We start from the raw sequence: 54,877 nt of genomic DNA on the forward strand, positions 1-54,877 counted from the left end.
GACAAGGGGACAGCCCGCCTGCGGTTTGGGGACAGCCCCCTTTTTGCACACGCGTGGAGGCTGCACGCTCGTCGCCGAATCGTTTGGCGAATTGCTTGAAGCGGCGGTTCGTGTGCAAAAAGGGGGCTGTCCCCAAACCGCAGGCTCAAACGGCGAGAACAAAGCGTGTTTCGCCGTTTTTGTTTTGTCAAGTCAAGCTACCTTTCGCGACAGTTATTCAACCGTTCGCAGAGCTCGGCAAAAACCATACACATGTGTGCCACAATTTTGGTCGTAGCGAGTTTGTTACTCTCCGGGAGGCATCACTTGCGCAGGGAAAGTCGATTCACAGGCATCCGTATCTGCGCTTGATGCAACGGGGAGTTTTTTAATGCTTATCCTCAAGAAGATCAACAACAACGTCGCGCTCGCGTGCTCAGACGCGGGCGACGAGGTCGTGGTCTTCGGCAAGGGCGTCGGCTTCCCCTCTATGCCCTATGAGCTCGAGGACACCTCCGTCATCGAGAAGACCTTCGTGTCCGACGGCGGCAACTCGCCCGACGCCCTCACCACCGTTTCCGACGAGGTCCTGCGCGCCGCCTCCGACATCACCGACCTCGCGAAGGCCAACCTCGGCTGCCAGATGGCCGCCAAGCTCCCCTTCGTCATGGCCGACCACATCCAGTTCGCCGTGGACCGCACTCGCGAAGGCATCGAGATCTCGAATCCGCTTGCCAACGAGGTAGCTCGCGTCTATCAGCGCGAGCACGAGCTGGGCGTCCAGGGCCTCGCCATCATCCAGGAGTACACGGGGATCCTGCTGCCCGAGGTCGAGGCTTCGTCTCTCGCCCTCCACATGGTCAGCTCCGAGCTCGGAACCTCCACCCCGCCGCGCAACATGGACGAGCTGCTTCAGACGGCCGCCATCCTCGAGGGCATCGTCGAGGTCGTCGAGCGCCAGGTCGGCTTCGAGCTCGACCGCACTTGCTACGCCTACGTGCGCTTCATCACCCACACGCGTTACCTCATCCGGCGCTTCAAGAAGGACAAGCCGATGGCTTCGGCCAACCTCTCGCTCTTCCAGCAGGCGGCGCGCGATTTCCCCGAGACCTATAAGCTCGCGCTGGCCATCAACCAGTACCTCGAGCGGACCCGCAACTGGTCGTGCAGCGACGAGGAGATGCTCTACCTCATGATGCACTTGAACCAGCTGCAACCGCGAGAACCGCAACCCGAGTAATCCGCGCCACCCACTAACCCAGGTGTCTGTGCCGCAAACGTCCTAGGGCCCGGGACCCAACGCGGCTGTACGGCATATCTGCAAACCACAAGGAAAGGAAGAAAGAATGGCAGGTAAGTACGACGAGCTTGCTTCTCAGATCGTCGACCTCGTCGGCGGCAAGGAGAACGTCAACTCCGTTGCCCACTGCATCACCCGCGTCCGCTTTAAGCTCAAGGACGAGTCCAAGGCGAACGACGATGCCATCTCCGCTCTCCCGCAGGTCATCAAGGTCATGCACGCCAACGGCCAGTACCAGGTCGTCGTCGGCAACATCGTCGAGGACGTCTACGACGCCGTCCTCAAGGCCGGCGGCTTCTCCGACGGCGGCTCCGTTGACGCCGAGGAGGACGACGGCCCCAAGAAGCCCGCTGATGTGATCATCGACCTCATCTCCGGCATCTTCCAGCCGATGCTCGGCACCTTCTCGGCCGCCGGCATCATGAAGGGCCTGCTCGCCCTCATCACCTTCATCTGGCCCGACTTCGCCAACAACGGCGCCTACACCACGCTCTACACCGTGGCCGACGGCATGTTCTACTTCCTGCCCGTCGTCCTCGGCTACACCGCCGCCAAGAAGTTCAAGATGAGCGAGTTCAACGGCATGGCCATCGCCTTCGCGCTCGTCTACCCGACCATGGTCGCCCTCACCTCCGGCGAGGTCGTCGGTTCCGTCACCCTGCCGGTCCTCGGCACCTTCTCTTGGTACGCCGACTTCCTGGGCATCCCCATCATCATGCCCGCCTCCGGCTACACCAGCTCCGTTATCCCCATCCTTCTGATGGTTTGGTTCGGCTCCAAGGTCGAGAAGTGGGTCAAGTCCTGGATCCCCGCGGCCCTCAAGATGTTCTTCGTGCCCCTGATCACCGTGACCGTCACCGTGGTCCTCGGTTACCTGGTCATCGGCCCGATCGCCACCGTCATCTGCAACCTGCTTGCTGATTTCTTCAACCTGCTCTTCAACCTGCCCGCCGTGGGCTCCATCCTCGGCTGCGTCATCGTCGGTGCCTTCTGGATGTGCCTCGTCATCTTCGGCTTCCACTGGTCGCTCGTGCCCATCGCTATCTCCAACCTGGGCACCCTTGGCCACGACTTCATCCTCGGCTCCGTCATCGCCCACTCCTTCTCCCTGGGCGCCGTTCTCTTCGCCATGTACCTGAAGAACAAGGACCAGAACTTCCGCGGCATCGCCCTTCCCGCCATCATCTCCTCCTTCTTCTTCGGCGTGACCGAGCCCGCCATCTACGGCGTCGCCCTGCCCGACAAGAAGGCCTTCATCAACGCCTGCATCGGCTCCGCCGCCGGCGGCCTGATCATCGGCATCACCGGCGCTGTGGTCTACATGTCCGGCGGCCTCGGCGTCTTCAACTGGCTCTCGTTCATCGACCCCTCCGGCGTCAACGGCATCAACCACATGATTTTCGCCATCATCGCTTCCGCGGTGGGCGCTGTGGTCGGCTTCGCGCTCGAGTTCATCACCTACAAGGCCCCCGAGCAGGCCTAAGCACCCGCTCGGCCCTCTTTCCAGCCGATAGCGCGCAAGCGTTGTCATAAGGTCGGCGGCGTACCCCCAAGCGTCGCCGGCCTTTTTAAATTTCCATAGGTTCGATATTTGATAATGGAGACTCAGAATGATGAACGCAAACGTTACCCGACGCAACTTCCTCACCCTCTCAAGCCTCGTCGCCCTCGGCCTCGCCGGCTGCTCCACCTCGCAATCGAGCGGCAGCGCAGCCAAATCATCCGCCAAGGCGCTCGAAGGAGCTGAGGTCGAGACCACGCTCGGCAAGGTGACCGGCAAAGAGCTCGGCGACGACGTCATTACCTGGTACGGCATCCCCTATGGCAAGTCACCTGTGGACGATTTGCGCTGGAAAGCCCCTGAAGCCGCCGAGGCCTGGAGCGAGACCCGCGACTGCACCGCACCCGTCGAGAAGGCCATCCAGCTCTCCAGCGGCGAGGTAGTCGGTACAGAGGATTGCCTGAACCTCACCGTCACCTCCAAGGTCGGTCACGCCGGCAAGCCCGTCCTTGTGTTCGTCCACGGCGGCAACAACCAGACCGGCACCTCGGCCGAGATCGTCGGTGACCAGCTGGTGTCCAACGCTGACTGCGTCTACGTCTCCCTCAACTATCGCCTTGGTCTTCTCGGTTTCAACTGCCTCCCCTCCCTCGTCAAGGAGGAGGGCGCGAGCGGCAACTTCGGCATGCTCGACATCGCCGCCGCACTCGACTGGGTCAAGGAGAACGCCGCCGCGTTCGGCGGTGACCCCGAGAACATCACGATCTCCGGATTCTCTGCCGGCGGCCGCGACGTCATGGCTATGCTCATCAGCCCCTACTTTGAGGGCAAGTTCCAGAAGGCGGTGGTTTACAGCGGCGGCATGACCACCTGCGACACGGCCATTGCCCAAACCCGTATTGCCAAGGCCTTGGCCCCGCTCGCCATCGAGGATGGAAAGGCCGCGGACGAGGACGCTGCCGTTACCTGGCTGCTCAAGGACGCCGACGAGGTCAAGACCTACCTCCTCAGCATCGACTCCAAACGCCTTGTGCCCCTCATGGCCAACGCCAACATCCGTATGGCCGTCTTCCCCCACCTGTTCGAGGACGACGTTGTCGTCCCCAAAGGCGGCTTCAACGGCGCGAAGTACTACAGCGTTCCGACCATCATGCTCACCGGCTCCTCGGAGTTCTCTATGTTCTCCCTCGGCGATTCTTGGTGGAAGGGCGAGGAAGCAACCGCTCTTGGCAACGAGGTTCTCGCCGCCGCGAGCAACTTCTCCGTCAAGTACGGCTCCGATATGTACCGCATCTTCAACGCTCAGGTAAGTGCCGACACAATGGCCTCTTCCTTTGACAAGAACATCTACGTCTGCCAGGTCAACTACGGCGGTGATGATTCCGCCATGGGAGCCGACCTGCAGCCCTACGGCTCATTCCACGGCATCTTCGTCCCCATGCTCGCCAAGGAGAACAACTATTCGGCCATGATGCCCGGCGTTTTCGACAAGGCGGGGTACCAAGCCATGGGCGAGGCGTACAACGCGTACCTCAAGAACTTCCTCGCCTCAGGCGACCCGAACGGCGATGGCCTCTCCGCCTGGAATGCCTGGGACAAGTCCTCCAAGCAGTCGCTCGTCCTTGACGCCACCGAGACCGAGGCGAAGATCTCCTGTGAGGATGTCTCCCGCAGCTACGGCGACATCATCGCCGACATGGAAACCGACACCACCATCTCCTCCGACGTCAAGAAGGCCGTGGCCAAGAATGTCCTGAACGGTCGCTGGTTCAGTGCCGCAGTGGACGAGTACTACGGCGGCAACTGGATGTAAGCTCGACATAAAACAAAATCAGGACCACCCGCAAGGCCGCAGACAAAAAATAATGTCTGCGGCCCAACCCGAAAGGAGCTCACATGAGCACGTTCCCTGAAGGATTCCTGTGGGGCGGCGCCACGGCCGCCAACCAGTGCGAGGGCGGCTACGACGCCGACGGCAAAGGCCTCGGCGTCCCCGACATCATGACCGGCGGCACCGTCTCCGAGCCGCGCCACGTGACCGACGGCGTCAAGCCCGGCGTCCACTATCCCAGCCACGAGGCCGTGGACATGTACACCCACTACCTCGACGACATCGCGCTTTTCGGCGAGATGGGCTTCAAGTGCTACCGCATGTCCATCAACTGGAGCCGCGTGTTCCCCAAGGGCGACGAGGAGAAGCCCAACCAGGCCGGCATCGAGTTCTACCGCCGCGTGTTCGAGAAGTGCCGCGAGTGCGGCATCGAGCCCATGGTCACCCTTTCGCACTATGAGCTCCCCTACCACCTCGCCAAGGAGTACGGCGGCTGGGCCAACCCCAAGCTCATCGACTTCTACCTCAACTACGCGCGCACGGCCATGACCGAGTACAAGGGCCTCGTCAAGTATTGGCTCACCTTCAACGAGATCAACTGCCTGCTCATGGGCGGCTTCGGCAACATCATGGGCGCGGGCATCCTGCCGCCGGGCGACGACGTGGCCATGACCTTCGGCGACACGCCCTGGGACGTTCCCCAGAAGCGCTACCAGGCCCTGCACTACCAGTTCCTGGCGAGCGCCAAGTGCGTCGTGATGGCCCACGAGATCGACCCCGAGAACAAGGTCGGCTGCATGATCGCCGGCAACGTAACCTATCCGCACACCTGCAACCCCGACGACGTCATCCTGGCGCAGCGCAAGCAGCGCGAGCAGAACTTCTACTGCGGCGACGTCCAGGTCCGCGGCGCCTACCCCGCGTGGGCCCCGGCTGTGTGGAAGCGCGAGGGCGTGAGCATCGAGGTCTCCGATGAGGACGCCGCGACGCTTGCTGCCGGTACGGTCGACTTCTACAGCTTCTCTTACTACATGAGCTCCACCGCGAGCGCCGACCCCAAGCTCATCGAAGGGGGCAACATCTTCGGCGGCGCAGGCAACGAGTACCTCAAAAAGAGCGACTGGGGCTGGGCCATCGACCCCAAGGGCCTCAAGTACTACCTGGAGGAGGTCTACGACCGCTACCAGGTACCGCTGATGATCGTCGAGAACGGCCTGGGCGCCGTGGACGTGCGCGAGGAGGACGGCAGCGTCCACGACAGCTACCGCGTCGACTACCTGCGCGAGCACATCGAGCAGATGGGCGAGGCCATCGCCGACGGCGTCGACCTCATGGGCTACACCATGTGGGGCTGCATCGACCTCGTCTCCGCCTCCACCGGCGAGATGAAGAAACGCTACGGCTTCATCTACGTCGACAAGGACAACGACGGCGCAGGCACACTCGCTCGCAGCAAAAAAGACTCCTTCTACTGGTACAAAAAGGTAATCGCCACCAACGGCGAGGACCTGTCGTAAAATAAACAAGTAGCAGCTCGGAGGGCTTCCTCCTGGGCTAAATACCAACCACTAAGGAGATTGACCATGGGACTTTTCGACATGTTCAAGAAGAAGGCCGAGGCGGCCGCTCCCGCCAAGCCCGCCGCCGTTGAGGCCCAGGAGGCCACCGGCACCCTGTGCTCGCCCGTCTCCGGCCGCGCCATCAAGATGACCGACGTCCCCGATCCCGTGTTCGGCGGCGAGATGATGGGCAAGGGCTGCGCCGTCTACCCCGACGCCGACGTCGTCTACGCCCCCGCCACCGGCACCGTGAGCGTCCTCATGCCGCACGCCGTGGGCATCAACACCCCCGACGGCATGGAGATCCTCTGCCACGTGGGCGTCGACACCGTCGACATGAACGGCGAGGGCTTCACCAGCCTCATCAAGCAGGGCGACGAGGTCAAGGCCGGCGACCCCTGCATCAAGATCGACCGTGAGAAGATCGCCGCCGCCGGCCACCCCGACTGCGTCGTCCTCATCGTGACCAACACCACCGACTACGACTCCGTCGAGATGCTCGTCGAGCCCGAGAGCACCGTCTCCGCCGGCCAGGCCGTGGTCAAGGCCACCAAGTAAGCAATCTCGGCTTTTTGCGCATATCGCACGCCAAAGGGCGCCGTCCACCGCGGACGACGCCCTTTTTCTTGTCGCTGAGCACCCCTCTTGCCCCGCCTACCCCACCCACGCGCCACCCTCTCCCCGAACGCTCACTGCTCTCTCCCCTAGAGTTCGGAAGGCTTCCAAACTTCGGAAAGCTTCCAAACTTTGGTTAAGATTCGTATATCCGCAGGTAGGAAGCCTGCGAAGTATTCGGCGCGGGACCCGAAAAAGTTTGGAAGGCTTCCGAACTTTAAGGGGAAGGCGGGACGGAGGGGTAACGGGGGCGGCGTGGAGTTGAGAGGGACAAGAAAAGCGCCCGGGCCGTTGAGAAGGACCGGGCGCTTGGATGCGCGTTATGCGGCTAGTCTAAGGCTAGTTCCAGGCCTTGCCGTCGGAGCCGAACTCGCAGATGAGCTCCTTGGTGCGGGTGACGATGGCCTCGCGACCGGGCTTGAGGAGCTTGCGGGGATCGTAGCCCTTGCCCTGCTGGTCGGCGCCGGACTCGATGTACTCGCGGGTGGCCTTGGCGAAGACGACCTGGAGGTCGGTGTTGACGTTGATCTTGGAGACGCCGAGGGAGATGGCCTTCTGGATCTGGTCGACGGGGATACCGGTGCCACCGTGGAGGACGAGGGGCAGGTCGCCGGTGAGGGCCTTGATCTCGCCGAGGCGGTCGAAGGACAGGCCGGCCCAGTTCTCGGGGTACAGGCCGTGGATGTTGCCGATGCCGCAGGCGAGGAAGTCGACGCCCAGGTCGGCGATGGCCTTGCACTGCTCGGGGTCTGCGAGCTCGCCGTTGGAGGCGACGCCGTCCTCGACGCCACCGATGCCGCCGACCTCAGCCTCGACGGAGATGCCCTTGTTGTGGGCGATCTTCACGATCTCGGCGGTGCGCTTGAGGTTGGTCTCGAAGTCGGCCTCGTGGGAGCCGTCGTACATAACGGAGGTGAAGCCGGCCTCGATGCAGGCGAGGGCCTCGTCGTAGGAACCGTGATCGAGGTGCAGGGCGACGGGGACGGTAATGTTCTTGTCCTCGACGAGCTGGTGCACGATCTGGGAGACGATCTTGAAGCTGGTCTGCCACTTGGCAGCGCCGCCGGTGCACTGGATGATCATCGGGGACTGGAGCTCCTCGGCGGCGTCGAGGATGGAAGTGGCCCACTCGAGGTTGTTGGTGTTGAAAGCACCAATTCCGTAGTGGCCCTTCTCGGCGGACTGAAGCATAGCGGTTGCGTTGACGAGCATGTTCTGACCTCCTGAGTATGAGGAACAAGCAGAAAACGAACAGCATTATTCTACTCCGTTAACGGCTTGCATTGGCCCGCGAATGGTAGTTTTTGTCCGGTTCTAGCCAGAAATGAAGGAAGCGGCGCGATTTTGCATGAGGTGCCGAGAAGTTATTGCTCGCTTTCTTCCTTCTTGCGCTTGACCAACACGAAGATGATTCCGCCGAGAGCCGCCACGACCGCGGCGACGCCGCCGATCACCCAGGCGAGGTGAAGCTCGAGGATATCGGTCGTCACGTGGAAGCCTTTGGCCTCGGCCTCGCCGGTACGCCCAGCCAGGTCGGTTGCCACGACCCTGATTTCGCGATCGGTAAAGGAGGCCTGGTCAACGCTGAAGTTGTAGTTGCCGTAAACGTCGCCTTTGGACTGTTCCTCCTTACCGTCGACGAACACCTTGACGTCTGAGACGCCGATGTTCTCGACGACCTTGAAGCTGCCCACATACACGTTGGACTCGATCACGTCGCCGTCGTGGATGCTCAGGTTGGTGATCACAGGATCGGTCGTGTCGAGGATGAAGTCGACCTCCGCCGCGGACTCGCCGCCCGCATCGCGATCAAAGTATTCAGAGCTCGTGTTGATGTTCTCTGCCAGATCGTTGGAATGGACGCTCACGTGGTAGCGGCCGTCGGTTGAGAAGTTACCGGCAGGGATGTTGTAGATATAGACGGCCCAGCCGTTTGAGTCCTCGGCCTCGGAGGTCCCCTCGTCGATGGCGAAACCGCTGGCAGAAGCGGCCTCCGTGCGCGCAAGCTCCCTAGTGTTCACGCCTTGGGTCACAGACACGCCGTGCTCCTCGGAAGCGACGCCGGAGACGTTGATCTCCTCGACCATCACGCCGCGGCTCTGCGTGAGGTAGCCGTTGTTCTGCTTATAGGTATCGGCGTCGATAACGCGGAAGGTGGAGCCGAAGCGGTTCACCGAGAAGGTCAGCGCGGCATCGGCCTCGTTTCCGGCCAGGTCGGTGAGGTGCGCCGTCAGGGTGTAGATGTCGTCGACGGCGGACTCGCTCGCGAAGTCGGAGTAGCACACCGTGCTTCCCAGGGCGTCCTCGAAAACAGACGCGTCGTAGGACACCTCTCCGTTCTTCGTGCCCGCGAGAGTGTAGGTCGTGCCGGCGGGGTCGAAGTTCGCCTCGTCTGCGAAGCTGATGATGGGCATGACCTCGTCTTTGTACGCGTGAGAGTCCTCCACGCCCGTGATGGTCACCGTGGGCGCCGTGAGATCGACCACGAACTCGTCGGCCTTGTACGGGACCATCTCGTTGTTCGCCTTGTCCTTGCCCGAGACCGCCAGGTTGTGGACACCGTCGACCGCGAAGGTAACGGTGGCTGTGTGGACATCGCCGTTGTCGCTCCAACCGCTGACGGAACCCGTGGTCTCGATGTTGATGAGGCTCGCGTCGAAGTTGTGCTCCGTCACGGTAACGGTCGCCGTGCGGGAGGCCTTGTAGTACTTGCCGTTGCGGACGTCGTTGTTGTCGAAGTCGATCTGGACCGTCGGGGCCGTCTGGTCGATGGTGAACTCGGCGAGATACGCGGTCCCCTGATTCTTCGAGGGGTCCGTGACCTGCGCGTCTATGACGTAGTGGCCGTCCTCGACAAACGTCTCGCTCATGCCGAACTGGTCATAGGTGTAGCTCGCGCCGTGGTCGTCGGTAAAGGAAAGGCCCTCGCGCGCGGAGATGCCGAGGTAGCTCACCGAGCGAGCCCAGCTGCTCTGGGCACGGCCCGCGTCGCCGGCATGCTTAGCCACGGTAAACACTGCCTGGTCGGGCTCATAGGACTGCAGGTAGGGGTAGTTGAGCTCGTCGACGGTGAGGCTCACGGTCTGGGGGGTGTTGTAGTACTGGCCCTCCTCGACGCCGGAGAGCGAGAGCCGCGGTGCCACGGTGTCCTTGAGCAGTCCCTCGGGGTAGACCTTATCTGGGTTGAAAACCGAGAGGTTCTCGACCTCCCGCTCAGTGAGCACGCGAATCGTGCCCGTGGGCGAGATGCTCCAGTAGCGCTCGTTCTTGGCGAGGTCGCTCGTCCTCACCACGACGTCGCGGTCGAACTCGTGGCCGTCCGCGAAGGTAAGGGTCGCCGTGGCCGTGGCGCTGCCAATAATGGCATCGGCCGATACGAGGACGTCTTGCCCGTAGTATCCGTCACCGGCGTCCGCGATGCTGATAGCCTCGAGGCTGATGTTGTCGGAGAGCTCGATGGAGGCCGAGGCCGCGCGGTTATAGAAATAGTAGCTCGTGGAGTAGTTGTTCACGGGCGTGGTGCTCACGCTTGCCGAGGCGACCTCCGGCGCGGTCATGTCGACGGTGAAGGGACCGTAGGCGAGGCTTAGCGTCGCGGGGTCGGGCATGCTGCCCGCGAGGTCGCGCACGTCGACGGAGATCGACCTGTCGGTACCCTCGGTAAAGACGGCCGTCTTGGTCCACACGTGCGGGTCATCGGCGCTCTGCTCCCAGCCGGACTCGCTCTGGGCGCCCTTGGCGTTGATCGTGCTCCTTGCCGTGTCGAAGTGGTCGTCCGTGACCTGGACGGTGATGGTCACGGCCTCGTTGTAGTAGTCGACGCCCGAGTAGCTGTTGGTCGGGGTCTTGTCGCGCGTGACCTGGACCGCCGGCGACACGGTGTCGACGTAGAACTCGCCTGAGGCGTAGCTCGTGGCGACCTTGCCGTCTTTATCCTTGCCGAACTCGATGGCGTGCTGGGCGAGGTCGGCGCCGGCGATCTTGAGGGCGAAGGCCTTGTCGGAATTCTTGAACTTGACGGTCGCGGTGTGCCTCTCGCCGTCGTGGGCCCACTCGGAGACCTCATAGGACCCCTCGTCGCCATTGGCGGCGATGCTCACCAGGTCGCCGTCGAAGTTGGCCTCCACGACCTCGATGGTGGCGGTGCGCTCGGCCGAGAAGTACTTCTCGTTCACGGGCTCGTTCAGGTCGTAGGTGACGGTGGCCTGAGGGGCAACGGCGTCGACGACGAAGGTGCCCGAGTCGATGCGTGCGGCGTCGTTGCCGGCAAGATCGGCAGCGTCGATCTGCAGGCGATACTCGCCGTCGGCCTCGAAGGTGACAACGCACTTCTTGGGGTCGTCGGCATCCCAGGCAATGGATGAGGCGCCGGGCGCGTCGACGGAGACGAGCTTTTGGTCGTAGTTCTCCTCGTCGATGGTGATGGTCGCCGTGCGGGCGGCATCGTAGTAGGCCTTGCCGTCCTTGGACCCCTTGGCGGCGACGTTGTCCCAGGTGACGTCCACGACGGGCGCCGTCGAGTCCATGACGAACTCGCCCGAGTCATAGGGATCGGCGGCGTTGCCGGCAAGGTCGCTCGCAGAGACCTTGAGTTCGTAGGCGCCGTCCTCTTCGAAGGCCACCGTGGCCTTCTTCGGGTCGTCAGCGTCCCACTCGACGGCGCCGCCCTCGATCTTGACGAGCGACTGGTCGTAGTTGGCCTCGGTCACGGTGATGGTCGCCGTGCGGACGCCGCCGTAGTACTTGTCGTTCTCGACGCTGTTGTTGTCCCACTGAACCTGGATCCTCGGCGCCGTGCGGTCCACGATGAACTCGCCGGAGTCGTAGGGCGTGGTCGCGTTGCCCGCGAGGTCGGACGCGGAGACCTTAAGGTTTCTGATGCCGTCCCAGAAGAACATGACGGTCGCCGTGTGCTTGGAGGGGTCGGAGGCGTCGGTTTGCCACTCGCCGACCGCGGCGCCGAGGGCGTCGATCTTGCTCGCTTCGGCGTCGAAGTTGGTATCCGTAACGGTAACGATCGCGGTCCTCGCAAAGCGGTAGTACTTGTTGTGCGAAGGCTCGTTCTCGCTCCAAGACACGCTGACCTCAGGGTCGGTGCGGTCGATGACGAGCTCGCGCTCAGGATTCACGCCCGGCACCGTTCCCCAGGTCTTGTTGTTGATGACGGCGATTTCGTAAGAACCCTCGTCGAAGAGGGTCTTCTCGTACACATGCGAGCCATCTTCGAGGTCGGTGCGCCTCCAGTCGTCCTGGACTACGCCGTTGACCTTGATCTGGGAGCCGGTGTAGTTGTCGCAGGCCGAGACGGTAATCTTGACGTCGACCGTGGAAGTGTTGAAGTACCCATGCGACGAGTCGCCGTTAAGCTCAATGGTCGTCTGGGGCACCGAGGCGTCTACCGAGAACGAATCGCCGTCGACCACCGCACCGTCCGCGTCTACCGTGGACCCCATGGAGCCGTACTCGGCCGAGGAGGCGTTGCCGACCTTGTCGGACGAGGAGACCTCGAGGTCATCGATGTCGGAGCAATCGACCGTAGCGGTGTGCTTGTCGCCGTCGGAGACCCACTGGTCGCCCGCGAGCACCTGGCCGTTCACCTTCGTGGCAGAGGCGTCAAACGTCACGTCCTCAACGGTAACCTCGGCCTTGAGGCCCTTCACGGCGTAGTAGTCGACCTTTCCGGCCGGTTCGCCCTCCACCGCGACCTGACCGGCGCAGGCCTCGCTCATCTTGATGGAGATGGCGGGCTTCCCGGAGTCGATCTGGGCGGCGGGAAGCGAGATCACCTCGGACGGGCGCTCAGAGCCGTCCTTGCTCACGATGACGCTCGCCTCGGCACCGGCCATGACCTCGGCCCTGCTGATCATGGTCTCGTAGACCTTGGGGTCACCCTCCTCGGCATCCTCCGGGGTCTTGTCCTCCCAAACGTCGACGTCCTCGCCCTCGACGCCCTCGGCGAAGACGATCGATTTGTCGGCATTGAAGGCAAGGTCGGCAGGAACGGTGACGCGGGCCACATAGGATTCCCGGTCGGCCACATAGGTCTTCCCATCGACATCCGCCGCGCCCACGACGTCGAACTCGATGCCTGAGCCGTTCGCGACGCCCAGCGCCGGCACGGCCACGGCGACGGCGAGGCTCGCGGCGACGGCGCCCACGGCCACACGGCCGCGGATGGCGGGGGTGATTCTCTTCTGCTTCTGGTCGGAACTCATGAACGGCTACTCCTCTATGATCTTCTCGCTGGGTACGACGATTTCCTTGCGGGTAACGCGAAACTGGATCGCGGGCGCGGGGCCTCGTTCCGGGGACAAAGGATCCCTGCTTGCAGGCGACCTGGTTTCCCAAATGCCCGTGTCTGCCTTCGCGGGCGCGGGGCCGGGCCCGCCTAAAACATCCGTCGCATCGTCCAGCAGGGAGCGGTCGGCCTGCAGGGGCCTCGGAGCGTCATCCCACAGGGCATGATCGGCCCGCGGGGGCTTCGGCGGTTCGAAAGCGCGCGCGGCGGGCGCGGCGGCTGGGTGGCAATTCTTGTCGGCGCGTCGGCCGGGCCGCGCCTTTCTTTCGCCCACAGCGCGGTTGTCCCTTCGCTTGCCCGCGAGGTCATCCTTTACGCCTCGGATATCCAGGGTGCGATAGGTGTAGGCCGCGGCGGCGGCGAGCGCGGCGGCGGCGACCAGCAGCGCAATGCCCACTATGCGCAGGATCTCCTGAATGCTCATTGCGCGGCCTCCTCGCTCTGCGCGCCGCCAAGGGCCGCGGCGCTCTTCTGTGCCGCATTCGCGCCGGCGCTCCCGAAGACCGTGGCGATGTTCGACTCGGCCACCTGACGGGCACTGTCGGAAATGACCGAATCGCACATCTCACGCGCCTTGGTGCTCGAGTCCGCGTCGGCAGACAGCGACTCGGCCATCTGAGCGGCTTTGCCCACCAGCTCCTCGGCCTGGTCGCGCGTGACGCCGGCACGCTTGAAGCCGCTTAGGTACGTCGGGGACGAGACCGCCTGGTTGATAAGAGAACACAGGCGCAGGCGGACCATGACGGAATCGTTGTCGGAAAGCCCCTCGAGCGCGTCGGAAAGAGACTCCCAGTAACCCTCGTAGACGCTTCCCTCCGTGCCCTCAAGGGTCGCTTGCGAGAGCTTCTGATAGAACTCGCCGATGATCGCATACGCTTGCGCCGTGGACCGCTCCGCTGAGGTGAGAGCACAGCCCTTGTTCGCTGACTTTCGCGCGTCGTATGATTCCATGGCCTTCTGGAACCACTGCGCGGCCTGGATACCCGCGCTCATCGCGTAATCGCGCGACTCGTCGCCCTCGGCCTGCTCGTAGTAGACGTAAGTGAGCGTCCCGATGTCGTAGCAGAGCTTGGCGTAGCCGTCGTCCTCCTCGATGTCCGCACGATGGGCGTTCACGAGCTCCTGCAGACGGGACGACTCGGCGATGGAGAAGTCCTGATCCGCCTTGTAGACCCTGTCGACCAGCTCGGAGTAGGTCTCCGTGCGCGAGGGGTCCACGCCGATGGCGTCGGTATAGTAGCCCTCTGCGGCAGACACGCCGTCGGCCTCGGCGGCCTCCACGCTCGCCGCGCGGGCCGATGCGAGGTAGGCGTCATACGTCATGCTCTTCAGATGGAAGCTCGAACCGAGGCACGCCGCGCCCGCGACCGCGAGACCAGCGGCCCCGATCCACAGTGCGTTGAAGCGATTGAGCTTCTTCTTGAGGACGCTGCGGTAACTCTCGGTGAGCTTCTCGTAGTTCTCCAGGTCGTAGCGCATATCCGAGGCCGTCTGATAGCGGTCGGCCGGGTTAGCCTGCGTGGCCTTGGCGATGATGTGCTCAAGGCCCTCGGAGAGCGCCGGGTTGATCTGGCGGATGGGCTGCCAATACGTCTCCTTCGACGCGGCACGTCCCGTGACCAGCACATACAGCGTCACGCCGAGCGCGTACACGTCTGTCCTCGCGTCGGTCTGCGCCTCATGGGAGAACTGCTCGGGCGCGGCGTAGCCCCTCGTTCCGAGCACCTTGGTGTCGGAGCTCTTGCCTTCCTTGTACTCGCGGGCGATGCCGAAATCGATGAGGCGAACGGTGCCGTCCTCGCGCAGCATGATGTTGTCCGGCTTCATATCGCGGTAGATGACGGGCGGTTTTCTCGAGTGGAGATACTCGAGGACGTCGCAGAGCTGGATTCCCCACTCGATGACATCCGCCTCGTCCATGGGCCGTCCGGCTTCGCGCATAGCCTGCTTGAGCGAGGTGCCCTCGATGTAGTCCATGACGACGAAGATGGTCCTGCCTTCCTCGATTATGTCGACGACGCGCGGCAGCATCGGGTGGTCGAGGCGCTTTATGAGGTTCGCCTCGGTGATGAGGCTCTGAACGACAACCTCGTAGTCGGGCTCGCGCCCTGCCAGCCCGATTTCCTTTGCCGCCCACAGCTTGTTCAGGTGCCGGTCGCGCACGAGCCAGACGCGCGACATGCCGCCATGACCTACCTGCGACAATATCTCGAACTTGCCGCCGATGACATCGCCTACGGCCGTCATGGGACAACCGAGCAGGCAAGGTCGTCGGTCGCTTCTTCATCCACGGCGAAGGTCGCTTTGGGCAGGGGTGCGGCAGTGACGGCAAAACCCGTCGCAGGTCGCGCCACCAGCCCGTCGTCGAGCGCTGCGGCCGAGGCCGGCTCAAGCGGCAAGAAGCCCTCCCCGGGGCCGCAGACGCGCGCGATGACCCCGGTCACGTTATCGGTCTCGCCGGCGTCGATGGCGCGGGCCACCATGGAGTCGAGGGCGTCGAGCAGCTCGTCCTCCCCCGCCGAGCGGCGGGCACCGGCAAGGCCGAGGGCAACGCGGTCGTCGCCGAGGCGCCGATACAGGCCGTCGCAACAAACGAACAGCACGTCACCCGGAACGTAGCTACCGCGCGAGAAGATCGGCGCCAGCGTCTCCTGCGCGCCGACGGCCTGTGTAATCACGGTGCCGCCCGGAAACGTCAGCGCGTCTCTCGCCGAGATCCGCCCAGCGTCCACCTCGCGCTGGATAAACGTCTGGTCACGCGTCAGCCGCTCGACGCCCGCCGCCCCCGCGCGGTACGCGCGGCAATCGCCCACATGGCAGACGACGAAGCTTCCCGAGCACAACAAGATTGCCGTGCACGTCGAGCCCATGCGGACGTTCAGGCGCTGGCCATAGGCGCGCATGCGGCGGTTCAGGTCGGCAAGAATGGCTGTCCATGCCGCCTCGATGCCCCCGAGGTCCACGCGCCCGCCAAAGAGGTTGTCGGCCGCATAGGCGGGAAACTCCGCGTCGAACCAGCGCACGAGCTCGCGCACGGCGGCCGAGCTCGCCACCTCGCCGCAGGAAAGCCCCCCGACGCCGTCGCATACAACGGCGAGCGCCGCGTCGCCGAAGCTCGCCCGCGCGGCGATTCCGGCGTACGCGTCCTGATTCACGCCCTTCCCGGTGCCGATGTACGTCCGCCCGACGACCTCAACCATGTGGGTGCCCCTCTCAACGAAAATTGGCCCCACATGGTATCGGGCGTATCTTGCCGCAGTCTTACCGCAAGCTTCCCGAATTCTTACGGAATTCTTACGGCTCAGAGGACAGTTTTGAACAATGGACAGCCCAGCGGCGCAGGTGACTGCAAATGCCTGCGGGACGAATTCCCGACGCGTGTACCAAAGGGAACGCAAATATCCACATGCATCACAAAAAACGGGCTCGACATTTCGCCGAACCCGTCGCAAAACCGCAGGTAATAAATTTGTTGCACCAATGCTTTGTGCAAGCCTCGTCCACCGTCGCTCATGTCCGGCCACCTCTTCGTCGGGTTGCCCACGAATGGGCACCTCGGCGGCAAGAAAAAACTCCCAACCCGCAGGTACGCGGGCCGGGAGCCGGCAGGTTCTGTGGGTTATTCCCTAGTGCTTGGCAAGAAGCGCCTCGAAGCGGTCCATACCCTCGTCGATCTGCTCACGCGTGATGACCAGCGGCGGCAGGAAACGGATGATGGAGTCGCCGATGTGGTTGAGCACAAGTCCGCACGCCAAGCCCTCGTCCACGAGCTCGTTTGCCACGGGCACGTCGAGCTGGGCGCCTCGCAGAAGGCCGCGGCCGCGGACCTCGGTCACGTGGTCCATGACCTGCAGGCGGTGGCGCAAGTGCTTGCCCACGGCGATGACGTGCTCGCCGATCTCCTCGTCGCGCAGGGCGTCGACGGTGGCGCGGGCGGCGGCGACCGCCAGGGCGTTGCCGCCGAAGGTCGAGCCGTGGTCGCCGGGGCGCAGCAGGTCGGCCACCTCAGCGCGGGCCGCGAAGGCGCCCATCGGGAAGCCGTCGGCGATGCCCTTGGCCATGCTCACGATGTCGGGCACGATGCCGGAGCGCTGGAAGCAGAACGGGGCGCCGCAGCGATAGAAGCCGGTCTGGACCTCATCGATGATCAGCATGAGGCCGTACTCGTCGCAGAGCTCGCGAACGGCGCACAGGTAGTCGTAGTCGGCCGGCCAGACGCCACCCTCGCCCTGGACGCACTCGAGCATGACAGCGCAGACGGGGCCGCACTGCTCGCTGGGGTTCTCAACGGCGCTGCGCAGGGCGTCGATGTCGTTGAGCTCCACGGAGTCGAAGCCGAGGGGCATGGGGCGAAACGTCTTGTGGAAGACGTCCTGGCCGGTGGCGGCAAGCGTCGCCAGCGTGCGGCCGTGGAAGGACTTCTTGGCAGAGACGACGCCGTAGGCCCCGTCGAGGTTCACCTCACCCCAGCGGCGGGCGAGCTTGATGGCGCCCTCATTGGCCTCGGCGCCGGAGTTGGTAAAGAACGTCTTCCAGTGGGTGCCGGTAGAGCCGGTCTCGTGGCCGGTCTCGTCGGTGATGCGCGAGAGCAGCGTGGAGAGACCGTTGGCGAGCTCGCCGCGGTTCTCGACATAGTAGTAGTTGCCGACCTGCCAGACCTTATCGACCTGCTCCTTCAAGGCCGCGGCCACCTTGGGGTGCGCGTGGCCGAGGGAGGCGCAGCCGATGCCGCCGAGGAAGTCGATGTAATCGTTGCCGGCGGAGTCGGTGAGGACGGCGCCTGCGCCCCTGACGAACTCGACGGGGAGGCGGCCATAGGTGGGCATAACGTACTTCTGGTCGAGGACCTTGGCCTCGGCGGGAACGGTGGAGAAATCGGACATGGGGTCTCCTTAGAGGTCCTGGGTGAACATGGTGCCGCAGCCGGCGTCGGTGAAAATCTCGAGCAGCAGCGAGTGCTCGGCCTTGCCGTTGACGATGACGACCTGCGAGACGCCGGCGTCGAGGGCGTCGGCCACGGAGCGAATCTTGGGCACCATGCCGCCCTCGAGGGTGCCGGAGTCGAGGAGCTCGTGGACCTCGGAGCGCGTCATCTGGGCGATGAGGCTGTCGGGGTCGTTCACGTCCTCGAGCAGGCCGTCCACGTCGGTGAGGTAGATGAGCTTATCGGCGCCCATGGCCTCGGCGATCTTGTCGGCGGCCACGTCGGCGTTGATGTTGAAGAAGCCGTCGGGACCGCAGCCCACGGAGGCCACGACGGGGATGTAGCCGTCGTCGAGGATGGTCTCGATGAGGTTCGTGTCGACCTCGCGGATGCGTCCGACGCGACCGAGCTCGGGGTCGATAGCCTCGGCCTTGAGGGTCTTGCCGTCGGCGCCGGAGATGCCCACGGCGTTGTGGCCGTACTCGTTGAGCTCCCAGACGAGCTCCTGGTTGACCTTGCCGACGAGCACCTCGCGCACGACCTCCATGGTGTCGGGGTCGGTGACGCGCAGGCCGTCCTTGAACTTGACGGGCACGTCCAGGCGCGTGAGCAGGGCGTTGATGGCCTTGCCGCCGCCGTGGACGAGGACCACGCGGACGCCCATGAGCTTCATGAGCTCGATGTCGGCCACGACGCGGCGGCAGAGCTCTATGTCCTCCATGGCGGAGCCGCCGTACTTGATGACGAAGGTCTTGCCGTTCATCTGGTTAATCCAGGGCAGGGCCTCGATGAGGGTGTCGGCCTTGGCGGCCGCGGCGTTGCGCTGCTGGATGTCGCGCTTCTTCATGTGGTTAGCCTTTCGGTCGGCGATTGCGTTGAAACCTGCAAAAGGGACTGTCCCTTTTGCAGGTTACGTGCGGTAATCGCCGTTGATGGTCACGTAATCGTGGGTGAGGTCGCAGGTCCAGATGCGGCAGGCCGCGTCGCCGTCGTGCAGGTCGACCACGATGTCGATCTCGGGCGCCTCGAAGCGACGCAGCATGTCGTCCTCGTCCATGGGGACGGTGAGGCCGGCGCGGCAGACGGGCACGCCCATGAAGTCGATGTCCACGCGCGTCTGGTCGAAGGGCACGCCGCACTTGCCGGCGGCGGCGGCCACGCGGCCCCAGTTGGCGTCGTGGCCGAAGATCGCGGTCTTGACCAGCGGCGAGTTGGCGATGGAGCGGGCAACGGTGTCGGCCGCGGCGTCGTCGGCGGCGCCGAGGACGTTCACGGTGACGAGCTTCGTGGAGCCCTCGCCGTCGGCCGCGATCTTGCGCGCGAGCTCGCCACAGACCGCCTTGAGCGCGGCGGCGAAGGCGGGGTACGCGGGCGAGTCGAGGCCGATCTTCTCGCCTGCGGGCGCGGCGGCGCCGGTGGCGAGCAGGATGGCGGTGTCGTTGGTCGAGGTGTCGGAGTCGACGGTCACCTTGTTAAAGGTCTGCTTGACGGCGGCGAGAAGGGCCTCGTGGGCGGCCTCCTCGGTAAGCGCCGCGTCGGTGGACATGACGCAGAGCATCGTGGCCATGTTGGGCTGGATCATGCCGGAGCCCTTGACGAAGCCACCGACGTGGACGGCGTAGGCGCTGCCGTCGGCCGCCGCGACCTCGCCCGCGAAGGAGGCCTCCTTGGGCACGGTGTCGGTGGTCATGACGGCCACGGCGGCGTTGTGGGCCGCCTCGGGCGTGGCCGCGAGGGCGTCCATCGCGAGCGGCATGCCGGCCTCGTAGGGGGCGAAGTCGAGCTCGACCCCGATGACGCCCGTGGAGCACACGAGCACGTCGTCGGCCGCGCAGCCGAGCTTCTCGGCCACGTAATCGCAGGTCTTGCGCGCGCACGCTAGGCCGGGCTCGCCGGTCGCGGCGTTGGCGTTGCCGGAATTGAGGATCACCGCGCGGGCGTGGCCGCTCGCCACGTGCTCGCGCGAGACGGTGACGGGGGCTGCGCAGAAGCGGTTCGTGGTAAAGGTGCCGGCGGCCACGGCGTCGCCGTCGGCAACGACGAGGGCCATGTCGAGGCGCTTGGGGTCGCGGCGGAAGCCCGCGTGGACACCGGCGGCCTTGATGCCGGCGGCGGCGCACACGCCTCCTTCGCAGGCAGAAAAGCCGAAGGCCTCGGGGGTATCGGCCGGGGTCGGGACCTCAAGGGATGCGAAGTCGTTCATGTTCTTATTCCTAATCAGGTGATGGGCGCGGCGGCCCGGGATGGACGGCGAGTGAGAAGATCGTCGTCTACCTGCGTCTTAGACCAGCGGGGCCGCGGGGTCCACGGCGCACGTCTCGGGAAGCCCCAGCACGATGTTCGCGCACTGCATGGCCTGGGCGGCGGCGCCCTTGCCGAGGTTGTCGATGGCGCAGGAGGCGACGATCATGCTACGTCGTCGCGCATCGAGCGCCACGCCGACCTGGGCCCGGCCGGTGCCGAACACGGAGCTCGTCTGAGGCATGGAGCCGGCGGGCAGTGTGGTGACCAGGGCCTCATTCGCGTAGCGCTCCTCGTAGGCGGCCTGGACCTGCTCAGCGGTCACGCCGTCGGCGGCCTCGATGTAGACGGTGGCGAGAAGGCCGCGGGTGAGCGGGGCCAGGTGCGGGGTGAAGACCACGTTGATGTCGCGGCCGGCGACCTCGGTGAGGGTCTGCTCGATCTCGGGGGTGTGGCGGTGCTTGGCCACGCCGTAGGCCTCGACGGACTCGTTGGCGTGGCAGTAGTGGGTGCGCGCGTTGCAGCCGCGGCCGGCGCCCGAGACGCCGGAGATGGCGTCGGAGATGACCAGGTCGCCCTTGGCGAGGCCGGCGGCAAGCGCGGGCGTGGCGGCGAGGGCCGTGGCGGTCGGGTAGCAGCCGGGGACGGCCACGAGGACGGCCTCGCCGGCGGCGCGGCGAGCGGCCAGGGCAGCCAGGCCCTCGCGGTTGAGCTCGGGCAGGCCGTAGACGGTCTGCGAGAGGAGCTCGGGGCTCGTGTGCTCGGTGTTGTACCAGGCCTCATAGACCTCGGCATCGTGGATGCGGTAGTCGGCGGAGAGGTCGAGGACCGTCACGCCGGCGGCCAGGAGCTGCGGGGTGAGGTCGAGGGAGGCGGTGTGCGGCACGGCGAGGAAGGCGACGTCGGCCTTCTCGGCGATAACCGCAGGGTCAGGCAATGAGAGCTCGATGTCGCACACACCGGCGAAGCTCGGGTAGATGTCGGCGAGGTTGGTGCCGGCCTCCTTGCGGTCGGTCGCCATGACGAGCTCCATGTTGGGGTTGGCCAGCACGAGGCGGCAAACCTCGATACCCGCATAACCAGTGGAACCGACGACGCAAACCTTGATGCTGTCCATCTCGCGCTTCTCCTCAGATCGCCGCTGGACGCGGCCTCATGAATCTCTTAAAAGCCAAAAAATAGCCATGTATAAAGAAGTTACGCGCGCCCGTTGCCCTGTGTCAACGAACGCGCGCAAATGGTCACCTACACGACACAGAAAACCCGTGTCGGGACTAGTCCATGAGGACGATGCCCTCCTTGACGTGCTCGACGACCTCGTCGGACACGTAGCGCTTAACGATCTCGAGGCCGAACCAGGTGGCCGTGGCCATGCCCTGGCTGGTAATGACGTTGCCGTCGGTGACGGCGCGCTCGCCCGCCTCGAGGATGCCGCCGCCCTCGACGACGCTTTGCTGGAAGTGCGGGTTGGCGGTGGCGCGCTTGCCCGCGAGGATGCCGAGCTCGGCGAGGATGGAGGGAGAGGCGCAGATGGCGGCCACTCCCCTGCCCTCGGCGGCATGCTTCTTCAGCGCCTCGCAAAGGGGCTCGCAGGCCTTGAGGTTCGGCATGCCGGGGATGCCGCCGGGCAGCACGAGCATGTCGTAGGCGTCGAAGTCGAAGTCGTCGTCCTCGATGGTGCGGTCGCAGGTGACCGTGACCTCGCGCGAGGACGTGACCTGCAGATTGTTGGTGATGGAGACCATGTCGCAGGGGATGCCCGCGCGGAAGAGCAGATCGACGACGGCGATAGCCTCGACCTCCTCAAAGCCGGCGGCGAAGAAGACGGCGACGCGCTTGTCGGTGAGTGCGGTGAACGCCATGGCTAGCCCTCGATCCCGCGGTTGACGGCGGCCGCGATCTCGGCGGCGTCGGAGCTCTCGCGCACGAGGTTCTTGAAGCCGGCGTCCATGAGCAGGACAGCGGTCTTGGAGAGCAGCTTGATGTGCTCGGTGCCGGCCTCGCCCGCAGGGACGAGAAGCGCGATGGCGCAGGTCACGGGCTTCTCGTCGAAGCTCGGCCAGTCGAGCGGGGTCTTGTTCTTGAAGACGATGACACAGGCGGAGTTGATGGCGTCGCACTTGGCGTGCGGGATGGCGAAGCCGTCGGTCATGCCCGTCTCGCCCATGTTCTCGCGCGCGATGAAGGCGTCGTAGAGGGCGGCGGGGTCGTCGGCGAAGCCCAGGTCGCAGGCCTTGTTGGCGATGGCCTGCAGAGCCTCCTCGCGCGTGGCCGCGGCCTGGTCGAGCATGACGTTTTCTGCGGTGATTAAGTCGCTCACGTGACTCCCCTTTCGTTATTTGCGTTTGTCCGCAGGTAAGTATAGCCGTGCGGGGCGCAGGCAAGAGAAGCTCGCGCAAGCCGTAATTTCTCCGCAAAATCCGGGGCGGGCGGCGGATGCATAAGACGAAGGGGCCGCCCCTGTGCCTTATCGGAACATGTTCCTCTCGGCGAATTCCGCCTGGACGGTGCGCAGCATGAGCTCGACGTCGTCGAGGCCCAGGTGCACCTCGGATTCGCCGACGGCGAGCGTACCGCGGCGGCGGGCCCAGTTCTCCAGCGTGGCGGGGCGGCTCTCGCGCGGCAGGGTGCGGACCTCGGGGTCCACGCGTCGGCAGATGTCTCGCGAGTCGATGATGCAGATCTTGCCGACCTTGCGCGCCTCGGCGTAGCCGGCGATGTTCAGCATGAACCAGGAGTCCTCGAAGGCCGCGTTGTGGGCCATGTACGGATAGGCGCACATGGCGGCGAGGATGGCCTTCTGCATCTGCGGGTTCTGGCGCAGCGGCGCGCAATCCTTGAGGTCGTCCCAGGTGATGTGGTGGATGAACTCAAGGGGGACGCCCTTCTCGGCGTACATGTCGGGGATGCCGCAGTAGCCGGCGAAGGCGTCGTGGGGCTTCGCGTCGGCGGCAAGGTCCATGAACTCGAGGCCTATGTTGACCACGTAGCCGCGGGCGGGGTCGCGGTCGGTCGTCTCGATGTCGATGCCCATGACCATGCCCGAGACGGGGACGTCCACGTAGGCGATGTTGAGGTCGTCGAGGCCGGGGCCGGCGATGGCCGCGACCTCGGCGTCCGGGCGGTGCTGCATGTGGGCGACGGCGTGGACGAGGTCGGCGTCCGCGAGCTTGCGGGCAAGGCAGCTTGGCGAGACGTCGCGGAGCTTGTCGGCGCCGATGAGGTCGCAGATGCCGCGGTTGCGGTCGGCGAGGCCCAGCACGAGGTCGAAGCCGAAGGGCTCGGCGCCCGCGGGGGTGTTTTTCCAGGTGTCGAGCAGGACCTTGAGCGCCTCCTCGTTCTTCTGGCGCTCGGCCGTGAGGGCCGCCTCGTCGAGGAAGAACGGGAGCGCGAGCGCGCTCGCGCAGTCGATTGCCTGGCTCAGGTCCATGGTCATGCCCCCGGATGCATCGAAAAAAGAAGGTCGCGCCGGCGGGTGCGGGCGCGACCTTCAAGGCTAGCAGATATGTGCGCGAAAGCCGCGACAGTAGCCTACTCGGCGCAGAAGACGCGGCCGTCGCGACGCGCGGGAGGCTCGGGCTTCTCGGCGTCCCAGTAGCCGAGGGCGCAGTGGCCGATGCCCTCGTAGTCGCCCTCGACGCCCAGCTCGGCGAGGATGGCCTTGCCCTCCTCGGAGTCGAACTCCTCCTTGGCGCGGTGGATCCAGATGCTCGCGAGGCCAAACGACTCGGCGGCGACCATGAGGTTGCCCATGGTGAGGGAGCCGTCGTAGACGTGGGTCGGGACCTCGCGGTCGGCGAGCACGACGAGGATGGCGGGGGCGCCGTAGAAGGGGTCGAGGCCCTCGTCCTTGCCCATAATGGCGGCGTTCATGCGGCTGATGCGGTCGCGGAGCTCCTTGTTCGTCACCTTGAGGACGATGGTGGACTGGCGGCCCATGCCGGAGGCGGCGTAGAGGCCCGCCTCGACGACGGCGTCGATCTCGGCCGCGGACGGCATCCGGTCGCTGAACCTGCGGCAGCTGCGGCGGTTGACCATGGAAGCAATGGTTTCGTTCATGCGAGTCTCCTTCTCGAGCGGTTGACGCGGCCATTTTACCCCGCGGCGGCGCAGGAGGCCGTTGGAGGGGCTACACATGTGCAACAAAATGCCGTTCCTGCGTGCTTTATTCACAGTTTGATATAGCGCGACCTGCGATTTTGCGGATCCGCGAGCCCAACGAGGCGGCCACTTGCGGCCGAAGCGAGCCAAAAACGGAGATTAGTCCACGCACAATCTCGAATTTGTTGTCGCAGTGGGCCTGATTCGCCCCCAAATGGCCCGCGTCGCGGAACTTAACGTGCGGCGCCGTCGCGCGGGCCGGCCGTCAGGCGCCAGAGCCGCGTATGGAGCGCGTCTCGGCCGGAGCGCAGGTCGGGGTCGTCGAGTCTACGCAGCTTGCGCCTCATCGGGGTCCCCATCCCGGCGGCAAGGGCCTCCCCCACCTGGCGGCCCAAGAGCTCGGCCCGCTCGCACGTCGACAGCGAGAGCTTCGTCGCCTGAATGACCGGTATGCCAATGGCCTGCACATCCGCGGTTCGGGCTTTATCGCGCTCGACCTGCACAGGATCGTTGTGATAGGCGCTGTCATACTCGAGGTCGAGAAGACCGTCCCAGTAGATGTCCGGCTTGAAGGTGTCGCGCGCGGTAAGGCCGCGCTTCTCGGGCGGCACCGCGACCTCGGGGTTGAGCGCCGGCACAGGATAGCCCCTGCCGCCGTGCCGAGGGGGCAGGTACTGCTCCAAGGCGAGCATCGACTCGCGCGGCGAATAGGAATCATCGACGAGCCAACGCGCGGCGCTCGCCGCAGGGTTCACGCCTTTAATTCCGCGCGCCCTCTCCACATAGGAGCGGATATCTTCCGAGCAGCAGATGGGCTCGACCAGAAACATGCATCGCGACCTGGGGTTTCCCGGAATGTCGTGCGCGTAGCGGCCGCAGAGCTCCATCCCAAGCAGAAGCTCCCTCTCGAAGTCGAGCTCACGGGCCTTGAGCAGGTAATAGCACTCGAATGAGGGCATGAGGATATTCGGGGAGATCTCCCTGAGCGAGCCTGCCGGGAACTCCCGCGGAAAAAGGCTGAACTCGAACCCGCGCACTTCCCGGCGCTTCTCGGGGGCCGTGACGGCGACGTAGAGGGGGTCGGACTGCGTGGCGTCGCAGATGCGCGACAGCGGCGCGATGTTGATCTCGGCCAGGTCGGACACGGCGCACGCGCAGGAATCAGGGTCGAGGCGGGTCAGCCCGGAGGGTCGCGAGCGAAGCGTGCCCGCGCGCAGGGCCCCTATCGCGCGATCGAGCGTCTTTCCTGCAAGAACCAGCACTTTGTCCGTCATCGCTCCCCCTCTCGCGGAGGGCGAATGTACCATGAGCGGGCGGTTCGGGGCATTTTGCGCACCGGCGTGTCGCCCGACGAGCCGTATACATCGGCAGCCGCACGTTAAGTCGGGCCAGGGCGCCCTATTTGCGCCTAAAACCAGTCGCGCGGACAACAAATTCGAGATTGTGCGTGCCCAGAGAGCCGATTTTAGGCGGCGACGGGGCCAATCACGGCGATTCGCGGTTGGCCCCGTTACGTGTGCCCAGTTGGATGAATATCAAATCGTTAATAAAGCACGCAGAAACTCGATTTTGTTGCGCACGGGGACTGGGGCGCCACTACTCCACGGACTTGAGCGCCTCCAGCATGTCCACCGTGGACAGGCGCCGGAGCTCCACGAAGTAGAGCACCACCGTGATCGCGGCGATGACCACCGAAGGAACGATGAACTCGATGGGCGCCACCTCCGGGTTGAACATCACGTTGTCGGGCGGCACCACATTGAGGATGTACTCGTGCAGGCCCACGCCCAACACGTACCCCGCAAGAACGCCCAGAATCGTCAGTAGGATGGTTTCTCGATAGATGTACATCGTGGTCTCGTTGGAGTGGAAGCCCAAGACCTTGATGGTGGAGAGCTCGCGCATGCGCTCGGAGACGTTGAGGTTCGTCAGGTTGTACATGATGACGACCGCCAGCATGCCCGCGACCACGATGAGGATGGCCATGATCTTGTCGAGCGAGCTCACGACGGTCTCTACCTGCGACTCCAGCGCGGTGTTCTGCACGACGGACTTAACGGCGCTGAGCTCCATGAACTCGCAGGCCTTGCTCTCGACCGACGAGAGACTGCCGTCCTTGAGCGTGACCAGCGCGGCGTTCGCCTCGTAGGCGGTGCCGTAACAGGCCTCGTAGGCCGCGCGGCTCATCACCAAGAAGTGGCCCATGTACATCTCGGCGACGCCCGTGACGGTGACGCTTCGCTCGGTGCCGTCGGCCGCCTTGAAGCTCACGGTGTCGCCGACGCCGACGCCCAGAAGCTGCGAGAGGCGCTCGGAGATCACGGCGTCTGTCTCCCCCAGCGCGAGTTTCTGGCCGCTTGCGCGTTCGCGCAGGTTGAGATAGGTGTCCAGCTGCGAAGCGTCCTCGGGCACGAGCAGGTTGATGTCCTGCGCGTCGCCGTTGTTGCCCGCCGTGAGGTTCACGGACTCGTAGAGGAGCGGCTCGTGGGCGGCCACGTCGTCGCTCTCCAGCAGCTCGTCCAGCTCCGCCAGCTGCGCGTCGGTCGCCGTGGAGGTCTGGACCGGGATCATGTCGTAGAGCAGCAGCGAGCCGAACTGCCGCTCACCCATCGTCTGGATGGAGCGCTGCACGCCGAAGCCGGCAACGAGCATGCACACCGCGCCGGCCACGCCAAGGACGGTCATGAACATGCGCTGCTTGTAGCGGAAGAGGTTGCGGGCCGTGACCTTGTGGGTAAAGCTCAGGCGGCGCCAGACGGGGCGGATGCGCTCGAGGAAGATCTTCGAGCCGCCGCGGGGAGGCTTGGGCAAAAGCAGCGCCGCGGGCTTCTCGGCAAGCTCGCGCCGGACGGAAAGGGCCGCCGGCAGCACCGAGCACAGCGCCGCGAGCACGAGGGCCACCGCCGTGATGCCCGGATAAAATCCCAGTTGAATGGGCGGAAGCGTGAACTTGCTGCCGTAGGCCGAGTAGGCGATGTAGGGCAAAAGGGTGTGTCCGAGCGCAATGCCCAGAACGGCGCCCGTGCCGCCCGCGAGGCTGCCGTAGAGCACGAACTTGAGGGCAACGTCGCCGTCTTGGTAGCCCAGGGCCTTGAGCGTGCCGGAGTTGATGCGCTCCTCCTCGACCATGCGGGTCATGGTGGACAGCGTGACGAAGGCGGCCACGAGGTAGAGCAGCACCGGGAAGACCTTGGCGAGCGAATCCACGATCTCCGAGACGGATGCATAGGTGCGGTAGGCGTCCGAGCCCAGGGCCTCTCGGCGCGTGTCGGTCTCGTAGGCGGGCGTGGAGAGCTTGGCGACGCGCTCGCGGGCGGCGGCGAGGTCGGCCTCCCCGTCGGCGATCTTCTGGGTGGCCTCGGGCAGGGCTTTTTCGTAGGCGGCTTGGCCGTCGGCATACTCTACCAGGCCTTCGTTGTATTCGGAGAGCTTCTGAGCAAGGGTCTGTTTGGCCTCGGCGACCTGGGCGCGGGCAGAGGCGAGCTCTTCGATCTTTGAGGCGAGCGTCTGGCGGGCCTCGGCGAGGGCCGCGGCGCCCGAGGCGTACTCGGCGCGGCCGGACTCGAGCTGGGCCGCGGCGGCCTCCCACGACGCCAGGCCTTCTTTATAGGTCTCGAGGCCCTCGGCATAGGCGGCAAGGTTCTGCTGGTAGGCGGCGAGACCGGCGTCGTAGGTCGCGACCTGCTGCTCGGCGGCATCGATCTGCGCGGCGGCGGTGTCGAGCTGCTCCTTGGCGGCGGCGAGCTGGGCCTTGCCCTCGGGGATGGTCTTGGTGCGGGCCTCCTCCACGGCCGCAGACTTGCCGTCGAGCTCCGCCTGCACGGTGGCGAGCTGCTCGCGACCCGCCGTGACCTGCGCTTGGTTGGCCTCGATCTGCACGGCCGCGGCGTCGAGCTGCTCCTTGGCGGCGTCGTAGGCGGCGACCTGCTCGCGCATGGCCCGAGCCTGCTCCTCGGTGTACTTCCCGGTGACCTCATCGTCGCCGGCGTCGATCTTGGCCAGGAGCGCGCGGGCCACCTCGGCGGCCTCGGTTTGCGCGTCGAGCGCCGAGCGCTTGGCGTCGAGCTCCGCCTGCGCCGCCTCGACCTGCGCCTGGGCGGCATCGAGCTCGGCCGTCTTCTGCTGCACCTCGGCCACGGCCGCATCGAAGGCCTCCACCTGCGCCTCCGCATCGGCGATGCGGGCCGATGCCTCGTCGTATTCGGCCTGCTTCGCGGCGAGCTCCTCCTTTGCCGCCGGAATCTGCGCGCGTGCGGCCTCAACCTGCGGAGCCGCGGCGTCCAGCGTCGCCTTGCCCTCGTCGAGCCGGGCCTTCGCGGATTCGAGCGTGGACTCGGCGGCAGCGAGGTCGCCCGCCTTGCTCGCCAGCTCCGCCTCGCCGGAAGCGATGGTGTCCGCTGCCGCGTCGAACGTCTCTTGGCTCGCGTCGATCTGCGCCTGGCCGTCGGCGATCTGGGCCTCGCCGTCCGTTATCTGGGCCTCAGCGTCGTCGATCTGCGCCTGGCCGTCGTCGAGCTGCGCAGACGCGTCCGCCAATGTCTGCGCCGCGTCATCGAGCTCCTGCTTGGCATCCGCCAGCTGCTGCTTGGCGTCGTCGACCTCGGCCTGCCCGTCGTCGATTTCCGCCTGCGCATCGGACTTCACGTCGGCGAGCCGCTCGGCCGGGCGCTCGGCGATAAGCCCCTCCACCTCGGCCTTGTGCGCGGCCACGGCGTCGCGGTACTCGTTGGAGTAAGGGTCCATCTCGGCCGTATCGGCAAAGCTCATGCGGACCGTCATGTAAACGTCGGAGTCGAACTCGTCGGCCGCCACCACGCCGTAGCCCTTAAGCGAGCCCGTGCCCGCCGTGGACTGGCCCATGTTGACGATGGAGATGATCTCGGGCGTGTGGACGTGGCCGACCACGGTGTAGGTCGTGTCGCGCAGCACGCACGCGTCGTTCAAGGCGTTGGGCTTCTCCTCCACCGTGACCGTGCTTCCGATGGCGTAGTCCTCGCCGAGGTTGGTGTCTACGCAGATCTCGCCGGCCTTCTCGGGCATTCGGCCGTCCACGAGCTCGAGCGTCGAGACGTCCTCGGGCGCGCTCATGATGCGCAGGGCGTCGGTCGAGCCGCTCACCGTGACGTCCTTGAAGTAGCCGTATTCCACGGCCGCGGTCCCGGAAGCGCCGGCGAGCGCGGCCTCGTCCTTCTCGTCGAGGCCGTAGTCGCTCATCACGGTGAGGTCGGCAAGCGAATACCGGCCGAAGTAGGCCTGACCCGTAGCGCGCATATCGGGTCCCGTCACATAGAGACCCACCAGCGCGAACGACCCCAGGGCCATGAGAAGCACGATAGAGACGAAGCGACCCTTGGAGTGCGCGATGCTGCGGCGCACGTCCTTCCACAGGGCGGTCTTCCTGCCCTTGCGTTTGGAGCGCCGAACGCGCGGTTGAGCTGCGACTTTATCGGTTGCCATGTCGAGTCCCCCTACCACTCGATGGCGGCAATCGGCGTGGGCGCAGGGTTCACATCCACGGCCTGGACGCGCGCGTCGTGCATGCGAACCACGCGGTCGGCGATGGGCGCGATGGCGGCGTTGTGGGTGACGATGATCACGGTGGCGCCCTGCTTGCGGCACATGTCCTCGAGGATGCCCAGGACCTGCTTGCCCGTGCGGTAGTCGAGGGCGCCCGTGGGCTCGTCGCACAGCAGGATCTTGGGGTTCTTTGCCACGGCGCGGGCGATGGCCACGCGCTGCTGCTCGCCGCCGGAGAGCTGCGCCGGGAAGTTGTCCATGCGATCGGCGAGGCCCACGGATGCCAGGACCTCGGCGGGGTCCGACGCGTCGGCCACGATCTCGGAGGCGAGCTCTACGTTCTCGCGCGCCGTGAGGTTGGTCACGAGGTTATAGAACTGGAAGACGAAGCCAACGTCCGTGCGGCGGTAGTCCGTGAGCCGGTGAGAGTCGTAGGCCGCGATGTCGTTGCCATCGATGATGACCTGGCCCTCGCTCGCGGTGTCCATGCCGCCCAGGATGTTCAGCAGCGTGGACTTGCCCGCGCCCGAGGAGCCGAGGATGACGACGAGCTCGCCCTTCTCGCAGGTGAAGCTCACGTCGTTGTTTGCCAGGATCTCCGTGGTGCCGGACTGATAGCGCTTGGTCTCGTGGCTGACCTCGATGTATGGCATTTCGTGCCCCTTAAATGAACAACGTGTTGACTACTTATGCCGCGAAGTATACCCTCGGAGGCAGCATTTACCATGAACAATAATCAACATGTTGTTCATTTAAGCAAGGAGCAAGAATGGCCACGGACGAGCAGGTCAAGGCAACAAGGAACACCCAGAGCCGGGCCCGCATCAAGGGCGCCCTCACCGAGCTCATGCGCGAGAAGGGCTTCGACGCCCTCACGGTAAGCGACCTCACGCGGCGCGCAGGCGTCAATCGCGGCACCTTCTACCTGCACTTCGTTGACAAGTACGACCTGCTGGAGCAGCTCGAGACAGAGATCATCGGGCAGCTCGAGCAGGCCCTTCTCGCAGGCGACGCCCCCGCGGGGGCCAGCTGCGCCGAGCTCTTTCCCTACGAGAAGATCCTGTCGGCGCTTCTTATCGCCAAGTCGGACTTTGCTTTCGTGGCCGCCATCTCCGGCCCCGGCGGCGACCCAGAGTTCTCGTCCAAGCTCAAGCGCATCATCGAGGGGCTTCTCGACAGCGGACTTGCGCGCGCCGGCACCGCCGTGAAGACCGACGCCTTTCCCGAGGCTTACGCCCGTGAGCTGGCCATATCGCATGTGCTCAGCATCATCGACCTGTGGCTCGCGCGCGGCGGCAAAGAGGCACCCGAGGTCGTGGCGCGCATGGTCGTGGACGCAAAGGATGTGTGCCCGTCGCAGCTCGTGGGGTAGACTGGGGCGCAGGAGAACTCGGAGAGGACGGCTTTGGACATCAATCAGATCGCGCAGATGGCGGGGGTTTCGCGCGCCACCGTGTCTCGCTACTTCAACGAGGGTTACGTGAGCCAAGAGAAGCGCGACCGCATCCGCGCCGTCGTGGAGGCCACCGGCTACTCCCCTTCCCAGCACGCGAAGAGCCTGCGCACTGGCAAGTCGAACACCGTGGGCGTCATCATCCCCAAGATCAACTCGGCCTCGGTGAGCCGCATGGTCGCCGGCATGACGCCTGTGTTCGCCGAGAAGGGCTATCAGGTGCTTCTTGCCAACACTGACAACGACGCCGCGCGCGAGGTCGGCTACCTGCGGCTTTTTGAGGAGAAGCGCCAAGTCGACGGCGTTGTGCTCGTGGCGACGGTCTTCTCGGAGGAGCACATCGCAGCCATGGGCGACATGAGCCTGCCCGTCATCGTGCTCGACCAGGACCTGCCCGGGCGCAGCTGCGTGTACCAAAACGACCGCGGGGCGCTGCGCGACATCACGGCCAACGCGCTGCGAAGCTCCGAGCACCCGGCTTACATCGGCGTCTTCGAGGAGGACGAGTCCGCGGGCCGCAACCGTCACCTGGGGTTTCTCGACGCCTGCGCCGAGGCCGGGCTCGATGTGCCCGAGCGCGCGCAGATGATAGCCGACTTTACCGTGGACGCGGGCTACACCGCGGCCGAGGAGCTGCTGGAGGTTTATCCCGAGGTCGACACCATCGTGTGCGCGACGGACTCCATCGCGTTCGGAGCGATGACGTGCCTTCGCGAGTACGGCCGGCACGTGCCCGAGGATGTGCAGGTCACAGGCGTGGGCGACGCCGAGCTCAGCCAGATCGTGACGCCTACGCTCACCACGGTGCACCACCACTACAAGACCTCGGGCGCCGAGGCGGCGCGGATGCTCTGCGAGCAGCTCGCCGGCGACACCACTCGCCGCGAGGTCCGCATGAGCTACGAGGTCGTGGTCCGAAATTCCACTCGCTAGGGCGCTCGCGCGCACAAACTCAGCCGAGTGCGCACCTTAATCTGCACCGGGCGAGTATCGAGCTGAAATCACCTGCGAAAAGGCAGGAAATTCCCACCCGATACTCAGCACGTACGAATTTAGGTGCGCACTCGACTAAGTTTGTGACGCCGGCACCTTAAGGGCGCCGCCGTGATACCGTTTGTCCATGGATACCCTCATCTGCGGAACAACTGCCTACCGGTATTGGCGATGCCCGCCAATCGTTTTGTATCTGGCCGCGGCGCCAGACGACAGTCCCGCCTTGCGCAGATTCGTCCGACCCGAGGAACTGCTCGCCTTCCGCTCGGACCTGGCCAACCGGCTGCCGTTTTTCCGCGAATGCCAAGGGGTCTCTTGGAGAAACCCGGGCCAGGCCGCCAAAGCCATTCGCGATGCCTGCTGGCTGCTGGCCCCTTCATGCGAGTTTCCCATTGACGTGCTCACCCAAGACAGGCATTGCCGCCGCGCCTCGGGCCTCATCAATCCCATGCTTTGGACAGGCGACCTGCCGAGCCGCTCCACGCACGAGATCACCGATGACCTCGGAGTCGTCGGCCCCGAGCTGGCGCTTCTGCAGATCGCCGCGCACTCGACCCTAGAGAGAACCGTCCTCTTGGCGTCCGAGCTCTGCGGCAAGTTCGCCGTGTACCCTGCTCCCCCGCCGATCGCGACGATGCTGCAAAGAATCGCGAACGCGGGAAAGCTCCGGTCCTTCGGCGGCTGGCAGCCTTGCCTTTCTCCCGATGGCCGCGTCACCGATCTTTGGTCTCGCAACCCCTTGACGACACCGGGCGACCTGCTGCGCGTTGCGGACGAGGCCGCGGGCAGGCCCGGTAGCGCGATACTTCGCCAAGCCGCCGGGCTCGTCGTGCCGGAGGCCGCCTCCCCCTTCGAGGTGCAAGCCGGCGTGATGCTCGGGTTCTCTCGCCGCCGCGGGGGCGAGGGCTATGAGGGCCTGACCCACAACGAGAAGGTAGAGCTCAACCAAGACGGCAGGTTGATCGCCGACCGGGAATGCTGCTACTGCGACCTCTACTGGCAAAGCGGGCTCGACGTCGAATGCCAGAGCTCTCAATATCACGACAACATAGAGAGCCTCCTCTCGGATTCCGATCGCACGGCCGCGCTCTCGCTCGTGGGCGTCAACGTGCTGCCCCTCACGTACGACAACCTCAGCAACGAGAAGAACTTCGCGGCCTTTTCGTCCGCCGTCGCTAGGGCGCTGGGAATCAAGGAGCGACAGAAAACCCCGCTGCAGAGAAAGGCCTCGAGGCGACTTCGATCCGAGATTTTTGTGCCTTGGGGGACGCTTCCAGACACAAACTCAGCCGAGTGCGCACCTTAATTTGCCAACGCGCTGTACAGGGCCCCGTTTTCCTGCGTTTTTGCAGGAAAACGGGGCCCTATACCCGGACCGCTCAAATTAAGGTGCGCACTCGGCTGAGTTTGTGATCGAAACCGGCCGGCCCGCCTGCGCAGCGCCATTCAACAATACCGTTCACCGGGATTTAGATACCGTTCGCGGGTGAAACGCTGTGGGAACGTTCCCACACAAGACAAATAGCGCTTTACTTCGTGTTGTGAGAACGATTCCACATGCATGGTGGAGTCAGAAGCCTACTCGGAAAGAAGGCAAGCATGGCACTTGATCACCGTCAGGCCGCCCAGGAAATCCTCGACGCCATCGGCGGCGCCGAGAACGTCGTCTCCGCAGCCCACTGCGCGACCCGTCTGCGCCTCGTCCTCGCCGACGACTCCAAGGTCGACCAGGAAAAGGTCGACAACGCGACCGGCGCCTCGGGCAACTTCAAGGCGTCCGGCCAGCTCCAGGTCATCTACGGCACCGGCACCGTAAACAAGGTCTACGACGAGTTCATCAAGCTCGGCAACATCACCGCCGCCTCCAAGGAAGAGGCCAAGGCCGCCGCAGCCGACCAGCAGAACCCCTTCATGCGCGCCATCAAGGTCCTCGGCGACATCTTTGTGCCCATCATCCCGGCAATCGTCGCCTCCGGCCTGCTCCTCGGCATCATGAGCGCCATCAGCTACATGAACGGCGCAGGCATCATCTCCGTCGACACCGACTCGACCATCTACGTGATCGCCGACCTCGTCTCCGGTACCGCCTTCACCTTCCTGCAGATCCTCATCGGCTACTCCGCCGCCAAGGTCTTCGGCGCCAACCCCTACCTCGGCGCGGTCACCGGCGCGATCCTGATCAACCCGAGCCTCCAGAGCGCCTACACCGTGGCCTCCTCCGGCGTCGAGAAGTACCTCTCTGTCTTCGGCATCTACAACATCGAGCTCATCGGCTACCAGGGCCACGTCATCCCCATCGTCATCGCGTGCCTGATCCTGGCCTTCATCGAGAAGCGCCTCCACAAGGTCGTGCCCGACATGTTCGACCTCTTCGTCACCCCGCTCGTGTCCGTCTTCGTGACCGCCCTCGTGACCATCTGCGCCGTCGGCCCGGTCTTCGTCTACCTCGAGAACGCCATCCTCGGCGGCATCCAGTTCCTGCTCACCATCCCGTTCGGCATCGGCTCCGCCATCATCGGCTGCCTGTACGCCCCCACCGTCGTCACCGGCCTGCACCAGATGTACACCGCCATCGACCTCGGCCAGCTCGCCCAGTACGGCGTGACCTACTGGTTGCCCATCGCCAGCGCCGCCAACATCGGCCAGGGCGGCGCCTGCCTCGCCGTGGCCCTCAAGACCAAGTCCGCCAAGACCAAGGGCCTCGCCACCCCCGCCGCGCTCTCCGCCTTCATGGGCATCACCGAGCCCGCCATCTTCGGCGTGAACCTGCGCTTCTTCAAGCCCTTCCTCGCCGGCTGCGCCGGCGCGGGCGTCGGCGCCTGGATCTGCGCCATGACGAGCCTCGCCGCCTCCGGCACCGGCGTCACCGGCATCTTCGGCATCCTGCTGTGCCTCTCTCAGCCGGTCCAGTACTGCGTGATGTTCGCGGCCACCGCCATCGTCGCCTTCGTGCTCTCCTTCATCCTCTACAAGGACCCCGAGGACGCCGAGTAGCAAGAAACCCGAATCCCCTTAAGGCCCGGCGCATCCCCCGCCGGGCCTCCCACCATAAAGAGAGGACCCCCTCCCATGACCCCCGACCTCTGGAGAATGGGCTACCACCTCATGCCCCCGACCGGTTGGCTGAACGACCCCAACGGCCTTTGCCAGTTCCGCGGCACGTATCATTTCTTTCACCAGTGGAGCCCCGAGTGGCCTGCCCCGCACGCCCGCCGCGGCTGGGGCCACTACTCAAGCGAGGACCTTGTCCACTGGGAGCACCACGGCATGGTGCTCGACCAGGACACCCCCGACGACGCAAACGGCGCCTACTCCGGCGGCGCAATCGTGGTCCCGGGTGCCGCGCCGGACGGTGGAGACCTGCTGCGCCTCTACTACACCGGCAATGTCAAGGAGCCGGGCGACCACGACTTCGTCTACGAGGGCCGCGGCGCCAACGAGATCCTGGTGGAGTCCGCCGACGGCTTTGCGCTCGGCCCCAAAGAGACCCTGCTCAGAAACGCAGACTACCCCGCATGGTGCAGCTGTCACGTGCGCGACCCCAAAATCTGGGAAGAAGACGGCGCCTACCGCATGCTGCTCGGCGCCCGCACCCGCGACGACCTCGGCATGATGCTCGTCTATCGCAGCGACGACGGCCGCGCTTGGGAGCTTTCGGGCACCGTGAGAAGCGACGAGCCCGTGGGCTACATGTGGGAGTGCCCGGACCGCATCGTGCTGGACGGCCATGAGTACGTGGGATGCTGCCCGCAGGGCGTGGCGGGTTTTGCCTGGTCAGACGGCGTAGACGACCACTCCGGTTACTTCCCCGTCGCGGGCGGCCGGCGCGTCGCGGGCGGCGACGCCGTCGTGGCGGCGGCCGACTTTACCCGCTGGGACCACGGTTTCGAGTTCTACGCGCCGCAGAGCTTCGTCGACCAGAGCGGCCGCACCATCCTCGTCGGCTGGGTCGGCATGCCCGAGGCCAGCTGGATCGGCCAGCCCGAGGAGCTCGACTGGATCCACTGCCTCACGGTGCCGCGCGAGCTCTCCCGCGGCGAGGACGGGCGCATCGCCCAGTGGCCCATCGCCGAGCTGGAGGCCCTGCGCGGCGAGCCGGCCGCGCTGGGCAGCGGCGAGGCGACGCTTCCCGACCACCGCGCCGACCTGGTCTTCACCGGCATCGAGGACGACTTCGAGGTGACGCTCGACGACGCGCTCGAGGTCCGCTGCGACGCGAGCGGCTGCGGGATCTGCTTTGTGAACAAGGCCGTGGCCTGCGGGCGCACCTCTCGCCGCGTCGACCTCGAGCCTGCGAGCGACCTGCGCATCCTCGTGGACTCTTCCGTCGTGGAGGTCTTTGCCAACGGCGGGCGCATGGTCTTCTCGACGCGGTGGTTCCCCGCGGCAGGCGAGTTCAGCGTCCGCACAGCCGGCGCCTGCGAGCGCGCCCTCGCCTACCCCATGGCCGACGCAATGGCCGGCCCCTACTAATCAGAGCACGCAAAATAAGACGAAGAGGCTGTCCCTATGTCTTATCCGAAGGAAAGGATACGCAGATGATCGACGTTACCGCGCTGGGCGAGGTCCTCATCGATTTCACCGACGCCGGCACCTCCGCAGGCGGCCAGAAGCTCTTTGAGCGAAACCCCGGCGGCGCGCCCGCCAACGTGCTCGTGGCGTGCCGGCGCCTCGGCCACTCGGCCGCCGTCATCGGCAAGGTCGGCGACGACATGCACGGAGCGTTTCTGCGCGATGTACTCGACGAGAACGGCGTGGACACGCAGGGGCTCGTCACCGACCCAGACGTCTTTACCACGCTGGCGTTCGTCGCCCTCTCCCCCGACGGCGAGAGGAGCTTCTCGTTCGCGCGCAAGCCGGGCGCCGACACCATGCTGCGCAGCAGCGAGGTCGATCGCGGAATCATCGAGGAGAGCCGCGTGTTCCACATGGGGTCGCTCTCGCTGACCGACGAGCCGGCACGCAGCGCGAGCCTCGTGGCCCTGGCGCGCGCCTCGGCCGCCGGCTGCATCAAGAGCTACGACCCCAACTACCGCGCGAGCCTGTGGGGCAGTAAAGCCGAGGCCGCGGCGCAGATGCGCAGCGTGGTGGAGCACATGGACGTGGTCAAGATCTCGGCCGAGGAATGCGAGCTGCTCACCGACAAGGCCGACCCGGCCGAGGCGGCTGCGGCGATCCTTTCGCAAGGCCCGAGCATCGTCGTGGTGACGCTGGACGCCGAGGGTGCCTACGTGGCCACGCAAGACGGCGACCGCACCGTGCCGAGCTTCCGCACCGAGGCCGTCGACACCACAGGCGCCGGCGACTCGTTCTGGGGCGGCTTCCTCTGCGCGCTCGTGGAGAGCGGCAAGGCGCCGGCCGAGGTCGGCATCGACGAGGCGGCGGAGTTTGTGCGCTTCGGCAACGCCGTGGCATCGCTATGCGTCCGCGCCCGCGGCGGCATCCCGGCGATGCCCTCGCGCGAGGCGGTCGACAAGCTGCTGGCCGGCGCGTAAGGCCCGGCGGCGATAGCCGAGCAAGACAGATGTTGCCCACTGAGGGAAGCCGGCGAATCCTCTCGCCGACTCCCCTCTTTTCTTGCGCTGCCAGCGCTGCTATTTTCTCGCTCGAGGTTGCGTCGTTGAGGGGATGCTCGATGCGAGAAATCGTCCGCCAGATCACCGATCCCTTGGGGTTCCACATTCAGCTTGCCGTGCTTCTTGCCGGCGAGGCCCAGCGCTGGCGCAGCCGCGTGACCTTCGAGAGCGACGGCCGCGTTGCGGACGCGAGCGACCTGATGGCGCTTCTTGCCATGGGAATCCGGACCGGCGAGGCCGTGGTCGTGCGCATCGAGGGGGCCGACGAGGCCACCACAGCCGAAGCCATCGGTCGCTTGGCCAAAAACTGGTGAGATAGGCGCTTTGCGACGGCTCGGCGTTATGTTGGCGGCGCGATGCGAGCGGCGCGAGCCCTCCAAGAGCGCATTACAGCAAGGCGCAGGCATAAGCGCGCCCCAAAACAGCATTATCCAGCAATTATCGCTTGGCGCGCGCCCCGCAATGGCGCCATCCAGCAACGCAGGATTGCTGGATGGCTCGATTGCGGGGCGCCGGGCGGCGGGCGGTTGCTGGATGGTGCGATTCCGGGGCGCGGATCGGGGCCTTAGCCCTCCAGCTCGGCGAGAAGGGCGCTCACGACCTCCACGGCGTCGCCGACCACCGAGTACTGCGCCGCGCCAAAGATGGGCGCGTCTGCATCCTCGTTGATGGCAACGACGCACTCGGCGCCGGAGATGCCGGCCAGGTGCTGGATGGCGCCGGAGACACCGATGCTGACCAGCAGCTTAGGCGCCACGGAGACGCCTGTCTGCCCCACCTGGTGGCGATACTCCAGCCAGCCGGCCTCAACGACCGGGCGGGTGCAGCCGATCTCGGCGCCAAGGGCGACGGCCAGGCGGCGCACGAGCTTCAGGTTCTTCTTGCTGCCGATGCCGCGGCCCACCACGACGAGGCGCTCGGCCTCGGTGATGGAGGGCTCGTCGGAGGGCGTGGCGTGCTCGAGCACCTCGACGCGAGGCGCGACGTCGGCGGCGAGCTCGACCTTCTCGACCATGCCCGTGCGGGTTGCATCGGGCTCCGGGGCGCGGAAGATGCCGGGGCGAACCGTGGCCATCTGCGGGCGGTGGGCAGGGCACATTATGGTGGCCATGAGGTTGCCGCCGAAGGCCGGGCGCGTCTGGTGGAGAAGGCCCGTCTCGTCGTCCATGGAAAGCACCGTGCAGTCGGCGGTGAGGCCGGTCTGGAGGCGTACGGCCACGCCGGGGGCGAGCTCGCGGCCGAAGTTCGTGGCGCCGTAGAGGATGATCTCCGGCTTGCGCTCGCCCGCGAGGTCGCAGATCAGGCGCGCGAAGCACTCGGCGTCGTGGGCGGCCAGGCGCTCGTCTTTGCAGACGAGAACCGCATCGGCCCCTGCGGCGATGAGCTGGGCCTCGTTGCCCTCGGGCGCGCCTGCGCCCTCGCCCAGCACGGCCGTGACGGCGCATCCGCGCGCGGCGGCGAGCTCGCGCGCCTTGCCGAGAAGCTCGAAGGCCACGGGCAGCACCGCGCCCGCCCCGTCCACCTGGCAGAAGACCCAGATGCCGGAGTAGGCCGCGAGGTCCGCAGCGCCCGCCGCCTCGGGCTTCTCGATGGCGATGGCGCCCACCGGGCACGCGTCCACGCAGCTGCCGCAGTACGCGCAGTCGCCCGTGGCCACTGCACGGCGCTCGCGCCTCTCGCCCTCGATGCGCACGCCGCCGTTGGCGCACGCGCGGACGCAGCGGCCGCAGCCCACGCACTTCTCGGCATCGATCAGAAGACCAGCCATTATTCCATCCCCCTCACGATGTTGGCGAGACGGGCGGCCTGCTCGGCGGCCGTCCCCTCGATGCGCTCGCTCACGTGGTCGCGCTCGGGCACGAAGGAGCGCACGACCTGCGTCGGCGAGCCGGCAAGGCCGCAGCGCGCGGGGTCTGCGCCCGCGGTCTCGGCCGAGAGCACGTCGATCCTTGCGGCCTCGCCCGCGCGGACGCCGCAGATGCTCGGCATGCGCAGGCTGGCCACGTCCTTGGAGACGGTGATGACGCACGGCAGGCAAACGCGCACCAGCTCAGAGCCCTCGTCGGAGTCGCGGCGCAAGGTGAGCGCGCCGTCTTCCATCGAGACGACCTCGCTCACGCCGGCCACGCACGGGACGCCGAAGGCGCCGCCGAGCTCGGGGCCGATCTGCGCGGTGTCTCCGTCGACGGCCATCTTGCCGCAGACGATTAAATCGGGCGCCGCCGGCAGCGCCTCGATGCCGCAGGTCAGGGCATAGGCCGTGGCCAGGGTGTCGGCGCCCGCGAAGGCGCGGTCGGTCAGCAGCAGCCCCGCGTCGGCGCCACGGGCAATACAGTCGCGAAGCAGGCGCTCGGAGGCCGGGATGCCCATGGAGACGCAGGTCACGCAGGTCTTCTCGCCAGCAGCGGCGTGCTCGTCCTTAAGGCGCAGCGCGACCTCCAGGGCACTCGCGTCAAACGGGTTCACGACGGCCTGCTTGCCGTCGCGGACGATGGTGTTGGTCTTGGGGTCCATCTTGACCTCGGTCGTGGAGGGCACGGCCTTGACGCACACGACGATGTTCACGCTACTCGCCTCCCTTCTCGCCGGCGGCGGGTGCTGGGGCATCGGCGCCTCCCGCGACCTTTGCCAGCGCGGCCTCAAGCACGTCCTCGCCAAAGAGGTTGCCGCGGCCAAGCTGGCCCTTGGGGTCGAGCTCGGCCTTGAGAAACGCGGACTCGGCGATGTGATCGGGCCCGTACATGGTGGCCAGGAACCCGGCCTTGATCTTGCCCACGCCGTGCTCGGCTGAGACGGCGCCGCCCATGCGGGAGACCTCGGCGGCCCAGCCGGCAAAGAGCTCGCCTCCCGCCCTGTGGTCGGCGGCGTCGAGCGGAAGGACGTTCACGTGGATGTGGTTGTTGCCGATGTGGCCCCAGGCCGCGGACTCCAGGCCCGCCTCGGCGAGCGTGCGGCGATACAGCGAGAAGACGTCGTGCAGGTGCTCGTCGGGCACGGACATGTCGCTTCCGAGCTTGGTGATGGCGGGGTCGGTGCGGCGGCGCTCGTCGATGAGCATGTTCACGCTCTCGGGCACCGCGTGGCGGAAGAAGATCAGGCTCTCGCGGTCGACCTCGGTGCGCGCGACCCAGGTGGCGGACTCGCTGCCGCCGGTGGCCTCGAGGACCTCGCCCAGGCGGTGGAGCTCGGAGGTGGCCTGATCCTCAGAGGCGCAGTCGAGCTCGACGTAGACGCAGACCACGGCGTCGTCGGCCAGCTGCGGCAGCGCCGAGAAGGCCGTGGAGGCCTCGCGCTGGCGGCGCAGGATGTTCAGCGCCCCCTCGTCGAAGAACTCGATGGCGGCGGCGTGGGAGAGGGCCGGGCGGACCCTCTCGGTGAAGTCGAGCGAGGCCTCCTCGGTCGTAAAGAAGCAGCTCACGCCCCATACCACGGCAGGCGCGGGCATGAGGGCGACCTCGATCTGCGTGATGACGCCCAGGGTTCCGCACGCGCCGATGAAGAGGTCGATGGCGTCCATGCCGTCGGCCACAAAGTACCCGGAGGCGTTCTTGGTGGCGGGCATGGCGTAGGTCGGCAGGTCGAGGGCGAGCTCGCGGCCGGACTCGGTCACAAGGCGCAGCGTTCGGCCTTCCGCGTGCCTCTCGCCGCGCGTGAGGACCAGCAAGTCGCCGTCGGAAAGAGCCACGTGCAGGCCCATGACATGCGGGCGCACGGGGCCGTACTTGTAGCTGCGCGCGCCCGAGGCGTTGCAGGCCACGATGCCGCCCATGCAGGCGGAGGCCTCGGTGGGGTCCGTGGGGAAGAACTGCTCGGGCGCGGCCTCAAAGGCCTCGAGCGCCGCGAGCGAGGCCTCGTCCCAGCCGGCGTGGGCGATGTTTCTGCCCGCCAGGTGCTTACGGAGCTCAGAGAGCACGACGCCCGGCTCCATGGCAAGGTAGAAGGTGCCGTCCTCGCCCTGGCGCATGCCCAAGTAGCGGGTCATGCGGCTGACGTTCAGCACATGTCCGCCGTGGGGCACTGCGCCGGCGGCGAGGCCGGTGCGGGCGCCCTGGACCGTGACCGGGGTGCCGGCGGCGTAAAGCTCGCGCAGGACGTCTCTGACCTCGTCTTCGGAGGTCGGGAAGCTGATGGTCTCCGCCTCGCCCGAGCTTCTGGACTCGTCGCGGCGGTACTCCTCGTATTCATCGGTAAAAGGCCTGATGTGGGCCATGGGCCCTCCCCTCTCGCAGGCTGGTTGTAGGGCCATGCTAGCGCGAGGGGGCGCGAGGGGGACGGCCGTCGGTCCGTTCGCAACCTAAACGCAACGCCTGTCGAGCAAAACCTGCAAAAGGGTCTGACCCCAAACCGCTGCAGAAAGGGGACTGTCCCCTATTTGCAGGCGCTAAGCTGTCATTTCGTGCTGCAGGTAGAACCTGTCACCAGCAGTTGCACGAAATGACACGTTCGCCGCAGCGCCGTCCGGCGGCCGCTCTTCCAGTTCTCACCCGACGGAAACCTTATGGACACACGCATCTGCCAACCTTAAACAACATGTGTATCCCTCACGAAAAGAGGAGCTATGGATTTTTACCAGCGAGCCCGCGAGCTCAAGGACGAGACGGTGGCCAACCGCCGCCACATCCACACGAACGCCGAGGTGGGCCTGGAGCTGCCCAAGACCGTGGCCTTTGTGATGGAGAAGCTCACCGAGTACGGCCTGGAGCCGCGCGAGTGCGGCCACGGCGTCACCTGCACCCTGGGAAGCGGCGAGCCCGTCATCATGCTTCGCGCCGACATGGACGCCCTGCCCATGCCCGAGGAGTCCGGCGAGCCCTTCGCCTGCCCGGACGGCAAGACCGCCCACGCCTGCGGCCACGACTTCCACGCCTCGATGCTTCTTACCGCCGCGCGCATGCTCAAGGAGAACGAGGCCGAGCTCAAGGGCACCGTCAAGTTCATGTTCCAGCCCGCTGAGGAGACCTTCGAGGGCGCGAAGGACATGATCTGCGCCGGCATCCTTGAGGACCCCAAGCCCGACGTGGCGCTCGCCTACCACGTGGCCGCCGGCAAGATGCCCGTCGGCATCTACATGTACAACGACAAGAGCACCATGATGTACTCCGTCGACGGCTTCAAGATCGTGGTCCACGGCAAGGGCTCGCACGGCGCCTACCCGCAGAACTCCATCGACCCCATTAACGTGGCCGTCCACATCTACCAGGCGCTCGAGGCCATCATCGCCCGCGAGGTCGACGCCACCAAGGCCGCCATCATGACCATCGGCCACTTCGAGGCCGGCGCCGCGGCAAACATCATCCCCGACACCGCCATGCTCGAGGGCACCATCCGCTCCAACGACAAGGGCGCCCGCGAGGTCATGGTGCGCCGCATGCACGAGGTCGCCGAGAAGACCGCCGAGGCCTTCGGCGCCACCGCCGAGGTCATCACGCTCTCCGACGTGGCCCCGCTCATCTGCGACGGCGAGCTCACCCGCGAGGTCGTGGGCTACATGCAAGAGCTCTCCATCCCCGGCGCCATGCCCTACCCCGGCATCGAGGCCAGCGCCTCCGAGGACTTCGCCACCATCGCCGAGAAGATCCCGTCGACGTTCATGTACCTGTCGGCCGGCTACCCCGATGAGCGCGGCGCCTACGGCGCGCACAACCCCAAGGTCCAGTTCAACGAGGACGTCTGCGAGCAGGGCCCGGCTTACCTGGCCCACTGCGCCGTCCGCTGGCTCGAGTCCCACCAAGCCTAAAACCTGCAAAGGGGACAGTCCCTTTTGCAGGTTTTGAGCCTGAACCTGCAAAAGGGACTGTCCCCTTTGCAGGTGATATTCATTAGAGAGAGGAACCACCGCATGGCAGAGTCCCAACAGGCGCCCCAGGTCGCCATCCCGCTGCCCAAGGGCAAGAAAAACGCCGTCCAGGCCGGCTGCGTCTGCATGATGCTTTCCGTGGCCATGTACGGCCTCGTGTTCTCGACGCTCACCTCCCCCATCCTGGAGAGCGTGAACGCCATGGGCTACGTGAGCCTGTTCACCATCTTCGCGAGCCTCGGCGTCTGCATCATGACGCCCATCGGCGGCAAGCTCGGCGACCTCATCGGCCGCCGCAACATCGTCGTGATCCCGGGCATTATCTGCGCCGTGTGCGGCTGCGCCTTCGCCTTCGTGCGCTCGCTCGTGCCGCTGATGGTGCTGCGCCTGCTCATCGGCTTCGCGCAGGGTGCCTTCACCGCCGCGCCCTACATCATCGCCGGCCTCATCAACGAGCGCAAAGACGTGCCCAAGGCCATGGGCATGCTCGCCACCGCCATCGCCGTCGGCGGCTTCGGCGGCTCCATCATCGCCGGCATCCTGACCGACATGGGCATGCTCACCGCCGCCATCCTCATGCCCGCCATCCCGCTGCTCGCGGGCGTGGTGCTCATCGGCGCGAACCTGCCCAACGTCAAGCGCGAGGGCCCCGTGCAGATCGACGTCGCCGGCATCTGCGCGCTGGTCGTGGCTCTGTGCGGCATCATCTTGGCCTTGAACTTCGGCTCCACCATGGGCTGGACCAACCCCGCCATCCTCGCCGGCCTCGCCGTGGGCATCGCCGCCGTCGTGGCCCTGGTCAAGATCGAGCAGGGCGCGCCCGAGCCGCTGATCCCGCTGCGCCTCTTTGCCAACAAGCAGTACACGCTGCTGCTCATCATCGGCTTCATCTGCTACTTCTACACCACCGCCATGAACACCTACGCGCCCATCGGCGCGCTCAAGGTCATGGGCGTCTCGACCGGCCTCGCGGGCTCGCTGCAGTTCCCGCGCACCATCCTCACCATGATCCTGCCCACCGCCGCGGGCGTCTGGGTGGGCAAGAACGCCGCCAAGAACGCCTGGAAGGCCATGGCCATCGGCACCGCCCTCGTGGCCGTCCCGATGTTCGTCATGGGCTTCACCACCTCCGCGACCCCCATCGCCGTCTACTTCGTGGCCATCACCGTGACGGGCGTCGCCGAGAGCTTCCGCGCCGTCTCCATCACCCCGACCGCGCAGGGCACCCTGCCGCCGGCCGACATGGGCGTGGGCACCTCGCTCGTCAACTTCTGCAACTCGCTGGCCAACACCGTGGCCGCCACCGTCTTCGGCGTGGCGTACAACCTGAACACCGCCACCGACCCCACCAACGCCGCCCTCATCCAGAACGGCGTGAACGCGGTCTTCCTCACAGCCGCCATCGTGACCGCCATCGGCTTCGCGCTGGTCGTCCTTGTCATCCGCCCGTCTCTGGAGGCCAAGACAGCCGAGGCCGAGTAGGGCTTCTCGCCAAGAAACAAAGCCGCCGAGCGGCGCAGATGCGCGCGTAAGCGGGGCCCGAGCCGCAGCAGCTCTGGCCCCGCGATTTGTTTGGGCTACGATAAGGGGCAAAACCCGCCACAAAGGAGAGACCCGCATGAAACTCTTTGCCTATGCCGTGCGCGACTACGACGAGCTGCCCTACCTCGAGGCGCTGAGCCGGGAGCTCGGCTTCGAGTTCGGCTACACGTCCGAGTACCCCAGCATGAGCAACGCCGAGCTCGCGGGCGGCTACGACTCGCTCTCCATCATCACGAACCCGCTGGATGCGGAGCTGCTCGCCCGCTTTCACGAGCTCGGCGTGCGCGGCGTCTCCACGCGCACCATCGGCTACGACCACATCGACCTCGAGGCGGCCGAGAGGCTCGGCATCCGCGTGGCCAACGCCCCCTACCCGCCCACCGGCGTCGCCGACTACACCATCATGATGATCCTCATGGCGCTGAGAAAGGCCAAGCTCATCTCCGCCGCGGCGAGCTACCAGGACTTCGGCCTCACCGGAAAGATCGGCCGCCCGCTCAGTTCCTGCACCGTGGGCGTCGTGGGCACGGGGCAGATCGGTGAGGCCGTTTGCCGCAGGCTCGCGGGCTTCGGCTGCCGCATCTTGGCGAGCGACCCTTACGAGAAGGACGCGCTGCGCGACATCGTTGAGTACACCGACCTCGACACGCTTCTTGCCGCCTCCGACGTGGTGACGCTGCACGCGCCAGGCCTGCCGCAAAACACGCGCATGATCGACGCCGCCGCCTTCGCGCGCATGAAGGAGGGCGTCGTGCTCGTCAACGCGGCGCGCGGCGTGCTCGTCGACACGGCCGCGCTGATGGATGCCATCGAGTCCGGCCACGTGGGCGCCGCTGCCCTCGACACCATCGAGAACGAGGCCAACCTCTACTACCACGACCTCAGCCGCAAGGCGCTGCCCAATCGCGACCGCGCCGTGCTCATGAGCTACCCCAACGTAATCGTGACGCCGCACATGGCCTTCTACACCGACGAGGCCGTGGAGAGCATGGTGGCCAACAGCTGCCGGGCGCTTCTCGCCTTCAGCCGCGGCGATGACTCGCCGTTCGAGGTTCACGCGTCGTGATAAGACAGGCGCGACGGCCCCTTTGCGGACAAGTGGGACAGTCCCTTTGTCCACGTTCTTGGTGGACAAAGGGACTGTCCCTTCTGTCCGCAAGGGACCGTCACCCCTGTCTTACAGCCCCCGAGGGTCTAGAATCGATGCCGTTGAATTAACGACGCACGTCGAAAGGAACCCGCATGGAGCGTCCGAACGCCTGGAAATCCTACACGGCCGAGCAGCTCGACCAGCTGCACTATCTCTGCGAGGGCTACAAGGCTTTTATCTCCGACAACAAGACCGAGCGCGAGTGCTGCGCCGCCGCCGTCGACATGGCCCGCGAGGCCGGCTACGTGGACCTCGCCGATGCCGTGGCCGAAGGGCGCGCGCTCAAGGCCGGCGACAAGGTCTACGCCGTCAACCGCGCGAAGTCCCTCATGCTGGTGAACCTCGGCACCGACGACCTCGAGGCCGGCGTGAACATCCTGGGCGCCCACATCGACTCGCCGCGCATGGACGTCAAGCAAAACCCGCTCGAGGAGTCGAGCGACCTCGTCACGCTGGACACCCACTACTACGGCGGTATCAAGAAGTACCAGTGGGTCACCATCCCGCTGGCCATCCACGGCGTCGTGGCCAAGAAGGACGGCAGCGTGGTCGACGTGGCCGTGGGCGAGGACGAGGGCGACCCGGTCTTCTGCGTCTCCGACCTGCTGATCCACCTCTCTGCCGAGCAGCTGACCAAGACCGCGGCCAAGGTCATCGAGGGCGAGATGCTCGACGTCATCGTGGGCGGCCGCCCGGTGGTCGTCGAGGCGGGCGAAGACGGAAAGAAGGACGAGAAAGACCTGGTCAAGAAGGGTGTTCTGGCTGTCCTCAAGGAGCAGTTCGGCATCGATGAGGAGGACCTGCTCTCCGCCGAGCTCGAGGTCGTGCCCGCCGGCGCCGCGCGCGACCTGGGCTTCGACCGCTCGATGATCCTCGGCTACGGCCAGGACGACCGCTCCTGCGCCTACACGAGCCTCGTGGCCCAGCTGGACGAGCCTGAGGTGAGCCGCACCGCCGTCACCCTGCTCGTGGACAAAGAGGAGATCGGCTCGGTGGGCGCCACGGGCATGACCAGCCGTTTCTTTGAGAACACCATGGCCGAGGTGCTGGCGCTCGCCGGTTGCGCGGGCGACCTCGCGCTTCGCCGCTGCCTCGCCAACTCGCAGATGCTCTCGAGCGACGTCTCGGCCGGCTTCGACCCCACTTTCGCTTCGGCCTTCGAGGCAAAGAACGCCAGCTACCTGGGCCGCGGCCTCACCTTCAACAAGTTCACCGGCAGCCGCGGCAAGTCCGGCTCCAACGACGCCGACGCCGAGTACGTGGCCAAGATCCGCCGCGTGATGGACGAGGGCGGCGTGGCCTGGCAGACCGCCGAGCTCGGCCGCGTCGACGTGGGCGGCGGCGGCACCATCGCCTACATCCTGGCCGAGTACGGCATGAGCGTCATCGACTGCGGCGTGCCCGTGCTCTCCATGCACGCCCCTTGGGAGGCCACGAGCAAGGCCGACATCTTCGAGGCCTACCGCGGCTACCGCGCCTTCCTCCAGAAGGCCTAAAGCGGCAAGAATCGCCGTCGGAGGGCCTTTCTCGGCTCATAACTCTCTATGTATGCAATCAAACTTGGGCTTGGCGAGTAGACCGCAAAATCGCAAGAGAAAACCCGCAGGTCAGAGGCCTGCGGGTTTTTCGTATACTCGGCAAATCCGAGTTTGATTGCATACTTAGCGATATTGCCGCCAAAATGGCGCTACGGCCTACCCCAAAAGGGTCAAAACCTTGCGTTTGGCGGCAAGAAACGCGTCGCTGAGCTCAAAACCGTCGCCCTCGGCCGCGTGATCCACCGAGACCTCGCCCGCAACTGTCGAGGGAACGCCTGCGCGCGGGTCGCCGGCCAACACGTAGACGCGGCTCGCCATGCTCACGGCTTCGTCGACGTCGTGGGTGATCACCACGGAGGCGATTCCCAGCTCAGCGGCCATCTGGCAGTACCAGCGACGAAGGTCCACGCGCGTGAGGGCATCGAGCGCCGAGAAAGGCTCGTCGAGAAGCGCCACGTCGTTGCCCATGAGGTAGGTGCGAAGGAAGGCCGCGCGCTGGCGCATGCCGCCGGAGAGCTCGCCCGGCCACTTGTCCTCGCAGCCGGAGAGGCCGAAGCGCTCCATGAGCGGCAGCGCGCGGGCGCGGGCGGCGCCCTTCTTCTCCCCCGCCAGCACCAAGGGCAGAATGGCGTTGTCCAGGATGGTACGGCTCGGCAGCAAGAGGTCCTTTTGCAGCATGTAGCTCACGCGACCGGGGCGGCCGTCCAGGTCCTCGCCGTGCAGCAGCACCTGTCCCGCGCGCGGGCGCGTGAGGCCCGAGAGCGCGTGCAGCAGCGTCGTCTTGCCGCAGCCCGACTTGCCGACGATGCAGACGGTCTGTCCGCACTCAACGCGCAGGCTGATGCCGCGCACAACGTCGGGGCCCGCGTCCCAGCCGCAGGCAAGGTCGCGCGCCTCGAGGGCGGGCGCGCCCACAGCCGAGGACGCCTCGCGTGCGATGTCCTTCTCGACGCCCATGCGTTAGGCCAGGTAAGAGGTGTCGTAGCCGCCGTTAACGTCGAGCTTGTTCTGCACCAGCGAGTTGTTGTTCAGCCACTGGAAGTAGTTGCTCCAACGGGTGGGGTCGATGACGCCCCAGCTCTCGGCCTCGGAGATGTACTCGCCGGCGAGGAACTTGGCCGACGCCTCGACCAGCGCGGAGTCGAGCTCAGGCACCTCTTGGCAGAGGATCTTCGCGGCCTCGGCGGGCTGACTCACGGCGAACTCGTAGCCCTTCTTGGCGGCGCGCAGGAAGGCCTTGGTGACCTCGGGGTTGGCCGCGGCGTACTCGGTGTTGGCGGCAAGGACCGGCGTGTAGAAGTCGAAGACGTCGTCCATGGCGCGGAAGTCGAAGTAGTTCACGGCGTAGTCCTGGACCTTGGCGTTCTGGACCGCCCAGCCCTCGTAGACCCACACGCAGTCGAAGAGGTTGGCCTTAAGGCCGCTGACCTCGTCGTCTACGGAGTAGGCGACCATGGAGAGCTTGGAGTAGTCGCCGCCGTCGGACTCCATGATCTGCTTGATGGTTGCTTGCTCGACGGCCATGTCCCACGTGGTGTAGACGTGGTTCTCCATCTCCTTAGCGCGCGTGATGTTGTCCTCGGCGCGGCTCATGATGCCGGAGGTGTTGTGCTGGATGACGGCCGCGATGGCGGTAAGGCCGGTGTTGCCGGAGTCGTAGGCGGCGGCGATGTAGTCCTGGTAGCTCACGCCGAACTGCGCCTGGCCGGTGCCGATGGCGCCTTCGGCCGTGCCGTCGGCGGGCTGGACGATGGTCACGTCCAGACCCTCCTCATCAAAGTAGCCCTGGTTCTTGGCCACGTAGATGCCGGTGTGGTTGGTGTTGGGAGTGTAGTCCAGGCAGAAGGTGAGGGCGGTCTTCTCGCCGGAGGAGGAAGCGCCGGTGCTGGAGGAGGCGCCGTCGGAGCTGCCGGAGCCAGAGTTGCAGCCCGCGAGCACAAGGGTGGCCGCAGCGGCGGCGGAGCTGGCAACAAAGGCGCGACGGGAGAGGCCGGCGCGGACGAGGTCGAGGTTCTTCATTAGGAGTCGTTCCTTTCTGCCCTCTTCCAGGGCATGCAGATGCGCTCGAGGACGTCGACGCCCTTCATCAGGGCAAGCGAGAGCGCGGAGGTGATGATGATGACCGCGAACATGCGGTCGTACTCGAAGTTCTTGCGGACGCGCGTCATGTAGACGCCCAGGCCCGTGAAGCCGCCGAGCCACTCGGAGATCACGGCGCCCACGATAGCGTAGGTGGCGCTGATGCGCAGGCCGCTGAAGAACTGGTCGGCGGCCGCGGGCAGCTTGGCGTAACGGAAGATCTGCCACTCGGAGGCGTTCATCGTGCGCAGAAGGTCGATCTGGTCGGGGTCCACCGACCTAAAGCCGCTGGCCAGCGCCACCGTCACGGGAAAGAACGTGGTCAGCACGACAAGAAGAACCTTGGGCAGAAGCCCGTAGCCGAACCACAGCACCAGAAGCGGCGCCACGGCCACGGTGGGCACGGTCTGGCTCACCGTGAGCAGCGGGTCGAAAGCCAGGTAGAAGGTCTCGAACTTGTCCATGAGGACGGCGAAGGCGAAGCCCACGGCCACGCCGATGGCAAGGCCGATGGCGGCCTCGGCAAGCGTGGTTGCAAGGTGCCCCATCAGAAGCGAGAAGTCCTTGACCAGGGCCTGGACCACCTCGACCGGGCTCGGCAGCATGAAGTTGGGCACGAACCCCGCCGTGCAGACGAGCTGCCAGACGGCGAGAAGCCCCGCCACGGCGAGCGTGGGCGCCACGACCCTCTTTGACGGCATGCGCATGCGGGTCCCGGCCTAGGCCACGGCCGCGGAGGTCTTGGCGAACTCCGGGTCGTTCGGGTGGTACTTGCCGATCTTATGGTCGGTGGACATGACGTCGCCCTCGGGCTTGAAGTTGATCTTTGCGTAGGTCATAACGTGCTTGCAGCCGTGCTCGGCACCCACGAGCTGGCAGTTCTTGAGAATCTCCATGCACGCCTCGTAGTCGCCCTCGATGGCCGTCTCGAAGGGGCCGACAAAGTAGTCGATGCCCGTCGAGTCGATATAGGCGATGACGGCGTCAACGGCGTCGCACGTGGCGTCGTCGTCTGCCGCGTCCATAGGAAGGTACTGGATGGCGATTGAGCAATTCATGCACTCGCTCCTTTCCGCGCGGTGGCAATCCGCGCATCGGGGCACCAAAAAAGGCGCCCACAGCTTTCCGTAGGTGCCCCAAGCGAGCGAAGCTTATGGTTCCTACGCCGGCATTACCCGGATCAGGTTGACGGTCAGGGCCGCGATGGGCCCAGTCTCAGCCGGCGTGCGCCAGCTCCCGTTTGACGTATGGCAGTGTATCACTCACGCGAAGAGGCGGCTGCGCAAAGAATCCTTCGCAAATTTAGGCTGACTAGCGCATGCCACCAATGACTGTAGCCCGTGGCAGGCGACGGAGACCTGCCTGCGGTTTGGGGACAGTCCCCTTTCTGCAGCGGTTTGGGGACAGTCCCCAAACCGCAGGCGTGTACGTTGAGCGCGATCAGATTCGAACGGCGAGCAGCGAGAAGACGCGGCGAGCAGCGAGGGCGTAGAGCTCCTCGGCGCGCGAAAGGATCTCGTCGAGCGGCATGGCGTCGATCTGAGTCGGGACCATCGCAGTCACGCCGCGCAACGTTGCGGCGCCCGCGTCCATTCCGCCGACGATGGCCACGCACGGCACGCCGGCGTCGGCGCAGGCGGCGGCGACGCCCGAGACAACCTTGCCGCGGGCCGTCTGCGCATCGGCATGGCCCTCCCCCGTCACGCAGACCGAAGCACCCACCAGCGCCTCTCGCAACCCGACGAGGGCCATAACCTGCTCGACTCCGCTCTTCATCCTCGCGCCAAGAAACGCCTGGCAGGCGGCACCGAGCCCACCTGCGGCACCCGCACCGGGCGTCGTGGTGTCGAACCCCAGCGCGTCGGCGAGCACGCGCGCGTAGTTGCGCATGCCGGCCTCCAGCTCGGCACACGCCGCGACATCGGCGCCCTTCTGCGGGCCGAAGACCATGGTCGCGCCCATCTCGCCCAGAAGCGGGTTGTCGACGTCGCACATGGCCACGAAGGTCGTCTGGGCAAGGCGGTCGTCAAGGCCCGAGAGATCGATTTTGCAAACGCGCGCCAGGTCAGCGCCTGTGCCTTCAAACTCATCGCCACCCGCGTCGAGGAACCGTGCGCCGAGCGCGCGCATCGCCCCCATGCCGCCGTCGTTCGTGGCGGAACCGCCGAGGGCGACGCTCACCTCGCGCGCGCCGGCATCGAGTGCCACGCGGATAAGCTCACCTGTGCCGTAGGTGCTTGTGCGCCGTGGATCGCGCTCGCCCGCATCGAGCAGTGGCAAGCCCGAGGCGGCCGCCGTCTCCACGATGGCGCGGCCGTCGGGAAGAAGCCCGAGCTCAGCCTGAATCGCGCGGCCCAGCGGATCGTGCACGTAAACACGCCGCAGCTCACCGCCGCAAGCGGACACCACGGCGGCCGTCGTGCCCTCGCCCCCGTCGGCCATCGGCACGCTCACGCACTCGCAGCCGGGAAAGTGCTCGCTCGCGGCCTCGCTGAGCAGCCGGGCCGTGTCCTGCGAGCTCAGCGTCCCCTTGAACGAGTCTGAAGCGAATACGAACTTCTTGCCAGCCATAAAAGCCTCCCGACGCCGCGCTTAGCTCTACATAATGCACACGGGAACTCGCAATTTGCCCCGAGCATGCGAAAGGACGCTCATGGTCTTACCGCGGCCGTTACTTACGCCCCGCGAGCCGGTCGATGGTCTGGACCAGCAGGTCGATATCCAGCGGCTTAGCCACGTGCTCGTCCATGCCGGCCTCGCGCGCCCGCAGCTTGTCCTCGGCGAAGGCGTTGGCCGTCATCGCGATGATGGGCACGCTCGCGGCGTCCTCGCGCGCAAGCGCCCGAATGGCCCGCGCCGCGTCGTAGCCGTCCATCACCGGCATCATGATGTCCATCAAGATGGCGTCGAAGTGGCCCGGCTCGTTCGCCGTGAAGACGTCAACCGCCTCCTGGCCGTCGCGCGCCACCTCCACCTTCGCGCCCTCCTCCTCGAGGAGGAACTGCGCTATCTCGAGGTTGAGGTCGTTGTCCTCGACGAGCAACAGCGTCATCTTGTCAATGGAAGCCTGCTCAGACGCCTCGTCGGCCGCGCTGGCCGCGCATGCGCTCTTGTCGATCTCGAGCGGGACCCGCACCGTGAACGTGGTGCCCTCTCCCTGCGCGCTCGAAAACTCGATGGTGCCGCCCATCTTGTCCACGATGCTCTTGGTGATGGACATACCGAGGCCCGTGCCCGGGTACCTGGTGCGCGGCGAGGCCTGCTCCTGGGCAAACGGATCGAAGATGTGCTCCTGGAACTCCCGGCTCATGCCGATGCCCGTGTCGCTGCAAATAAACACGAGCTCGACCATGCCGTCCGCCGCCTCTGTCTCTGTGCAGGTAATAGAAATCTTGCCGTGGTCCTTGTTGTACTTGACGGCGTTAGACATGATGTTCATGATCACGCTCTTCAGGTGCGTCGGGCTCCCCACGAGTCTGGCGTGCGGCACGGCGCAATCCACCTGCACGATGCTGATGTCGCGCTCCTCCGCCTGCTTCGCCAGCGCGTAGTAGACATCGCGGGCCACATCGGTCAGGTCAAACGGCACGTGCTCCAGCACGATCTCGCCGCTCTCGAGCTTGTTCATGTCAAGCACCTCGTTGATGAGCTCGAGCAGAACCTTGGAGGACTCGCGTATCTTCTCGCGGCAATCTGCCTGCCGTGCGGGGTCGTCGGGGAAGCGGTCAGCGATGTCGAGCATGCCCACGATGCCGTTCAACGGCGTACGGATGTCGTGGCTCATGCGCAGCAAGAACTCGGTCTTCGCGTTGTTGGCCCGGTCGGCCTCGTCGCGCGCCTCGATAAGCTCCCGCTCCTTGGCGAGGGTCTCCTCGATGATGGCGTCGATATTCTGAAAGCCGCAGACAACGAAGCCCTCGTCGTCCATCTTGAAGTAGTTGTACTGGAAGTTGTGGACCTCGCCGTCCACCAGGATGCGGTAGTTGCCCACGAGCTCCGGCTTACCCTGCTCGAGGAAAGCCTCACGCAGACCCTCGATGCCGATGGCGTCGCACAGTGCCTCGCGCTCGTCGGGATGCACGCGGTCGTCGATGTAGTTGTTGAGGACCGTCGGGTACGGGAAGTACTGGTGGTCGTTGCGGTCGAGGCCCTTGGTGATGTAGCCGTCGAGCTTCAAGACCTTGGCCATGCCACCGACGAGGTCAATCCAGAAGACGTTCTGGAAGTTGCGGGCAAGGACATCGAAGACCTGGCTGAGCTTATCGGCGTCGGCGACCTCCACGGCAAAGATGACATGGAGCGGCTTGCCGGCGGCGTCGGTGTCCTCCTTGATGAAGTGGAGCTTGCAGTTGCCCGCCACCTTGCCCGTGAACTGCGTGGATATGTGATCGGAGCCCGCCATGCGGTCGGCGATGGTCGAGAGGTCGAGAAACTCCATGGCGTTCTGGTAGCTCTCTTCCTCGGCGAGGCCGCGGATGATGCTCTCGGAGTTGACGGCGAAGTTGCCGGAACGGTCCGCCTCAAAGCGGCGTATGGCGTCGGTCGCCTTGATGGTCTCGTAGGTGCCACGCGCGACGTCGACGCGGTGCATGGAGAGATAGATCTGCGCGATGGCGGTATAGGCGCGGTGGAGGCCCTCTTCGCGGAGCTCGTCCTCGGTGGCCGTGGTCGTGGGCTCGGTCATGATGTTTGGTCGCCTTTCGCGCGTTTGAGTCGGTTGTTCAATTCTAAACGAACAGCGGCGACGAGCAGCGCCGGGCTCCTATACTCAATAAGACACAGAGGGACAGTCCCTTCGTCTTATTGTCGATACAAAGCGAGGCGTGCAATGCAAGAAGAGGTGCCCGAGGGCTTCACGCTCTCGCTCGCGCTGGTGGATGCTT

41 protein-coding genes and 1 riboswitch are annotated in these 54,877 nt (G+C 65.7%); of the genes, 16 read left to right on the forward strand and 25 right to left on the reverse strand.

Annotation, left to right across the window (positions count from 1 at the left end; genetic code table 11):
* Positions 1–370: 370 nt before the first annotated feature.
* The 5 genes from U5709_RS05180 (at position 371) to U5709_RS05200 (ending at position 6,728) form a co-directional block, all read left to right on the forward strand.
* Positions 371–1,219 carry a PRD domain-containing protein gene (locus tag U5709_RS05180; protein WP_321972344.1) on the forward strand — a complete coding sequence of 283 codons (849 nt, stop codon included), beginning with the start codon at positions 371–373 and terminating at the stop codon, positions 1,217–1,219.
* A 106-nt stretch (positions 1,220–1,325) separates the two neighbouring features.
* Positions 1,326–2,762: a PTS transporter subunit EIIC gene (locus U5709_RS05185; RefSeq protein WP_321972343.1), complete on the forward strand. Its 1,437-nt coding sequence runs from the start codon at positions 1,326–1,328 to the stop codon at positions 2,760–2,762.
* A gap of 127 nt (positions 2,763–2,889) precedes the next feature.
* Complete coding sequence (locus U5709_RS05190; RefSeq protein WP_321972342.1) at positions 2,890–4,593, forward strand: carboxylesterase family protein; 1,704 nt, start codon at positions 2,890–2,892, stop codon at positions 4,591–4,593.
* Between the two features lie 83 nt (positions 4,594–4,676).
* Entirely contained in the window at positions 4,677–6,128 is a 1,452-nt protein-coding gene (locus tag U5709_RS05195; protein ID WP_321972341.1) for a glycoside hydrolase family 1 protein, read from the forward strand.
* 66 nt (positions 6,129–6,194) lie between these two features.
* Complete coding sequence (locus U5709_RS05200; protein WP_321972340.1) at positions 6,195–6,728, forward strand: PTS glucose transporter subunit IIA; 534 nt, start codon at positions 6,195–6,197, stop codon at positions 6,726–6,728.
* A 396-nt stretch (positions 6,729–7,124) separates the two neighbouring features.
* On the opposite strand, the gene fba is transcribed toward U5709_RS05200, so the two are convergent.
* The 16 genes from fba to U5709_RS05280 form a co-directional block, all read right to left on the reverse strand.
* The gene (gene fba, locus U5709_RS05205; protein ID WP_321972339.1) at positions 7,125–7,997 is read right to left on the reverse strand and encodes a class II fructose-1,6-bisphosphate aldolase; all 873 of its coding nucleotides are present in this window, start codon (positions 7,995–7,997) and stop codon (positions 7,125–7,127) included.
* A gap of 152 nt (positions 7,998–8,149) precedes the next feature.
* Positions 8,150–13,000, reverse strand: coding sequence for an Ig-like domain-containing protein (locus tag U5709_RS05210; protein ID WP_321972939.1), 4,851 nt, complete (start codon positions 12,998–13,000; stop codon positions 8,150–8,152).
* Positions 13,001–13,006: 6 nt separating this feature from the next.
* A complete protein-coding gene (locus U5709_RS05215) occupies positions 13,007–13,507 on the reverse strand; it encodes a hypothetical protein (RefSeq protein ID WP_321972337.1) in 501 nt (166 codons plus the stop codon).
* Complete coding sequence (locus U5709_RS05220; protein ID WP_321972940.1) at positions 13,504–15,330, reverse strand: serine/threonine-protein kinase; 1,827 nt, start codon at positions 15,328–15,330, stop codon at positions 13,504–13,506. The genes U5709_RS05215 and U5709_RS05220 overlap by 4 nt, the downstream gene beginning before the upstream one ends.
* The gene (locus tag U5709_RS05225; RefSeq protein WP_321972335.1) at positions 15,327–16,283 is read right to left on the reverse strand and encodes a PP2C family serine/threonine-protein phosphatase; all 957 of its coding nucleotides are present in this window, start codon (positions 16,281–16,283) and stop codon (positions 15,327–15,329) included. Before U5709_RS05225 ends, U5709_RS05220 begins: the two co-directional genes overlap by 4 nt.
* A gap of 426 nt (positions 16,284–16,709) precedes the next feature.
* Entirely contained in the window at positions 16,710–17,966 is a 1,257-nt protein-coding gene (locus U5709_RS05230; RefSeq protein WP_321972334.1) for an acetylornithine/succinylornithine family transaminase, read from the reverse strand.
* A 9-nt stretch (positions 17,967–17,975) separates the two neighbouring features.
* Entirely contained in the window at positions 17,976–18,854 is an 879-nt protein-coding gene (gene argB, locus U5709_RS05235) for an acetylglutamate kinase (protein ID WP_321972333.1), read from the reverse strand.
* 63 nt (positions 18,855–18,917) lie between these two features.
* Positions 18,918–20,210 carry a bifunctional glutamate N-acetyltransferase/amino-acid acetyltransferase ArgJ gene (gene argJ / locus U5709_RS05240; protein WP_321972332.1) on the reverse strand — a complete coding sequence of 431 codons (1,293 nt, stop codon included), beginning with the start codon at positions 20,208–20,210 and terminating at the stop codon, positions 18,918–18,920.
* Between the two features lie 78 nt (positions 20,211–20,288).
* Entirely contained in the window at positions 20,289–21,365 is a 1,077-nt protein-coding gene (gene argC / locus U5709_RS05245) for an N-acetyl-gamma-glutamyl-phosphate reductase (RefSeq protein ID WP_321972941.1), read from the reverse strand.
* A 157-nt stretch (positions 21,366–21,522) separates the two neighbouring features.
* The gene (locus tag U5709_RS05250; RefSeq protein ID WP_321972330.1) at positions 21,523–22,110 is read right to left on the reverse strand and encodes a DJ-1 family glyoxalase III; all 588 of its coding nucleotides are present in this window, start codon (positions 22,108–22,110) and stop codon (positions 21,523–21,525) included.
* Between the two features lie 2 nt (positions 22,111–22,112).
* Entirely contained in the window at positions 22,113–22,568 is a 456-nt protein-coding gene (locus tag U5709_RS05255; protein ID WP_321972329.1) for a fructose PTS transporter subunit IIA, read from the reverse strand.
* A gap of 147 nt (positions 22,569–22,715) precedes the next feature.
* Positions 22,716–23,678 carry a 3'-5' exonuclease gene (locus U5709_RS05260; RefSeq protein ID WP_321972373.1) on the reverse strand — a complete coding sequence of 321 codons (963 nt, stop codon included), beginning with the start codon at positions 23,676–23,678 and terminating at the stop codon, positions 22,716–22,718.
* Between the two features lie 101 nt (positions 23,679–23,779).
* Positions 23,780–24,307 (reverse strand): nitroreductase, encoded by a 528-nt coding sequence (locus U5709_RS05265; protein WP_321972942.1) that lies wholly within the window; start codon positions 24,305–24,307, stop codon positions 23,780–23,782.
* A 275-nt stretch (positions 24,308–24,582) separates the two neighbouring features.
* Positions 24,583–25,623 carry a hypothetical protein gene (locus tag U5709_RS05270; protein ID WP_321972943.1) on the reverse strand — a complete coding sequence of 347 codons (1,041 nt, stop codon included), beginning with the start codon at positions 25,621–25,623 and terminating at the stop codon, positions 24,583–24,585.
* 322 nt (positions 25,624–25,945) lie between these two features.
* On the reverse strand, positions 25,946–29,806 hold the full coding sequence (locus U5709_RS05275; protein WP_321972944.1) for an FtsX-like permease family protein: 3,861 nt from the start codon (positions 29,804–29,806) through the stop codon (positions 25,946–25,948).
* 11 nt (positions 29,807–29,817) lie between these two features.
* Positions 29,818–30,519 carry an ABC transporter ATP-binding protein gene (locus U5709_RS05280; protein ID WP_321972325.1) on the reverse strand — a complete coding sequence of 234 codons (702 nt, stop codon included), beginning with the start codon at positions 30,517–30,519 and terminating at the stop codon, positions 29,818–29,820.
* A gap of 116 nt (positions 30,520–30,635) precedes the next feature.
* Here U5709_RS05280 and U5709_RS05285 point away from each other — a divergent pair, with 116 nt between their 5' ends.
* From U5709_RS05285 to U5709_RS05315, 7 genes are all read left to right on the forward strand, one after another.
* Positions 30,636–31,238, forward strand: a complete 603-nt coding sequence (locus tag U5709_RS05285; protein ID WP_321972945.1) for a TetR/AcrR family transcriptional regulator — start codon at positions 30,636–30,638, stop codon at positions 31,236–31,238.
* Positions 31,239–31,271: 33 nt separating this feature from the next.
* Positions 31,272–32,252 carry a LacI family DNA-binding transcriptional regulator gene (locus U5709_RS05290; protein WP_321972946.1) on the forward strand — a complete coding sequence of 327 codons (981 nt, stop codon included), beginning with the start codon at positions 31,272–31,274 and terminating at the stop codon, positions 32,250–32,252.
* 283 nt (positions 32,253–32,535) lie between these two features.
* Entirely contained in the window at positions 32,536–33,618 is a 1,083-nt protein-coding gene (locus U5709_RS05295) for a hypothetical protein (RefSeq protein WP_321972947.1), read from the forward strand.
* Positions 33,619–33,911: 293 nt separating this feature from the next.
* Positions 33,912–35,306, forward strand: coding sequence for a PTS transporter subunit EIIC (locus U5709_RS05300; protein WP_321972321.1), 1,395 nt, complete (start codon positions 33,912–33,914; stop codon positions 35,304–35,306).
* Between the two features lie 75 nt (positions 35,307–35,381).
* Positions 35,382–36,785, forward strand: coding sequence for a glycoside hydrolase family 32 protein (locus U5709_RS05305; protein WP_321972948.1), 1,404 nt, complete (start codon positions 35,382–35,384; stop codon positions 36,783–36,785).
* A 65-nt stretch (positions 36,786–36,850) separates the two neighbouring features.
* The gene (locus U5709_RS05310; protein ID WP_321972319.1) at positions 36,851–37,807 is read left to right on the forward strand and encodes a PfkB family carbohydrate kinase; all 957 of its coding nucleotides are present in this window, start codon (positions 36,851–36,853) and stop codon (positions 37,805–37,807) included.
* Positions 37,808–37,947: 140 nt separating this feature from the next.
* Positions 37,948–38,202, forward strand: coding sequence for an HPr family phosphocarrier protein (locus U5709_RS05315; RefSeq protein WP_321972318.1), 255 nt, complete (start codon positions 37,948–37,950; stop codon positions 38,200–38,202).
* A gap of 251 nt (positions 38,203–38,453) precedes the next feature.
* Here U5709_RS05315 and U5709_RS05320 read toward each other — a convergent pair whose 3' ends face one another.
* From U5709_RS05320 to U5709_RS05330, 3 genes are read right to left on the reverse strand one after another with little or no spacing between them, the layout of a single operon-like run.
* Complete coding sequence (locus U5709_RS05320) at positions 38,454–39,656, reverse strand: FAD-binding protein (protein ID WP_321972317.1); 1,203 nt, start codon at positions 39,654–39,656, stop codon at positions 38,454–38,456.
* Positions 39,656–40,453 carry an electron transfer flavoprotein subunit beta/FixA family protein gene (locus tag U5709_RS05325; RefSeq protein WP_321972949.1) on the reverse strand — a complete coding sequence of 266 codons (798 nt, stop codon included), beginning with the start codon at positions 40,451–40,453 and terminating at the stop codon, positions 39,656–39,658. Before U5709_RS05325 ends, U5709_RS05320 begins: the two co-directional genes overlap by 1 nt.
* Before the next feature lies 1 nt (position 40,454).
* A complete protein-coding gene (locus tag U5709_RS05330; RefSeq protein ID WP_321972950.1) occupies positions 40,455–42,098 on the reverse strand; it encodes an FAD-binding oxidoreductase in 1,644 nt (547 codons plus the stop codon).
* Between the two features lie 348 nt (positions 42,099–42,446).
* Here U5709_RS05330 and U5709_RS05335 point away from each other — a divergent pair, with 348 nt between their 5' ends.
* From U5709_RS05335 to U5709_RS05350, 4 genes are all read left to right on the forward strand, one after another.
* Complete coding sequence (locus U5709_RS05335) at positions 42,447–43,625, forward strand: M20 family metallopeptidase (protein ID WP_321972314.1); 1,179 nt, start codon at positions 42,447–42,449, stop codon at positions 43,623–43,625.
* 102 nt (positions 43,626–43,727) lie between these two features.
* Positions 43,728–45,167, forward strand: coding sequence for an MFS transporter (locus U5709_RS05340; protein WP_321972313.1), 1,440 nt, complete (start codon positions 43,728–43,730; stop codon positions 45,165–45,167).
* A 136-nt stretch (positions 45,168–45,303) separates the two neighbouring features.
* The gene (locus tag U5709_RS05345; protein WP_321972312.1) at positions 45,304–46,293 is read left to right on the forward strand and encodes a D-isomer specific 2-hydroxyacid dehydrogenase family protein; all 990 of its coding nucleotides are present in this window, start codon (positions 45,304–45,306) and stop codon (positions 46,291–46,293) included.
* Between the two features lie 176 nt (positions 46,294–46,469).
* Entirely contained in the window at positions 46,470–47,873 is a 1,404-nt protein-coding gene (locus U5709_RS05350) for an aminopeptidase (protein WP_321972951.1), read from the forward strand.
* A gap of 198 nt (positions 47,874–48,071) precedes the next feature.
* Here the strand turns inward: U5709_RS05350 and U5709_RS05355 are convergent, their stop codons facing one another.
* From U5709_RS05355 to U5709_RS05380, 6 genes are all read right to left on the reverse strand, one after another.
* Positions 48,072–48,872 (reverse strand): ABC transporter ATP-binding protein, encoded by an 801-nt coding sequence (locus U5709_RS05355; protein ID WP_321972952.1) that lies wholly within the window; start codon positions 48,870–48,872, stop codon positions 48,072–48,074.
* 3 nt (positions 48,873–48,875) lie between these two features.
* On the reverse strand, positions 48,876–49,934 hold the full coding sequence (locus U5709_RS05360) for an ABC transporter substrate-binding protein (RefSeq protein WP_321972309.1): 1,059 nt from the start codon (positions 49,932–49,934) through the stop codon (positions 48,876–48,878).
* Positions 49,934–50,695 carry an ABC transporter permease gene (locus U5709_RS05365; protein ID WP_415913451.1) on the reverse strand — a complete coding sequence of 254 codons (762 nt, stop codon included), beginning with the start codon at positions 50,693–50,695 and terminating at the stop codon, positions 49,934–49,936. The genes U5709_RS05360 and U5709_RS05365 overlap by 1 nt, the downstream gene beginning before the upstream one ends.
* 18 nt (positions 50,696–50,713) lie before the next feature.
* Positions 50,714–51,052 carry an MTH1187 family thiamine-binding protein gene (locus tag U5709_RS05370; protein WP_321972954.1) on the reverse strand — a complete coding sequence of 113 codons (339 nt, stop codon included), beginning with the start codon at positions 51,050–51,052 and terminating at the stop codon, positions 50,714–50,716.
* 79 nt (positions 51,053–51,131) lie between these two features.
* Positions 51,132–51,244, reverse strand: a riboswitch (TPP riboswitch).
* A gap of 190 nt (positions 51,245–51,434) precedes the next feature.
* Entirely contained in the window at positions 51,435–52,565 is a 1,131-nt protein-coding gene (locus tag U5709_RS05375) for a glycerate kinase (protein WP_321972955.1), read from the reverse strand.
* A gap of 100 nt (positions 52,566–52,665) precedes the next feature.
* Complete coding sequence (locus tag U5709_RS05380) at positions 52,666–54,678, reverse strand: ATP-binding protein (protein WP_321972956.1); 2,013 nt, start codon at positions 54,676–54,678, stop codon at positions 52,666–52,668.
* Positions 54,679–54,877 lie beyond the last annotated feature (199 nt).

The sequence above is a fragment of the Paratractidigestivibacter sp. genome (assembly GCF_963660155.1).
In the GTDB taxonomy this organism is placed as follows: Bacteria; Actinomycetota; Coriobacteriia; order Coriobacteriales; family Atopobiaceae; genus Paratractidigestivibacter.

Bases quoted from the DNA above. Each gene is read 5' to 3' on its own strand.
- U5709_RS05180 (WP_321972344.1), top strand. From the start codon at position 371: ATGCTTATCCTCAAGAAGATCAACAACAACGTCGCGCTCGCGTGCTCA.
- U5709_RS05185 (WP_321972343.1), top strand. From the start codon at position 1,326: ATGGCAGGTAAGTACGACGAGCTTGCTTCTCAGATCGTCGACCTCGTC.
- U5709_RS05190 (WP_321972342.1), top strand. From the start codon at position 2,890: ATGATGAACGCAAACGTTACCCGACGCAACTTCCTCACCCTCTCAAGC.
- U5709_RS05195 (WP_321972341.1), top strand. From the start codon at position 4,677: ATGAGCACGTTCCCTGAAGGATTCCTGTGGGGCGGCGCCACGGCCGCC.
- U5709_RS05200 (WP_321972340.1), top strand. From the start codon at position 6,195: ATGGGACTTTTCGACATGTTCAAGAAGAAGGCCGAGGCGGCCGCTCCC.
- fba (WP_321972339.1), bottom strand. From the start codon at position 7,997: ATGCTCGTCAACGCAACCGCTATGCTTCAGTCCGCCGAGAAGGGCCAC.
- U5709_RS05210 (WP_321972939.1), bottom strand. From the start codon at position 13,000: ATGAGTTCCGACCAGAAGCAGAAGAGAATCACCCCCGCCATCCGCGGC.
- U5709_RS05215 (WP_321972337.1), bottom strand. From the start codon at position 13,507: ATGAGCATTCAGGAGATCCTGCGCATAGTGGGCATTGCGCTGCTGGTC.
- U5709_RS05220 (WP_321972940.1), bottom strand. From the start codon at position 15,330: ATGACGGCCGTAGGCGATGTCATCGGCGGCAAGTTCGAGATATTGTCG.
- U5709_RS05225 (WP_321972335.1), bottom strand. From the start codon at position 16,283: ATGGTTGAGGTCGTCGGGCGGACGTACATCGGCACCGGGAAGGGCGTG.
- U5709_RS05230 (WP_321972334.1), bottom strand. From the start codon at position 17,966: ATGTCCGATTTCTCCACCGTTCCCGCCGAGGCCAAGGTCCTCGACCAG.
- argB (WP_321972333.1), bottom strand. From the start codon at position 18,854: ATGAAGAAGCGCGACATCCAGCAGCGCAACGCCGCGGCCGCCAAGGCC.
- argJ (WP_321972332.1), bottom strand. From the start codon at position 20,210: ATGAACGACTTCGCATCCCTTGAGGTCCCGACCCCGGCCGATACCCCC.
- argC (WP_321972941.1), bottom strand. From the start codon at position 21,365: ATGGACAGCATCAAGGTTTGCGTCGTCGGTTCCACTGGTTATGCGGGT.
- U5709_RS05250 (WP_321972330.1), bottom strand. From the start codon at position 22,110: ATGGCGTTCACCGCACTCACCGACAAGCGCGTCGCCGTCTTCTTCGCC.
- U5709_RS05260 (WP_321972373.1), bottom strand. From the start codon at position 23,678: ATGGACCTGAGCCAGGCAATCGACTGCGCGAGCGCGCTCGCGCTCCCG.
- U5709_RS05265 (WP_321972942.1), bottom strand. From the start codon at position 24,307: ATGAACGAAACCATTGCTTCCATGGTCAACCGCCGCAGCTGCCGCAGG.
- U5709_RS05270 (WP_321972943.1), bottom strand. From the start codon at position 25,623: ATGACGGACAAAGTGCTGGTTCTTGCAGGAAAGACGCTCGATCGCGCG.
- U5709_RS05275 (WP_321972944.1), bottom strand. From the start codon at position 29,806: ATGGCAACCGATAAAGTCGCAGCTCAACCGCGCGTTCGGCGCTCCAAA.
- U5709_RS05280 (WP_321972325.1), bottom strand. From the start codon at position 30,519: ATGCCATACATCGAGGTCAGCCACGAGACCAAGCGCTATCAGTCCGGC.
- U5709_RS05285 (WP_321972945.1), top strand. From the start codon at position 30,636: ATGGCCACGGACGAGCAGGTCAAGGCAACAAGGAACACCCAGAGCCGG.
- U5709_RS05300 (WP_321972321.1), top strand. From the start codon at position 33,912: ATGGCACTTGATCACCGTCAGGCCGCCCAGGAAATCCTCGACGCCATC.
- U5709_RS05305 (WP_321972948.1), top strand. From the start codon at position 35,382: ATGACCCCCGACCTCTGGAGAATGGGCTACCACCTCATGCCCCCGACC.
- U5709_RS05310 (WP_321972319.1), top strand. From the start codon at position 36,851: ATGATCGACGTTACCGCGCTGGGCGAGGTCCTCATCGATTTCACCGAC.
- U5709_RS05315 (WP_321972318.1), top strand. From the start codon at position 37,948: ATGCGAGAAATCGTCCGCCAGATCACCGATCCCTTGGGGTTCCACATT.
- U5709_RS05320 (WP_321972317.1), bottom strand. From the start codon at position 39,656: ATGGCTGGTCTTCTGATCGATGCCGAGAAGTGCGTGGGCTGCGGCCGC.
- U5709_RS05330 (WP_321972950.1), bottom strand. From the start codon at position 42,098: ATGGCCCACATCAGGCCTTTTACCGATGAATACGAGGAGTACCGCCGC.
- U5709_RS05335 (WP_321972314.1), top strand. From the start codon at position 42,447: ATGGATTTTTACCAGCGAGCCCGCGAGCTCAAGGACGAGACGGTGGCC.
- U5709_RS05340 (WP_321972313.1), top strand. From the start codon at position 43,728: ATGGCAGAGTCCCAACAGGCGCCCCAGGTCGCCATCCCGCTGCCCAAG.
- U5709_RS05345 (WP_321972312.1), top strand. From the start codon at position 45,304: ATGAAACTCTTTGCCTATGCCGTGCGCGACTACGACGAGCTGCCCTAC.
- U5709_RS05350 (WP_321972951.1), top strand. From the start codon at position 46,470: ATGGAGCGTCCGAACGCCTGGAAATCCTACACGGCCGAGCAGCTCGAC.
- U5709_RS05355 (WP_321972952.1), bottom strand. From the start codon at position 48,872: ATGGGCGTCGAGAAGGACATCGCACGCGAGGCGTCCTCGGCTGTGGGC.
- U5709_RS05360 (WP_321972309.1), bottom strand. From the start codon at position 49,934: ATGAAGAACCTCGACCTCGTCCGCGCCGGCCTCTCCCGTCGCGCCTTT.
- U5709_RS05365 (WP_415913451.1), bottom strand. From the start codon at position 50,695: ATGCCGTCAAAGAGGGTCGTGGCGCCCACGCTCGCCGTGGCGGGGCTT.
- U5709_RS05370 (WP_321972954.1), bottom strand. From the start codon at position 51,052: ATGAATTGCTCAATCGCCATCCAGTACCTTCCTATGGACGCGGCAGAC.
- U5709_RS05375 (WP_321972955.1), bottom strand. From the start codon at position 52,565: ATGGCTGGCAAGAAGTTCGTATTCGCTTCAGACTCGTTCAAGGGGACG.
- U5709_RS05380 (WP_321972956.1), bottom strand. From the start codon at position 54,678: ATGACCGAGCCCACGACCACGGCCACCGAGGACGAGCTCCGCGAAGAG.